This is a genomic window from Thermomonas sp., assembly GCF_035369645.1.
In the GTDB taxonomy this organism is placed as follows: domain Bacteria; phylum Pseudomonadota; class Gammaproteobacteria; order Xanthomonadales; family Xanthomonadaceae; genus Thermomonas.
In genome coordinates, this window is record NZ_DAOOUM010000005.1 from 1 (window position 1) to 57,671 (window position 57,671).

At 61.4% G+C, this 57,671-nt stretch carries 50 protein-coding genes, 3 tRNA genes, 1 other RNA gene and 1 riboswitch (1 of these 55 running past the window's edge); of the genes, 14 read left to right on the forward strand and 40 right to left on the reverse strand.

From position 1 onward, the window contains the following. Both PK789_RS01660 and PK789_RS01665 read right to left on the reverse strand, forming a co-directional pair. Positions 1-767, reverse strand: a 767-nt coding sequence (locus PK789_RS01660; RefSeq protein WP_324306593.1) for an acyl-CoA thioesterase, incomplete at its 3' end; no start/stop codon positions are given. An 8-nt stretch (positions 768-775) separates the two neighbouring features. After that, the gene (locus PK789_RS01665; RefSeq protein ID WP_324306594.1) at positions 776-1,360 is read right to left on the reverse strand and encodes an N-acetylmuramoyl-L-alanine amidase; all 585 of its coding nucleotides are present in this window, start codon (positions 1,358-1,360) and stop codon (positions 776-778) included. A 22-nt stretch (positions 1,361-1,382) separates the two neighbouring features. Between PK789_RS01665 and PK789_RS01670 the strand changes: the two genes are divergently transcribed. Continuing rightward, complete coding sequence (locus PK789_RS01670) at positions 1,383-1,907, forward strand: alpha/beta family hydrolase (protein WP_324306595.1); 525 nt, start codon at positions 1,383-1,385, stop codon at positions 1,905-1,907. A gap of 3 nt (positions 1,908-1,910) precedes the next feature. Further along, positions 1,911-4,043 (forward strand): bifunctional 23S rRNA (guanine(2069)-N(7))-methyltransferase RlmK/23S rRNA (guanine(2445)-N(2))-methyltransferase RlmL, encoded by a 2,133-nt coding sequence (gene rlmKL, locus PK789_RS01675; protein WP_324306596.1) that lies wholly within the window; start codon positions 1,911-1,913, stop codon positions 4,041-4,043. Between the two features lie 152 nt (positions 4,044-4,195). Here rlmKL and PK789_RS01680 read toward each other — a convergent pair whose 3' ends face one another. From PK789_RS01680 to pyrH, 14 genes are all read right to left on the reverse strand, one after another. After that, positions 4,196-5,155: an acetyl-CoA carboxylase carboxyltransferase subunit alpha gene (locus tag PK789_RS01680; RefSeq protein ID WP_324306597.1), complete on the reverse strand. Its 960-nt coding sequence runs from the start codon at positions 5,153-5,155 to the stop codon at positions 4,196-4,198. 53 nt (positions 5,156-5,208) lie between these two features. Further along, positions 5,209-8,784 (reverse strand): DNA polymerase III subunit alpha, encoded by a 3,576-nt coding sequence (gene dnaE / locus PK789_RS01685; RefSeq protein ID WP_324306598.1) that lies wholly within the window; start codon positions 8,782-8,784, stop codon positions 5,209-5,211. 74 nt (positions 8,785-8,858) lie between these two features. Continuing rightward, on the reverse strand, positions 8,859-9,440 hold the full coding sequence (gene rnhB / locus PK789_RS01690) for a ribonuclease HII (RefSeq protein ID WP_324306599.1): 582 nt from the start codon (positions 9,438-9,440) through the stop codon (positions 8,859-8,861). After that, positions 9,437-10,567 (reverse strand): lipid-A-disaccharide synthase, encoded by a 1,131-nt coding sequence (gene lpxB / locus PK789_RS01695; RefSeq protein WP_324306600.1) that lies wholly within the window; start codon positions 10,565-10,567, stop codon positions 9,437-9,439. Before lpxB ends, rnhB begins: the two co-directional genes overlap by 4 nt. Before the next feature lie 127 nt (positions 10,568-10,694). Continuing rightward, on the reverse strand, positions 10,695-11,486 hold the full coding sequence (gene lpxA / locus PK789_RS01700; protein ID WP_324306601.1) for an acyl-ACP--UDP-N-acetylglucosamine O-acyltransferase: 792 nt from the start codon (positions 11,484-11,486) through the stop codon (positions 10,695-10,697). Further along, a complete protein-coding gene (gene fabZ, locus PK789_RS01705) occupies positions 11,483-11,953 on the reverse strand; it encodes a 3-hydroxyacyl-ACP dehydratase FabZ (protein ID WP_324306602.1) in 471 nt (156 codons plus the stop codon). The genes lpxA and fabZ overlap by 4 nt, the downstream gene beginning before the upstream one ends. Continuing rightward, positions 11,950-12,969, reverse strand: coding sequence for a UDP-3-O-(3-hydroxymyristoyl)glucosamine N-acyltransferase (lpxD, locus tag PK789_RS01710; RefSeq protein ID WP_324306603.1), 1,020 nt, complete (start codon positions 12,967-12,969; stop codon positions 11,950-11,952). The genes fabZ and lpxD overlap by 4 nt, the downstream gene beginning before the upstream one ends. 14 nt (positions 12,970-12,983) lie before the next feature. Beyond that, positions 12,984-15,455, reverse strand: a complete 2,472-nt coding sequence (gene bamA / locus PK789_RS01715) for an outer membrane protein assembly factor BamA (RefSeq protein ID WP_324306604.1) — start codon at positions 15,453-15,455, stop codon at positions 12,984-12,986. 103 nt (positions 15,456-15,558) lie between these two features. After that, entirely contained in the window at positions 15,559-16,917 is a 1,359-nt protein-coding gene (gene rseP, locus PK789_RS01720) for an RIP metalloprotease RseP (RefSeq protein ID WP_324306605.1), read from the reverse strand. After that, positions 16,914-18,083, reverse strand: coding sequence for a 1-deoxy-D-xylulose-5-phosphate reductoisomerase (dxr, locus tag PK789_RS01725; protein ID WP_503011865.1), 1,170 nt, complete (start codon positions 18,081-18,083; stop codon positions 16,914-16,916). Before dxr ends, rseP begins: the two co-directional genes overlap by 4 nt. 2 nt (positions 18,084-18,085) lie before the next feature. Then, on the reverse strand, positions 18,086-18,937 hold the full coding sequence (locus tag PK789_RS01730; RefSeq protein ID WP_324306607.1) for a phosphatidate cytidylyltransferase: 852 nt from the start codon (positions 18,935-18,937) through the stop codon (positions 18,086-18,088). Beyond that, positions 18,934-19,686, reverse strand: a complete 753-nt coding sequence (gene uppS, locus PK789_RS01735; RefSeq protein ID WP_324306608.1) for a polyprenyl diphosphate synthase — start codon at positions 19,684-19,686, stop codon at positions 18,934-18,936. Before uppS ends, PK789_RS01730 begins: the two co-directional genes overlap by 4 nt. Positions 19,687-19,703: 17 nt before the next feature. Further along, positions 19,704-20,261 (reverse strand): ribosome recycling factor, encoded by a 558-nt coding sequence (frr, locus tag PK789_RS01740; protein WP_324306609.1) that lies wholly within the window; start codon positions 20,259-20,261, stop codon positions 19,704-19,706. 66 nt (positions 20,262-20,327) lie between these two features. Next, the gene (pyrH, locus tag PK789_RS01745) at positions 20,328-21,050 is read right to left on the reverse strand and encodes a UMP kinase (RefSeq protein ID WP_324306610.1); all 723 of its coding nucleotides are present in this window, start codon (positions 21,048-21,050) and stop codon (positions 20,328-20,330) included. 195 nt (positions 21,051-21,245) lie between these two features. On the opposite strand from pyrH, the gene PK789_RS01750 reads away from it, so the two are divergent. Beyond that, a tRNA-Asp gene (locus tag PK789_RS01750) sits at positions 21,246-21,322 on the forward strand. Between the two features lie 164 nt (positions 21,323-21,486). After that, positions 21,487-23,454, forward strand: coding sequence for a SurA N-terminal domain-containing protein (locus PK789_RS01755; RefSeq protein WP_324306611.1), 1,968 nt, complete (start codon positions 21,487-21,489; stop codon positions 23,452-23,454). 73 nt (positions 23,455-23,527) lie between these two features. Here the strand turns inward: PK789_RS01755 and PK789_RS01760 are convergent, their stop codons facing one another. Then, entirely contained in the window at positions 23,528-24,316 is a 789-nt protein-coding gene (locus PK789_RS01760; protein WP_324306612.1) for an enoyl-ACP reductase FabI, read from the reverse strand. 85 nt (positions 24,317-24,401) lie between these two features. Beyond that, a complete protein-coding gene (gene gloB, locus PK789_RS01765; protein ID WP_324306658.1) occupies positions 24,402-25,166 on the reverse strand; it encodes a hydroxyacylglutathione hydrolase in 765 nt (254 codons plus the stop codon). A gap of 46 nt (positions 25,167-25,212) precedes the next feature. On the opposite strand from gloB, the gene PK789_RS01770 reads away from it, so the two are divergent. The 3 genes from PK789_RS01770 to dnaQ are packed head-to-tail and all read left to right on the forward strand — an operon-like array spanning position 25,213 to position 27,064. Beyond that, the gene (locus tag PK789_RS01770) at positions 25,213-25,884 is read left to right on the forward strand and encodes a hypothetical protein (protein ID WP_324306613.1); all 672 of its coding nucleotides are present in this window, start codon (positions 25,213-25,215) and stop codon (positions 25,882-25,884) included. Further along, entirely contained in the window at positions 25,881-26,339 is a 459-nt protein-coding gene (gene rnhA, locus PK789_RS01775) for a ribonuclease HI (protein WP_324306614.1), read from the forward strand. The genes PK789_RS01770 and rnhA overlap by 4 nt, the downstream gene beginning before the upstream one ends. Beyond that, complete coding sequence (gene dnaQ / locus PK789_RS01780; RefSeq protein WP_324306615.1) at positions 26,339-27,064, forward strand: DNA polymerase III subunit epsilon; 726 nt, start codon at positions 26,339-26,341, stop codon at positions 27,062-27,064. The genes rnhA and dnaQ overlap by 1 nt, the downstream gene beginning before the upstream one ends. Positions 27,065-27,093: 29 nt before the next feature. On the opposite strand, the gene PK789_RS01785 is transcribed toward dnaQ, so the two are convergent. Both PK789_RS01785 and PK789_RS01790 read right to left on the reverse strand, forming a co-directional pair. Next, on the reverse strand, positions 27,094-27,798 hold the full coding sequence (locus PK789_RS01785; protein ID WP_324306616.1) for a PP2C family protein-serine/threonine phosphatase: 705 nt from the start codon (positions 27,796-27,798) through the stop codon (positions 27,094-27,096). 199 nt (positions 27,799-27,997) lie between these two features. Beyond that, positions 27,998-28,088 (reverse strand) — tRNA-Ser (locus PK789_RS01790). 84 nt (positions 28,089-28,172) lie between these two features. Here PK789_RS01790 and PK789_RS01795 point away from each other — a divergent pair. Then, the gene (locus PK789_RS01795; RefSeq protein WP_324306617.1) at positions 28,173-28,580 is read left to right on the forward strand and encodes a hypothetical protein; all 408 of its coding nucleotides are present in this window, start codon (positions 28,173-28,175) and stop codon (positions 28,578-28,580) included. Here the strand turns inward: PK789_RS01795 and PK789_RS01800 are convergent, their stop codons facing one another. Continuing rightward, positions 28,581-29,624 (reverse strand): glycosyltransferase family 9 protein, encoded by a 1,044-nt coding sequence (locus PK789_RS01800; protein ID WP_324306659.1) that lies wholly within the window; start codon positions 29,622-29,624, stop codon positions 28,581-28,583. A 29-nt stretch (positions 29,625-29,653) separates the two neighbouring features. Between PK789_RS01800 and PK789_RS01805 the strand changes: the two genes are divergently transcribed. Further along, positions 29,654-30,397: a 3-deoxy-D-manno-octulosonic acid kinase gene (locus PK789_RS01805; RefSeq protein WP_324306618.1), complete on the forward strand. Its 744-nt coding sequence runs from the start codon at positions 29,654-29,656 to the stop codon at positions 30,395-30,397. A gap of 38 nt (positions 30,398-30,435) precedes the next feature. On the opposite strand, the gene ffs is transcribed toward PK789_RS01805, so the two are convergent. The 13 genes from ffs to PK789_RS01870 form a co-directional block, all read right to left on the reverse strand. After that, positions 30,436-30,532: signal recognition particle sRNA small type (gene ffs / locus PK789_RS01810), an RNA gene on the reverse strand. A 139-nt stretch (positions 30,533-30,671) separates the two neighbouring features. After that, positions 30,672-31,700, reverse strand: a complete 1,029-nt coding sequence (locus tag PK789_RS01815) for a hypothetical protein (RefSeq protein ID WP_324306619.1) — start codon at positions 31,698-31,700, stop codon at positions 30,672-30,674. A gap of 88 nt (positions 31,701-31,788) precedes the next feature. Continuing rightward, a complete protein-coding gene (locus tag PK789_RS01820; RefSeq protein WP_503011866.1) occupies positions 31,789-32,463 on the reverse strand; it encodes an HNH endonuclease in 675 nt (224 codons plus the stop codon). 96 nt (positions 32,464-32,559) lie between these two features. Further along, the gene (locus PK789_RS01825) at positions 32,560-34,350 is read right to left on the reverse strand and encodes an acyl-CoA dehydrogenase C-terminal domain-containing protein (protein WP_324306620.1); all 1,791 of its coding nucleotides are present in this window, start codon (positions 34,348-34,350) and stop codon (positions 32,560-32,562) included. Positions 34,351-34,447: 97 nt separating this feature from the next. Further along, the gene (locus PK789_RS01830; RefSeq protein WP_324306621.1) at positions 34,448-34,918 is read right to left on the reverse strand and encodes a hypothetical protein; all 471 of its coding nucleotides are present in this window, start codon (positions 34,916-34,918) and stop codon (positions 34,448-34,450) included. Between the two features lie 52 nt (positions 34,919-34,970). After that, a complete protein-coding gene (locus tag PK789_RS01835; RefSeq protein ID WP_324306622.1) occupies positions 34,971-35,240 on the reverse strand; it encodes a hypothetical protein in 270 nt (89 codons plus the stop codon). Continuing rightward, complete coding sequence (gene pnuC / locus PK789_RS01840) at positions 35,240-35,809, reverse strand: nicotinamide riboside transporter PnuC (RefSeq protein WP_324306623.1); 570 nt, start codon at positions 35,807-35,809, stop codon at positions 35,240-35,242. The genes PK789_RS01835 and pnuC overlap by 1 nt, the downstream gene beginning before the upstream one ends. Continuing rightward, positions 35,809-37,977: a TonB-dependent siderophore receptor gene (locus PK789_RS01845; protein WP_324306624.1), complete on the reverse strand. Its 2,169-nt coding sequence runs from the start codon at positions 37,975-37,977 to the stop codon at positions 35,809-35,811. The genes pnuC and PK789_RS01845 overlap by 1 nt, the downstream gene beginning before the upstream one ends. A 106-nt stretch (positions 37,978-38,083) precedes the next feature. Further along, positions 38,084-38,179: riboswitch (TPP riboswitch) on the reverse strand. A gap of 44 nt (positions 38,180-38,223) precedes the next feature. Continuing rightward, positions 38,224-39,357, reverse strand: coding sequence for a phosphotransferase enzyme family protein (locus tag PK789_RS01850; RefSeq protein ID WP_324306625.1), 1,134 nt, complete (start codon positions 39,355-39,357; stop codon positions 38,224-38,226). 7 nt (positions 39,358-39,364) lie between these two features. Beyond that, entirely contained in the window at positions 39,365-40,807 is a 1,443-nt protein-coding gene (locus PK789_RS01855) for a pyridoxal phosphate-dependent decarboxylase family protein (protein WP_324306626.1), read from the reverse strand. Positions 40,808-40,918: 111 nt separating this feature from the next. Further along, positions 40,919-42,997: a M13 family metallopeptidase gene (locus PK789_RS01860; protein WP_324306660.1), complete on the reverse strand. Its 2,079-nt coding sequence runs from the start codon at positions 42,995-42,997 to the stop codon at positions 40,919-40,921. 140 nt (positions 42,998-43,137) lie between these two features. Next, positions 43,138-44,541, reverse strand: coding sequence for a M16 family metallopeptidase (locus tag PK789_RS01865; RefSeq protein ID WP_324306627.1), 1,404 nt, complete (start codon positions 44,539-44,541; stop codon positions 43,138-43,140). Then, on the reverse strand, positions 44,538-45,923 hold the full coding sequence (locus tag PK789_RS01870; protein ID WP_324306628.1) for a M16 family metallopeptidase: 1,386 nt from the start codon (positions 45,921-45,923) through the stop codon (positions 44,538-44,540). Before PK789_RS01870 ends, PK789_RS01865 begins: the two co-directional genes overlap by 4 nt. A gap of 111 nt (positions 45,924-46,034) precedes the next feature. On the opposite strand from PK789_RS01870, the gene PK789_RS01875 reads away from it, so the two are divergent. Further along, the gene (locus tag PK789_RS01875; protein ID WP_324306629.1) at positions 46,035-47,408 is read left to right on the forward strand and encodes an MBL fold metallo-hydrolase RNA specificity domain-containing protein; all 1,374 of its coding nucleotides are present in this window, start codon (positions 46,035-46,037) and stop codon (positions 47,406-47,408) included. A gap of 21 nt (positions 47,409-47,429) precedes the next feature. Here the strand turns inward: PK789_RS01875 and PK789_RS01880 are convergent, their stop codons facing one another. Continuing rightward, positions 47,430-47,777: a hypothetical protein gene (locus PK789_RS01880; RefSeq protein WP_324306630.1), complete on the reverse strand. Its 348-nt coding sequence runs from the start codon at positions 47,775-47,777 to the stop codon at positions 47,430-47,432. A gap of 367 nt (positions 47,778-48,144) precedes the next feature. On the opposite strand from PK789_RS01880, the gene PK789_RS01885 reads away from it, so the two are divergent. Continuing rightward, on the forward strand, positions 48,145-49,494 hold the full coding sequence (locus tag PK789_RS01885; protein ID WP_324306631.1) for a DEAD/DEAH box helicase: 1,350 nt from the start codon (positions 48,145-48,147) through the stop codon (positions 49,492-49,494). 154 nt (positions 49,495-49,648) lie between these two features. After that, a complete protein-coding gene (locus PK789_RS01890; protein ID WP_324306632.1) occupies positions 49,649-51,232 on the forward strand; it encodes a phosphoethanolamine transferase in 1,584 nt (527 codons plus the stop codon). 42 nt (positions 51,233-51,274) lie between these two features. Here the strand turns inward: PK789_RS01890 and PK789_RS01895 are convergent, their stop codons facing one another. The 5 genes from PK789_RS01895 to rnd all read right to left on the reverse strand — a co-directional run bounded on the left by PK789_RS01895 (position 51,275) and on the right by rnd (position 54,993). Further along, positions 51,275-52,150: a polyprenyl synthetase family protein gene (locus PK789_RS01895; protein WP_324306662.1), complete on the reverse strand. Its 876-nt coding sequence runs from the start codon at positions 52,148-52,150 to the stop codon at positions 51,275-51,277. Beyond that, on the reverse strand, positions 52,143-52,400 hold the full coding sequence (locus PK789_RS01900) for an exodeoxyribonuclease VII small subunit (RefSeq protein WP_324306633.1): 258 nt from the start codon (positions 52,398-52,400) through the stop codon (positions 52,143-52,145). The genes PK789_RS01895 and PK789_RS01900 overlap by 8 nt, the downstream gene beginning before the upstream one ends. Before the next feature lie 9 nt (positions 52,401-52,409). Beyond that, positions 52,410-53,693, reverse strand: coding sequence for a tRNA lysidine(34) synthetase TilS (tilS, locus tag PK789_RS01905; protein WP_324306635.1), 1,284 nt, complete (start codon positions 53,691-53,693; stop codon positions 52,410-52,412). 75 nt (positions 53,694-53,768) lie between these two features. Further along, positions 53,769-53,845, reverse strand: a tRNA-Pro gene (locus PK789_RS01910). Between the two features lie 17 nt (positions 53,846-53,862). Next, positions 53,863-54,993: a ribonuclease D gene (gene rnd, locus PK789_RS01915; protein ID WP_324306636.1), complete on the reverse strand. Its 1,131-nt coding sequence runs from the start codon at positions 54,991-54,993 to the stop codon at positions 53,863-53,865. Between the two features lie 112 nt (positions 54,994-55,105). On the opposite strand from rnd, the gene PK789_RS01920 reads away from it, so the two are divergent. Next, positions 55,106-56,941 carry a formylglycine-generating enzyme family protein gene (locus PK789_RS01920; protein ID WP_324306637.1) on the forward strand — a complete coding sequence of 612 codons (1,836 nt, stop codon included), beginning with the start codon at positions 55,106-55,108 and terminating at the stop codon, positions 56,939-56,941. Between the two features lie 71 nt (positions 56,942-57,012). Then, positions 57,013-57,671: the 5' portion of a M48 family metallopeptidase gene (locus PK789_RS01925; protein WP_324306638.1), read on the forward strand. Its footprint extends 244 nt past the window's final position; the window shows 659 of its 903 coding nt (coding positions 1-659); its start codon is at positions 57,013-57,015; the stop codon falls past the right edge of the window.

The following is a 57,671-nucleotide window of genomic DNA, read 5'->3' on the forward strand; positions in this document are numbered from 1 at the left end:
CTTTGTGCGCTGGGGCTGTCGATGGAATACAGCAGCCATTCGTCGGCGCGAAACGGGCGGTGGAACCACAGCGCATGATCCAGCGAAGCCATCAATACATTCGGCTGGTAGTAGCTGATGCCATGCGGGAAGGTGGCGGTGCCCAGCAAGTGGAAATCACTGGCATAGGCCAGCAAGGCGCGGTGTAACTCGGGGGCATCGCCCACGGGTTCGACCAGCCGAAACCACACCTGCTGATATGGCGGGCGCTTGGGCGGGTTGAGCTCATCGCGCGGATACACATGGCGAAACTCGAACGGCCCTTGCCGGTCCAGCCAGCGCTGCACTTTGGTGGGCAGTTTTGCCAAAGCGTCGGCTGAAAGGGGCGGCGCGGGGCTCAGGTCTTCGGGCATGGGCACTTCCGGCATCGACAATTGATGCTCGCCGCCGGTTTCTTCGTCTTGGAACGAGGCCGCGCAGAAAAAAATCACCTTGCCGTGCTGGATCGCCGTTACTCGACGCACCGAAAAACTCCCGCCATCGCGGGTGCGGTCCACTTCATAGACGATCGGTGCTTCGATATTGCCGGCGCGCAAAAAATAGGCGTGCAGCGAATGCGCGTGGCGCGGCTGGCCCAAGGTTGCCTGCGCAGCCGACAAGGCCTGCCCCAGCACCTGCCCGCCAAACACGTATTTGGTGCCGATATCGCGGCTTTGGCCGCGAAATAAATTATCTTCCAGCCGCTCCAGTGAGAGCAGTTCGATCAGTTCGGAGACGGGGGCATTCATGCCGCGAATTATACGGGGACACCGCCCCGAAGCCCGTCCTCGATCCGTTGCAGTGCCACCGCTGCCAGCACCGCAGGCCACGGAAACTGCGGCCCCGGGTCGCGCTTGCGGCACACATGCAAGGCCGGGTCATCGCTGGCGGGGACCTGTTCGCGGTCCAAATCTTCATGCCCGGCGATGTGTGTCAGCGCCGGCAGTTGCACCCGCAGCGCGTTCAGTAAGCTGATTAACGCGGCAATCTGCACCTCGGGATAGGGCGCTTGCATCGCCTGATGGCGCGAATCCAGCCAGTCGGGATAGCGCCCGGTATTGACCAGTTCGATGCCCACGCTGCGTGGATTCCAGCCGCGCACATGATGGGCAATGCGGGTGGGCGGCACGTATTCCTCGATGCGGCCATCGCGGTCGATGTAGTAATGCCCGCTATTGCCGGTACCGGCGGCGTACAGCGCACGCTCGCCGTACTCGCGGGCAGTGGCCAGATCGGGCAGTTCGGTGCAGTGGATCACCACGGTGTCGATAGCGGCCAATGCGCGTGCGCTGAGCGCATCGACATAGGGCAAGGGATGGGGATGGATGACGGGCTGCGGCATGCGCCGATGCTAGCATTCACCCATGAAAGGACACTGCATACTCTCGCACGGCTTCGAAAGCGGCCCCGACGCCACCAAAGTGACGGCCTTAGCCGATGTTGCCGAACGTTTGGGCTGGACGCACCAGCGCCCCGACTACACCGACCTAGACAATAGGCGCGACGTGACCCCCTTGGGTGATGTCCCCGCCCGTATCACCCGCCTGTTAGCGCTGGCGCAGGCCGCCGCTGCGCGTGGCCCGGTGGTGTTGGCCGGCTCCAGTCTGGGTGCTTACATCAGCGGCCATGTGTCACAACAGGTGCCGGTGGTGGGTTTGTTTTTGATGGCACCACCGGTACTGATGCAGGGCGCGCCGCCGATGCAAGCGGCCACGGTGCCCACTTCCATCATTCATGGCTGGCACGATGAGCTTATCGCTGCGCAGCAAGTGGTGGACTGGGCCGCGCTGCGACAGGCGCGGTTGTTATTGGTCGATGACGGCCATCGGTTGAGTGATCATGTGCACGCCAGCGCCGATGCGTTTGCGGCATTGCTGGGGGCGCTGTAACTCATGAAATTTTTTGTGTCCTGCGGTAAAGGTTTGGAATATTTGCTGGCCGATGAGTTGCTGCAACTGGGGTGCGCGCACGCCACCGCCACCATGGCGGGGGCCAATGTGGACGGCACGCCGCAAGATGCGCAGCGCGCGGTGTTGTGGTCGCGTTTGGCCAGCCGGGTGCTGTGGCCGATTGCCGAATTTGAGTGCAATGACGAGCACGCGCTGTATGCCGGTACCTGCGCGGTGGATTGGACGCAGCATATTGGCCCGATGCACAGCATTGCCATCGACGCGCATGTGTCCGGTGAAGCCGTCACCCATGCACGGTATGCCGCGCAGCGGGTCAAGGACGCCATCGTCGATACCCTGCGCAGCAAGACCGGGCAGCGCCCGGATGTGGACGTAGACGCGCCCGATGTGCGCTTGAGTTTGGTGCTGCGCAAAGGCCGCGCGATTTTGTCGGTGGACTTGTCTGGCGGGCCGATGCATCGGCGCGGCTGGCGCAAAGTGCAGGGCGAAGCGCCGCTGAAAGAAACCGTGGCCGCCGCGGTATTGCTGCGCGGCAAATGGCCGCAGGTATATGCCGAGGGTGGCGATTTGCTGGACCCCATGTGTGGCAGTGGCACGCTGTTGATCGAAGGCGCGCTGATGGCCGCCGATGTAGCCCCGGGGCTGCGTCGCCACGATGCGCTACCGCCCACGCGCTGGCCGGGGTTTGATGTGGAAGCGTGGAATGGCTTGCGCATCGACGCCATTCAGCGCGAAGCACGCGGGCTGGCCGCATTGCGCCCGTGTTTTGCCGGTAGCGATATCGACCCGCATGCGGTGCGCGCCGCGCGTGAAAACGCGCAGTACGCGGGTGTGGATGATGCCATCACGTTTGCGGTGCGCGATGTTGCGGATTTGCCCGTGCAGCAAAACCCGCTGGGCGTGGTGGTGTGCAACCCGCCGTATGACGCACGCTTGGCGGCCGACCCCGCGTTGTATCGCGCATTGGGCGACGCACTCAAACGCGCCGCCCCGCAATGGCGTGCAGCGCTGCTGTGTGGCGATGCCGAGTTGGCCCGCGCTACCGGTTTGCGTGCGAAAAAAAGTTATCAGTTGTTCAACGGCCCGATCGAATGCAGCTTGATCGCGGTCGACTTGATCGCGCCCGTGCAGCGCGCAACCAGCGAGCCGCGCACATTGCCAGAAGGTGCGCAGATGGTGGCCAATCGGCTGCGTAAGAACCTCGACAAACTCGCGCGCTGGCGGCAACAGGCACAGGTCACCTGCTACCGCGCCTACGATGCCGACATCCCCGAATACGCCTGCGCGGTGGATGTGTACACCACGATCAGTGATGAAATTTGGCTGCATGTGCAGGAATACGCCGCGCCCACCGAAATCCCCGAAGCGACCACCCGCAAGCGCTTGAACGATTTACTGCTGGCAGCACGTGAGGTATTTGGCCTACCCAAAGAACGCGTCGCGGTGAAAACCCGTAGCACCGGCAAGGGCGGCAGCAAATACGGCCGCTTCGACCAGCGTGGTGAATTTTTGATCGTTGAAGAAGGCGCGGCCAAGCTGCAAGTCAACTTGTTTGATTACCTCGATACCGGGCTATTCCTCGACCACCGCCCGTTGCGCGCGCAGATGGCGCAAGAAGTGCGCGGCAAACATTTTCTCAACCTGTTTTGCTACACCGGTGCCGCCACAGTGCAAGCGGCGGTGCAGGGCGCGCAGCAAACCACCAGCGTGGATTTGTCATCGACGTATTTGGAATGGCTGGCCGATAACCTGCGTGAAAATGGCGTGGGCGGCACCCGTCACCGCATCGCCCAGGCCGACGCACTGAAATGGCTGGAGGCCGACACCGGCCGCTACGACGTAATCTTCTGTGACCCGCCGACGTTCTCCAATTCCAAGCGCGCCGAGGATTTCGACGTGCAGCGCGACCATGTGCGCTTGCTACGTGCGGCGGTAGCGCGGCTGGCGGACGGCGGCGTGTTGTATTTCTCCAACAATTTCCGCCGTTTCAAATTGGATGAAACCGCACTGACCGAATTTGCCACGGTGGAAGACATCAGCGCCGCCACCATCCCGCAGGATTTTGCCCGCAATGCGCGGATTCATCGTGCGTGGAAATTGCGGGCGCAGGGCTGAGCCTTGGCATGAAAAAGCCGCGACAGCGCGCGGCTTTTTCAAAAAGTTGCGCTATCAAACGGGATGGAGGTCGCGGAGCACACTGGCCTTGTGTGCGTACGTCGTTGCAGACGTAGCGATTTGCGAACGCAAGCCCAAGGCGCATTGCGGGATCAATGCCCCTCGTACGCACCATAGCCGCGTAGGCGCTGGTAGCGGCGTTCCAACAGGTCGGTGCTGGGGATGGCTTGCAGCCTGTCCAACTCGTTGAGTAGCACGGCTTTCAGGCGTTTGGCCATTTGCACGGGGTTGCGGTGCGCGCCACCGGTGGGTTCGCGCACGACTTTATCGACCAGGCCCAAGCCTTTCAGGCGGTTGGCGGTCATGCCCAGTTGCTCGGCGGCGTCTTTGGCTTTGCCGGCATCGCGCCACAGAATCGAGGCGCAGCCTTCGGGGGTGATCACCGAGTAGGTGCTGTATTCCAGCATCAAGGTGCAGTCGCCCACGCCAATCGCCAGTGCGCCGCCGCTGCCGCCTTCGCCGATGATGGTGCAGAGGATCGGGACCTTGAGTTCGGCCATTTCCAACAGGTTGCGGGCGATGGCTTCGGACTGGCCGCGTTCTTCGGCGTCGATGCCCGGCCACGCGCCGGCGGTGTCGATGAAGGTGAAGATGGGCAGGCCAAAGCGTTCGGCCATTTGCATCAACCGCAGCGCCTTGCGGTAACCCTCTGGCTTGGGCATGCCGAAATTGCGGCGCACCTTGGTCTTGGTGTCGCGACCTTTTTCATGGCCAATCACCATCACCGGGCGGCCATCGATGCGGGCCAGCCCCCCCACGATCGCGTTGTCATCGGCAAACGCGCGATCGCCGGCAAGCTCTTGGAATTCATCGCAGATCACCCGCACATAGTCCAGCGTGTAGGGGCGCTGTGGGTGCCGCGAGAGTTGCGAGACCTGCCATGGGGTCAGGTCGCGGAAGATGGTGGCGGTGCGCTTGCGCAATTTTTCCTGCAGCGCATGCACTTCTTTGTCGATGTTCAGCGCCGGGCCATTGCTGGCTTGTCGCAGCTCCTGGATTTTGGTTTCCAGATCGGCGATGGGCTTTTCGAAGTCGAGGTAATTCGGATTCATAAGTTGATCAGTTTATCGTAGTGCGACGGGCATACCGATGCGCATGGTCGCGCTTAGTCGGAAACAGTCCACGGTTTGCCAAGTTGTACGTTGACCGCACTGATCCCAGGCAGCCGACGCAGGCGCACGGGCAGCTCAGAGTCCAGTTGCAAGCCGCGCCCACCGTTGATCAGCAGTCGCCCACGGCCAATGGCGGTGGTGGCTTCTAGCAGCACCGGGGTGCTGCCGATGTGGGTTTGTAGGGCTTGCTCCAGCCCCTGCAAGGCACCGGGGACGCGCAAGTCGATCTGGATCGAAATGCGCTGCGCTTGTTGCGCACAGAGGTGTGCAAAATCCCAGCAGCGATTGGCGCGCAGTGCGTAGCCGCCGTTGAATTCATCTTCGCGCAGCCCACCTTCGATGACCAAGATGCGGTCACGGGTCAGCAACGGTGCGTAGGCCTGCCATTGGTCGCCAAAAAAGCCGCACTCGATGCGCCCGCGCCCGTCCTCCAGCACGACAAAGGCCTGCGATTCGCCGCGCTTGCGGAAATCGACCACCTGCCCGGCCAACACGGTTTGCACCATTGGCCGCCAACTGCGGCCTTCTTGCGGGCGTGTGTGGTGCCGGCCGCGCTCGCACAATTTAGCCAGTGCCGAAAGATCGTGGCCAATCAGGCGCTGCACATCCTCGCGGTACGGATCCATGGGGTGGCCGCTGAGGTAATGGCCCAAGGTATCGCGTTCGCCCGCCAGTGTTTGCGCCAATGGCCAGTCGTCGGTGACCGGTAGCTCGATACGGATGTCAGCACTGCCACCACCGCCGCCGAACATGTCGAAGATCCCGGCGTCGCGGTTCTTGCTCATCTGGTCGGTGGCTTTCAGCACCTCGGGTAGCTGCAACATCAGCGATGCGCGATTGACCGCCAAGGCATCCAGCGCGCCGGCATGAATCAGGGCTTCCAGCGTGCGTTTGTTCATGCCGCCAGCCGACACGCGCTTGCAAAAATCCAACAGATCAGTGAACGCGCCGCTATCTGCGCGCGCTGTCATGATGGCCTCGCACACACCTTGGCCCACGCCTTTGACCGCCCCCAAGCCATAGCGGAGGGTGTGGGATGCTGTGGCTTCGAACATATAGCCCGAGGCATTCACATCCGGCGGCAACACGGTCAGCCCCAGGCCACGGGCTTCTTCCAGAAAGCCCACTACTTTGTCGGTTTTATCCATGTCCGAAGACAAGGTGGCGGCCATAAATTCGGCGGGGTAGTGCTTCTTCAGCCACGCGGTCTGGTAGGCCACCAACGAATACGCAGCGGCGTGCGATTTGTTGAAACCGTAGCCGGCGAACTTCTCCATCAAGTCGAAAATTTCGTCGGCCTTGGCCGCGCTGACATCGCCCTTGGCCGCACCTTCGCGGAAAATTTCGCGGTGCTTGGCCATCTCGGCCGGGACCTTCTTGCCCATCGCGCGACGCAGCAGGTCGGCGCCGCCCAGTGAGTAGCCGCCGACGATCTGCGCCATCTGCATCACCTGCTCCTGATAGACCATGATGCCGTAGGTCTCTTGCAGCATGGCGCGGGTGCGCGGATCGGGGTAGTCGAACGTCTCGGTGCCGTGTTTGCGCGCCACGAACGACGGGATCATCTCCATCGGGCCGGGGCGGTAGAGTGCGTTCAGCGCGATCAGGTCCTCGAAGCGGTCGGGTTTGGCGTCTTTCAGCGCGCGGCGCATACCGGCCGATTCAAACTGAAATACCGAGCCGGTATTGCCGTTGGCAAACACGTCGCGAAATACGCTGGCGTCGTCCAGCGGAATGCTGCTGATATCCAGTGGTGTTTGGCTTTCTTGGGCGCGGCGAATGTTGATCGCCTTCACTGCCCAGTCAATGATGGTCAGCGTGCGCAGGCCGAGGAAGTCGAACTTCACCAGCCCCACCGCTTCCACGTCGTCTTTGTCGAACTGTGTGACCGGGTTTTTGCCCAAGGTGCCGTGGTCGTGTTCGGCGTACAGCGGGCTGAAATCAGACAGTGGGCTGGGCGCAATCACCACGCCACCGGCGTGCTTGCCGGCGTTGCGGGTCAAGTCTTCCAGTTGCAGGGCAAGGTCGATAAGGTCGCGCACATCGTCTTCGTTTTGATAGCGCAAGATCAATTCTGGCGATGCCATTTCGCCATCCATCCCACCCTTGCCTTTGCCCATCGCATCTTTCAGCGAAATACCCAAAATGTTGGGAATGAGCTTGGCGATGCCATCCACCATGCCGTAGCCAAAGCCCAGCACGCGGCCGGTATCGCGCAGTACGGCTTTGGCCGCCATCGTGCCGTAGGTGATGATTTGCGAAACGCGGTCGCGGCCGTATTTGCGCGCGACGTAATCAATCACTTCATCGCGCCGATCCATACAGAAGTCGATGTCGAAGTCGGGCATCGACACGCGTTCTGGATTCAAGAAACGCTCGAACAGCAGGTTGTACGGCAGTGGGTCGAGGTCGGTGATTTGCAGCGCCCATGCCACCAGTGAACCCGCACCCGAGCCGCGCCCGGGGCCAATCGGGATGCCTTGGCTTTTGCCCCACTGGATGAAGTCGGCCACGATCAAAAAGTAACCGGGGAAGCCCATCTTGATGATGGTGTCCAGCTCAAATTCCAACCGCGCCTCGTAGTCCTCACGGGTCTTGCCGGGTGCGATCGGATTTTTTTCAAGCCGTGCCGTAAGCCCGCGTCGTGATTCACTGCGAATCCAACTATCCAGTGTTTCATCCGCAGGCACGGGATAGGCGGGCAAGAAATATTTGCCCAAGGTCAGTTGGATATTGCAACGCTGCGCCAGCGCCACGGTGTTGTCCAGCGCGTCGGGCACATCGGCAAACAGCGCTGTCATCTCTTCGGTCGAACGCAGGTATTGCTGGGCGCTGTACTCGCGTGAGCGGCGTGCATCGTCCAGTACGCGCCCAGTGGAGATGCATACGCGCGCTTCATGCGCATCAAAACCGCTTGCATCCAAAAAGCGCACATCATTGCTGGCAATGACTGGCAGGCCCAATTTGGCCGAGGCATGCAGGGCAAATTGGTTGAACGCGTCTTCGCCGTCGCGGCCGGTGCGGGTCAGCTCCAGATGCAAGTCATCGCCAAACACACGCCGCCATTCACTGAGCTGGGCCTCGGCAATATCGTGGCGATTGCTCACCGCCATACGCCCGGCCAGACTTTGCCGGCCAGCAATGGCAAACAAGCCTTGGTGGTCATCGCGCAGCCATTCCGGGTTGATCGCCACGCAATCGCCGCGCTGGCCTTCCAGCCATGCGCGGCTCAGCAAGCGCGACAAACTCAAGTAGCCGCTATGGTCGCGGCACAGCAGGGTCAGCAACGAGGGCGCGTCGCCGCCGTCGGCAATCAACACATCGGCACCGGCAATCGGCTTGATGCCCACGCTTTCGGCGGCTTTGTAGAACTTGACTAGCGCAAACAGGTTGTTGCGATCGGTGATGGCCAGCGCTGGCAGTTGCAGCTCCACTGCGCGGCTGAGCAAATTCGGGCGGTCACCGGCTTTTTCCGGGCGCGCATAGTCTGGCTTCTCGGGCACGCGGATGGTGGAATCCACAAGCGAGAATTCGGTGTGCAGGTGCAGATGGACAAATTGGGCGGGCATCGCGGTATCGCGTTATGACGTAGCAGGGTAGGGCGGTGGCGCAGATGGGGCAAGGCTTGACATCGGCAATGGCATCAACCGGGGCCGCGTGTTGGCAACAGCGCACGCACCGGCGCATAACTGCGCCGATGTTCCGGGCAGGGGCCGTGCACCAGCAGGGCGGCGCGGTGGGCGGCGCTGGGGTAGCCTTTGTGGCGGTCAAAACCGTAGTGCGGGTACTGCGCGTGCAGAGTCTGCATGCGCGCATCGCGGGCCACTTTGGCCAAAATTGATGCGGCAGAAATCGCCGGCTCGCTGGCATCGCCACCAATGATCGCGGTGGCAGGACAGGGCAAGTGGTTGGGGATGCGGTTGCCGTCGATCAATGCATGTTGCGGCGCAATCGCCAAGCCTTCCAGCGCACGCCGCATGCCGGTCAAGGTGGCTTGCAAGATGTTGAGGCGGTCGATCTCGTCGGCTTCGACAAACTCGATGCGCCATGCCAATGCGCGTTCAAGGATCAGCGGATACAGCGCATCGCGTTTGCGTTCGCTCAGTTGTTTGGAATCATTGAGGCCAGCGATGGTGCGCGCAGGATCAAGAATGACCGCCGCCACCGTCACCGGCCCTGCCAGTGGGCCACGCCCGGCTTCATCCACGCCGGCGATATGGATCATGGTTGCAATACCTCGGCCACCGCCGCCGCCGCACGCGCCGACGCATCGCAGCGCAAGGTTTCATGCAGGGTCAAAAACTGCGGCTGCAAGGCAGCCACCGCGTCAGCATCGGTAAACCAATGCCGCAAGGCGCGATGCAAATTGTCTGCGGTGCATTGATCTTGCAATAGCTCCGGCACCAGTGTTTTGCCTGCCAGTACATTGGGCAAGCTGACATGTGCGGATTTCAACAAGCCCAGCAGTTTGACGATGCGATACGTCAACGCGGAAATGCGATGCCCGATCACCATCGGCCGCTTGCACAGCATCGCTTCCAGCGCGGCGGTGCCCGAAGCCAGTAGCACCACATCACTGGCGATCATGCTTTGTTGCGCTTGACCATCCAGGATGCGAACACCCGGCGCATCGCCCAGGATTGCGTCGATTGCGGCGCGGCATTGCGCATTCGCGGCGGGCACCAAGATGCGTAGCCCGGGGACATCGACGGCAAGCCGGCGGGCGGCGTCGGCAAACGTGGGCAGCATGCGGGTGATTTCGCCCAGCCGGCTACCGGGCAGCAATGCAAGGATCCGCGTATTGTGGGGCTCGCCCAGAGCTGCGCGCGCGGCCTCGCGGTCCGGCTGTAAGGGGATCGCATCGGCCAGCGGGTGGCCGATGAAGCGCGCATCCACGCCATGCTGGGCATAGATCGGTGGCTCCATCGGGAATAAGCACAGCACGCGGTCGGCACTGCGGCCAATTTTGGCGGCGCGGCCTTGCCGCCACGCCCAAATCGAGGGGCTGACATCGTGCACGGTGCGCACGCCGCGCTGCTTCAACCAACGTTCGACGCCGAGATTGAAGTCGGGGGCATCGATGCCGATGAAGACATCCGGTTGCCAACCCAACACCCGCTGGCGAAACTGTTTGCGCAGACGCAGCAGGCGCGGCAGATGCGCCAATACTTCGGCCAAGCCCATCACCGCCAGCTCGCTGGCATCGAACCAGGTGTCCATGCCCGCCGCACGCATGGTGTCGCCACCGATACCGGCGAACTGTGCATCCGGGAAATGTTGCCGCAGTGCCTCGATCAGGCCGGCGCCGAGCTGGTCGCCGGAGGTTTCGCCGGCGCAAAGGGCGATTCTCATTCCTTCTCCTTTCGGGAGAAGGTGGCGCGAAGCGCCGGATGAGGGTTCGTGGAGAGCGAGCAATGCGACATGAGTGTTTTCCGTACCCTCACCCCAACCCCTCTCACGGAGGGAGAGGGGCTATGGCTCACCGCAACAATGGCCGCTCGCCGGCGTCGATGAAGTCCAGGAACGCGCGCACATCATGGCTGCTGGTGGCGATTTCAGCAAGTTCTACCTTGGCCTCGTCGAGCTTGGCATCGCCCATGTACAAGGCGCGGTAAGCGCGCTTGATCGCGGCGATACGCGGTGCGTCAAAGCCGCGGCGCTTCAAGCCCTCGGCATTGATCCCGCGCGGGCGCGCGTATTTTTCTTGCGCCACCATCAAATACGGCGGCACATCACCATTGACGAACGCGCCCATGCCGATGAAGGCGTAGTCACCAATCCGGCAAAATTGGTGGATGCCGGCAAAGCCGCTGATGATGACGAAATCACCCACGCTGACGTGGCCGGCGAGGGTGGCATTATTGGAGAACACGCAATCGCTGCCGATGATGCAGTCATGCGCGATATGGGTGTAGGCCAAGATCCAATTGCGATCACCCACACGGGTGATGCCGCCGCCGTCGCCGGTACCGCGGTTGAGGGTGACAAATTCACGCACCACATTGCCGTCGCCGATGACCAGTTCAACGCGTTCGCCGCGATATTTTTTATCCTGCGGCGCGCCACCAATCGCCGCTTGGCCGTGAAAGACATTGTCGCGGCCAATCGTGGTGGGGCCTTCGAGCACGCAATGCGGGCCGATGCGGGTGTTGTCACCGATGACGACCTCGGCCCCGATCACCGCATACGCACCCACCTGCACACCGGCGCCCAGCACCGCCGACGGGTCGATGACTGCGGTGGGGTGGATCAGCGGTGCGGCATCGCTCATGCGCGTGCCGCTGCCGCGCACAGGATTTCGGCACAGGCGACTTGTTCGCCATCCACCCGGGCCACACCCACGTACTGCGCCATGTTGCGAATGCGGCGCTTGAGCTCGACATCCAACTCCAAGCGATCACCAGGCACGACCATCCGGCTGAACTTGGCGTTGTCCACTTTCACCAGATAAAACACTTGCCCCTCGCCCACGCCGGGGTCACGCGAGAGCTGGGTGAGCAGACCGCCAGCCTGTGCCAGTGCTTCCACCACCAGCACACCCGGCATCACCGGGTTGCCGGGGAAATGACCGGTGAAAAATGGTTCATTGCAGGTGACATTTTTGTAGGCCAGCACGCGCTTGTTTTTTTCGAATTCCACCACGCGATCCACCAACAAAAATGGATAGCGGTGCGGCAACAGACGCTCGATTTCGGCGCTGGTGACCGGGAGGGTGACGGTGTCTTGGCTATCGCTCATTCGGAATCCTTGTCACTGCTCAGCACACGCCGGGCAATGCGGTCGAGTTGTTTGAAGCGCGCGGCGCTTTTGCGCCAACTGCGGTTGTCCATCAGCGGGGTGCCGGAAGAATACTCGCCCGGCGTTTGAATCGAGTGGGTGACCAACGACATCGCGGTGATGATGCTGCGGTCACAGACTTCAAGATGGCCAAGGATGCCCGCACCGCCACCGATCAAGCAATGGCGGCCGATGCGCGCACTCCCGGCTGCGGCTGAGCAGCCGGCCATGGCGGTATGTGCACCAATGCGGACGTTGTGGCCAATTTGAATCTGGTTATCCAGCCGCACATCGTCTTCCAGTACGGTGTCGTCCAGCGCGCCACGGTCGATGGTGGTGTTGGCGCCAATTTCGCAATCATCGCCCACCACAACGCCGCCCAGTTGCGGCACTTTGATCCAATGGCCGTGATCCATCGCGATGCCAAAACCATCTGCACCCAGCACCGCGCCGGGGTGAATCAACACCCGCTTGCCTAGGCGCACGCGCGTGACCAAGGTGACGCGCGCGACCAGTTCGCAGTGCTCGCCAATGCTGCAATCTTCGCCAATCACGCAGCCGGCACCAATGCGTGCACCGGCGGCAATGTGACTGCGTGCGCCGATGCTGACATGTGGGCCGATGCTGGCGCTGGGGTCAACCTGCGCCGATATATCCACGACGGCGCTGGGGTGGATGCCCGCCGTCATGGCCGGCCGATATTCAAACAGTGCGGCAATTTTTGCGTAGGCCACATACGGGTCGTGTGCGACCAACACGCTGCCAGCAAAGTCGCCGATGTCCGCTTCCCGCATGACCACCACCCCGGCTTGGGTGGCGGTCAATTGGGCGCGGTAGCGTGGGTTGGCCAAAAACCCCAGCTGTGCCGGACCGGCGTCAGCCAAGGTGCCGACGCCCGTCACCTCGCGATCTTCTCCGCGCAGCGTAAACCCAAAACGCTTTGCCAGCTCGGAGGCGCGGAGGGTAGTTACCGTCATACCGGGTGCAACACTTACAGCTGGCCGCCGAAATTGAACTGCAAGCGCTCGATCTGATCGCCATCCTTCTTGCGCAGCGGCAGTGCATAGCTGATCGACAGCGGCCCCATCGGCGAGCGCCACAGCAGGGCAACGCCGGCGGAAGCGCGCAATTCGGACGTGCTGAAGTTCTTGTAGCCGTTGAACACGTTGCCAAAGTCCAAGAAGGCGGAAACCCGCGCAGCCGGGCTGTCGAACAGTTTCGGGAAGATGGCTTCCACGCTACCGGCCAACAGCACCGAACCACCCAACGGCTGCTTGTAGCCGGTGATCGAGCTGTAGCTGGGGCCCAAGGTGTTATCCATGAAACCACGCACCTTGCCACTGGATGCAATGCCGCCGGCATAGAAGTTTTCGAAGAACGGCAAGCCCGTTGCGGTCACTGTCTTGATGTAATCGCTGGACGTGGTCAAGCACGGATTACTGGGTGGCGGTGGTGCCGGCGGTTGGGTCGGGTTGGGGTTGTCGGTCGTTGGTGGAATTGCCGGCAGCGGTGCGGTGAAGCAGAGATTGCGGCTGATATTTTTGCCGTAGGAGTCGCCGTAGCCCAAGTTCAAGCCGGTCTTGATCACCAATGCCTGGCTGAGCGGCCAGTATTTGGCGATGTCGTATTGCAGCTTGAAGTACTCCACAGTGGAGCCGGGCAGGGCAATTTCAGCAGAGAAATTCTGGGTGCTGCCCACCACCGGGGTGAAATAGTTGTTGCGGGTGTCGCGGCCCCAGCTGAGCTGGGTACGCCAGCTATGGAAGGTGCTTTGGCCCACCGCCTTCACGTAGTCCACCATCGGCGGAGGCGTGCTGCCTTCAAATGCCAAAATTTGGTTGGAGTCCACGCCAAACATCACTTGGATCGAGTCGCTTTCGCTCAACGGCAGGCCCATGAACATCTGCACAGCGCCGCTATTGGTGGAGTATTGGGCTACGTTGAAGTTGGAATAGTCAAACTGGCGATACCACACGTTGTAGCCCAGTGACAGGCCGTCATCGGTGAAGTACGGGTTCATGTACGAGAAGTCGTAGCGCTTCTGGTAGGCACTCTTGGTCAAGGCCACAGACACCCGGTTACCCGTCCCCAGGAAGTTATTTTCAGAGAGCTGCAAGGACAGGTTGAGGCCGGACAATTGCGAATAGCCAACGCCTGCAGAAATGCTGCCGGAGGTGGTTTCCTTGACGGTATAGGTCACATCGACCTGATCGTCGCTGCCGGCCACCGGTTGGCTGTCCACATCCACGGTTTCAAAATAACCCAGTCGATCCAAACGCACCTTGCCGCGATCGATCGCCGCTTGCGAATACCAACTGCCTTCGAATTGGCGCATTTCACGGCGCAGCACTGGGTCGGCAGTGCGGGTATTGCCCTTGAACACGATCCGCCGCACGTTGACGCGCGGGCCGGGTTGTACTTGGAAGTCAATTGCCACCGTGCGCTTGTCGCGGTCGACATTGGGTACCGGGTTGACCTTGGCAAAGGCGTAACCAATATTGGCCAAACGCATGGTGATGGCGTTGGAGGCAAACTCCAGCAAGCTACGCGAGAACGTATTGCCGGGTTTGATGAAGGCGACGATGGTTTCGATTTCGGACTTTGGCAATACGGTGTCGCCAGATACGGTGATATCGGCAAAATTGTAGATCTGGCCTTCGGTCATGCCGGCGGTCAGGTACATATCCTTGCGGTCACCGCTAATCGCCACCTGGGTGGAATCAAGGCTGTAATCCACATAGCCGCGATCCAAATACCAAGAGTTGAGTTTTTCGATATCGCCCGACAGTTTTTCACGCGAGTACTGGTCATCGCGTTTGTACCAGGACAGCCAGTTGCTGGTGTGCGATTCCCAGCCTTTGGTGATGTCCTCGTCCTTGAAGGTGTCGTTGCCGATCAGGTTGATGTGACGAATCTTGGCCGCTTTGCCCTCCTTGACGGTGATGGTCAAATTGACGCGGTTGCGATCCAGATGTTCCACGCTAGGCGAGATCGACACGTTGTACTTGCCGCGATTGTTGTACTGGCGGGTCAATTCTTGGGTGACGCGATCCAGATTGAGCGGGTTATAGGTTTCACCCTCGGCAAGGCCGATTTCTTTCAGACCCTTGGTCAGGTCTTCGGTCTTCAGGTCTTTGTTGCCGGCCAAGGTCAGTTTGTTGATGGCGGGGCGCTCGCTCACTGTGATCACCAAAATGCTGCCTTGGTGGTCAATGCGGACATCTTCAAAGAAGCCGGTTTTATACAGCGCACGCACGGCTTCGGCGGCCTTGCCTTGATCCAGTGTGTCACCACGCTCCACTGGCAGGTAGGTGAACACGGTGCCAGCGCCGATACGTTGCAGGCCATCGATGCGGATGTCGCTGACCGTGAACGGGGTAAATGCTGTCTGCGCCCAGACTGGCAGGGAAAGTGCCGAAGCCAAGGCAAGGGTCAGCAGACGGCGGGACAAGGGTCGGGTCATTCGGAACATCCTGATGTGGGTGCTGCCAGTGGTGGGGCTCATTGTGAGAGCCGCCAGGTGCTGCACATGCAGCGGGGGAAACGGTGGGGCGTGTTGCGGTGAATCATGACACCAGGTGCAGGATGTCGTTGTAGAAGGCCAGTCCCATCAACCCTGCGATCATTGCAAGTCCAAGGTACTGGCCCACAGCCATGGCCCGCTCGCCCAAGGGACGGCGGATGGTCAGTTCGATAAGGTAATACAGCAAGTGACCCCCGTCCAAGACGGGGATGGGAAGCAGGTTGATCAGTGCCAGACTGACCGATAACAGGGCCAGAAAGTTCAGAAACCACGCCGGCCCGCGCGCGGCAAAATCATTGGCGGCGCGGGCAATGGTAATGGGCCCGGACACGGTATTTTGCACCGAAACCCGGCCAGACACGGCGCGCGCCACCATATTCACGATCTGTTTGGCTTGGTAGCCGGTTTCACGCACGGCGGCAGGCACTGCCGCCAGTGGGCCCAGCCGCAGCACGGCATCGTGCGGTGGCGCGGTAGGGGCGGCATTGGTAATCCCCAAGATCCAGTGCGCTTGTCCATCGTTGCCGGGCATCGATGCTGGCGTCATTTCTAGCGCTAGGCGCTCGCCATCACGCTCGACCTCAATCATGCCGGGGCCACCGCGTTGCCCCAGTTTCGCCACCAGCGGGGCGATATCCTCAAAACTTGCCACCGGGTGGGCATCGATCGCGGTGATGCGGTCGCCTTCGGCCAAGACGCCCCAGGCCGGGCTTGCTTGGCGCACCTTGCCCACCAGGGCCGGCACCAGCAAATGGCGTGGCACCAGTCCGATGGCTGTCAGCGCGTGTAATTCATCCACCGATGTCGGCAGGTTTTGCAGGGGCAGGGTGCGCTGCACGGTGCTGCCATCGGTATGGCGGATTTGCATCACCACCGGCTGCCGATCCAGCGCATCCACGCTCAGCGCCATTACCAGCTCGCTCCAAGTGGGCGTGGCGCGGTCGCCGATGGCCAAGACCTGATCGCCGGCGTGCAGCCCTGCTTGTGCGGCAATCGCAGAGGCGCTGCCCACCACCGGGGCAAAGTCGGGGCGGCCTATCACCAACATCGCCCATAGCAGGGCAAACGCCAGCACCAGGTTGGCCACCGGCCCTGCCGCGACAATCGCAATACGTTGTAGCACCGGCTTGCGATTGAAGGCCTGCGGCAGCAAGTGCGCCGGCACCTCGTCCTCGCGCTCATCCAGCATGCGTACGTAGCCGCCCAGCGGGATCGCGGCGAGCACATATTCCGTGCCGTCTTTGCCGTGGTGCGTCCACAGCGGTTTGCCAAAGCCCACCGAAAACCGCAGTACTTTGACGCCGCAGCGTCGCGCCACCCAAAAATGGCCAAATTCGTGGAAGGTGACCAGTACCCCCAAGGCCACCACAAGCCACCAGATCGAACCGAGCACCGTACTCACGCGTAGCCACCCACGCGGGCGATGTACTGCCGGGCATAGGTGCGTGCGCGCGCGTCCGTCGCCAATAGGGTTTCGATGGTATCAGCGGGTTGCGCGGGCATGGCGTCCAAGGTTGCGGCAACGGTGTCGGGGATGCCCAGAAAACCAAGCCGGCCCTGAAGAAAGGCTGAAACTGCTTCTTCATTGGCGGCATTGAGCACGGCCGGGGCGGTGCCGCCGGCGGTCATCGCGGCATAAGCAAGCGCCAGACACGGGAATGCGTCCACATCCGGCAGTTCAAATTCCAAGCGTCCGCCTTGGGCCAACAGGTCCAATGGCGCAACGCCCGAAGCGATACGCTGCGGCCAACCCAGCCCCACCGCCAGCGCAGTACGCATATCCGGCAAGCCCAATTGGGCCAGGGTGCTGCCATCGACAAAATCCACCAACGAATGCACCAGCGACTGCGGGTGTACCAGCACGCGGATTTGATCGGCGGCGACTGCGAACAGGTGGTGCGCTTCGATGACTTCCAGGCCCTTGTTCATCAAGCTGGCCGAATCCACCGAAATCTTTGGCCCCATCGACCATTTGGGATGGGCTACGGCCTGCGCGGGGGTCACCGCAGCCAAGTGTTCGCGCGTCCAGCCCCGAAATGGCCCACCGGAGGCGGTCAGGGTGATGCGCGCAGCCGGATTGCCGTCGGCTAGGCATTGAAAGATGGCGTTGTGCTCGCTGTCGATCGGCACGATCACCGCGCCGTGCGTGCGTGCGGCTTGCATCAGCAAGTCACCGGCCAGCACCAGTGATTCTTTATTGGCCAATAGCAGGCGCTTGCCGGCGCGCGCGGCAGCCAAAGTCGAGGGCAGGCCGGCAGCACCCACGATGGCGGCCACCACGGTGTCGCACGCAGCACTGGCGACCAAGGCTTGCAATGCAGCGTCGCCCGTATGGGCCTGCGTGTGCAGGCCAGCAGATTGCAGGCCATCGCGCAGTGCCGGGTAGAAGGCGGCATCGGCGATCACCGCGTGCGCGGGCGCATGCGTGCGGCACAGCGCCAGCAAGGCGTCCACCTGACTGCCGGCGGCCAACACACTGGCGCACAGCTGCTGTGGGTGGCGCGCAATCACATCCAGTGCGGACGTGCCAATCGAACCAGTGGCACCCAGAACGGCGACCCGTTGCATCCTCAAAACCCCAGCCAAATCTTGCCCAGCGCGAAGATCGGCAAGGCCGCCAACACGCTATCCACGCGGTCCAGCACGCCGCCGTGACCGGGGATCAAGGTGCCGGAATCTTTCATGCCGGCGTGACGCTTGAGTAGGCTTTCGAACAAGTCCCCGGCCACTGAAAACAGTACGGTGACCGCCGCCACACCGATGATAGCCGGCCATTGCGGGGCCGGTGCACCCAGCAGCCACGCGCCAACAAGCGCCACCAGCATCGCTAGGCCCACACCGCCGGCAAGGCCTTCCAAGGTTTTGTTAGGACTGATGCGCGGGGCCAGTTTGCGCCCGCCAAACCAGCGCCCACCAAAGCTGCGCCCAGTGAAATAGGCACCACTATCGGCGGCCCACACCAGCAGTAAGACCAGCAATAGCCAGCCTGGCCCGTGTGGTGATGCGGCATGCACTACCGCCAGTGCGCACCACGCCGGGATGATGGCGGCGGTACCTGCCACCAATTTGAGGATGCGGGCGTTGCCCTCGATGCGGCTGGAAAAATCAAAATGTTTCAGCCACAGCAATGCCAGCCACCACCACAGCACGCCGAGCACGATGATCAATTGGAATAACGGCAGATTGTGGGTGTGGTGGGATTTCGAGCCCCATACCAACGCCACCATCAACGCCAAATTGCAGGCCAGCAACATGCTGCGAGCGAGCGTGTCTTCCAGCCCGGAAAGCCGCAGCCATTCCCACAGCGCCAATAAAAACACCACAGCACTGACTAGCATTAGCCAGCCGGTAGGCAATAGCAGCACTGCGGCGATGACCGCAGGTGCCATGACCAAGGCAGCCAGAACGCGGGTTTTGGTCATGGCGTGCTCCCGCAAGGCGATTGTTGAAGTTGCGCACTGGTCAGACCAAACCGGCGTTCACGGCGGGCGTAGTCGTCAATCGCGCGTTGCAGTAGGTTGGCATCAACATCGGGCCACAGTGCGTCGGTAAACCACAACTCGGTATAGGCCATCTGCCACAGCAGAAAATTGCTGATGCGCAGTTCGCCACCGGTGCGGATGAATAAATCAGGTGCCGGTAGATCTGCCAGCGCCATGCGTGCAGACAGTGCCGATTCGTCGATCTGTTGCGGCAGCAAGCGGCCAGCGGCCACATCTTGCGCCAAGCTGCGGGCGGCGCGGGCAATGTCTAGACGGCCGCCGTAGCTGGCAGCGATATTCAGATGTAGTTTTTCATTGCCGGCGGTCAGGGTTTCGGCCGCCTGCATACGTGCTTGAATGGCCGGATCAAAACGTTCGCGTTCGCCAATGAAGCGCAGCCGAACACCGAGCCGGTGCAGCTCGTCCACCTCACGCTCCAGCGCGCCCAGGAACAGCCGCATCAAGCCGCCCACTTCTTCGGTTGGGCGGTTCCAGTTTTCGCTGGAAAATGCGAATAAGGTCAGCGCCTCAATCCCGTGTTGCAGGCAAAACTCCACGCAGCGCTTGACCGCTTGCGCACCGGCGCGATGGCCAATGATGCGCGGGCGATGGCGTTGCTGCGCCCAGCGGCCATTGCCATCCATGATGATGGCAAGGTGGCGCGGAAGCGCTGGAGTGGTCGGTGGCATGGGCAGACTCACGTGCCTCAAACCGACATTAACTCCTGTTCTTTGCCTTTGATCACGTCATCCACGTCTTTGATCGCAGCATCGGTGATCTTTTGGATTTCCGCTTCGGTGCGTGCGCTTTCATCTTCGGTGATCTGCTTGTCTTTCAGCAGTTCTTTAACCTGATGATTGGCGTCGCGGCGAATATTGCGCACCGCCACTTTGGCGTCTTCACCTTCGCCATGCACGACTTTGGTCAGGTCACGGCGGCGTTCTTCGGTCAATGCCGGGATATTCAAACGAATGGTGGTGCCGGCGGTGTTGGGGGTCAGCCCCAAGTCCGAGGCAAGGATGGCTTTTTCCACCGCGCCGACCATTTGCTTTTCCCATGGGGTAATGATGATCGAGCGCGCATCGCCCACCGACACGCTGGCCACTTGTGACAGCGGCATGTCTGAGCCGTAGTAATTGACCTTGATGCTATCCACCAGTCCAGTGTTGGCGCGCCCGGTACGCACTTTGACCAGATTGTGCTTGAGCGATTCGATGCTCTTGGCCATACGGGCTTGAGCATCTTTCTTGATTTCGTTCAGCATGGCATCGCTCCGGTCATGATCTGCAAACCGGCGATTATAAGCGGCAAGCGGGGTGGCTGGCGCGCCTCAGCCGCGGCCATGCACCAAGGTGCCTACCCGTTCGCCGTGCAGAATGCGCAACAGAACGCCGGGTTCGGCCATGTCAAAGATGCGCAACGGCAAGCTGGCATCACGGCACAGGGCAAACGCGGCGGTATCCATCACCTGCAAATTGCGCGCGATGACCTCGTCATACGACAAATTGTCGAACTTCACTGCATCTGCAAATTTCTTGGGGTCTTTGTCGTACACGCCGTCCACCTTGGTCGCCTTCAACAGCAAGTCAGCACCGATCTCGATCGCACGCAGTGCCGCACCGGAGTCGGTGGTGAAGAAGGGGTTGCCGGTACCGGCGGCAAAGATGACCAAGCGGCCTTTTTCAAGATGCCGGATGGCGCGCCGACGAATATAGTCCTCGCACACATCATTGATCTTCAGTGCGCTCATCACCCGCGCCTTGCCGCCTTGCTTTTCCAGCGCGTCCTGCATCGCCAGCGCATTGATCACCGTGGCCAGCATGCCCATGTGGTCGCCGGTGACCCGGTCCATGCCGCCTGCTGCCAGCCCGGCACCGCGAAAAATGTTGCCGCCACCAATGACCAGCGCGATCTGCACGCCCGCCGCACTGGCCTCGATGACTTCTTCGGCCAAGCGGCTCAGCACCTTGGGGTCAATGCCGTAATCCTCGTCGCCCATCAATGCCTCGCCGGAGAGTTTCAATAGAACACGGCGATAGGCGAGTTGAGACATGGGGATTCCAGTAGATGAGTGAACACTGCAATTCTAACGGAAAGCCCGCCCCACGACGCTTGCGTAGCACGCGGTTGGGGCCGCGATGGCGCAGTGCAATGCGCATGCGTGCGGGGTCCATTGGCGGGCCGGAAAAAATTTCACGAAAAAAGTTGCACGATCGAAAAACCCTGCGTATGATTGCGGGCTCACAGCGGAGTGGTAGTTCAGTCGGTTAGAATGCTGGCCTGTCACGCCGGAGGTCGCGGGTTCGAGTCCCGTCCACTCCGCCAGTTTGAAGCAAAAGCCTCGCAGCAATGCGGGGCTTTTTGCTGTCTGCAATTCAAGGCATGTGACGGCATGACAAAGATACGGAAACGGATGATGCCGGCGATTGCGCCCGGCCGACGTTATCCCGCGTTAGACTAGGCGGCTACGCCTCAATGCCAGTTTGCCCATGCTGCAGAAACTTCGCGAAAAGACCTCCGGCTGGATTGCAACCGCGATCCTTGGCCTCCTGATTGTTCCCTTCGCCTTTTTCGGCATGGAGTCTTACATGTCGCAACGGGTGGATACCTATGTCGCGCGCATTGCGCAGCCGCCCTCGTGGTGGGCATCGGCACCGCAAGTGTGGCCGATCACCTATCTGTGGAAGATCGATGACATCGATGCCGAAGCCTACAAAGATCGGCTGGAAACCGCGCGCATGCGCATGCGTGCGCAGCAAGGTGAAAACTACGACGCAAAAGCCTTCGAGTCGGTGGACAATAAGCGCAAAATTCTCGACACCTTGATCGACGACCGCTTGATGCAGCTGGCAGTCAAGCGCGACAACATCGTCATCAGTGATGCGCAGGTGGCAGACGCGATCGGCAAGATTCCGGACTTCCAGGTGGACGGTGCGTTCAATAAAGACCGCTACCAGATGTTGCTGTCCACGCAGAACCCACCCATGACCCCGCGTAGCTTTGAAGCAAAGGTGCGCGAAGGTTTGATGGATGAGCTGATTCCTGCGCGAATTGCAAAGTCGGCGTTTGTGACCGATAGCGAGCTGGATCGCCTGATGCGTTTGCTGGGTGAGCGCCGTGATGTCAGTTATGTCACCTTGCCGGCCCCTGCCGCAGATACCGCTGAGGTCACCGCCGCGCAGATAGATGCTTGGTACAAAGGGCATCAAGCGCAGTTCCGCGCACCAGAAACCGTGCGCCTGGAGTACGTGGAAGTGGACGGTAGCAAGCTGCCCGCTCCGGTAGTGGATGAGGCCGCGTTACGCAAGAAGTATCAGGAGCAACTTGCCAAGGCCGCCACCGGCGACAAGCGCGAGGTTTCGCATATCTTGGTTGCGGTCGCAGCGGATGCCAGCGATGCGGTGAAGAAAGCTGCAGAAGCCAAGGCCAAGCAATTGGCCGAGATGGCGCGTGCGCCGGGTGCGGATTTTGCGACGCTGGCCAAAACCAATTCGGATGACACCGGCTCCAAGGATAAGGGCGGCGATCTGGGCTGGTTGTCCAAGGGCGGCATGCCAGGCACGTTTGACGATGCCGCGTTTGCGATGCAGGCCGGTGAGGTGCGTGGCCCGATCAAGAGCGATTTTGGTTGGCATGTGATTAAGGTCAACCAGATTCAGCAGGGCACGCAGCGTTCGTTCGAGGACATGCGTGCGGAGTTGGAAAAAGAGGTGCAGCAAGGTGGCCGTGAGCAAGCCTTCAATGACTTGACCGGCAAGCTGGTGGATGCGGTGTACAAAAACCCGACGTCGCTGGAACCGGCAGCCAAGGCGATGGGGCTTGTAGTGCAAACCACGCCTGCGTTCACCCATGCCGGTGGCCCGGGCATTGCGGCAGACCCCAAAGTGCTGCGTGCTGCGTTCTCGGACACGTTGATGCAAGACGGCACTGCCAGCGATCCCATCGAAATTGGCCCCGAACACACCGTGCTGATTCGCGTGATTGCACATGAGCCCGAGCGGGTGATGCCGCTGGCGCAAGTGCGCGATGCCGTGGTGGCAGCGATCCATGCAGATCGCCAGCGCAAAGCGGCCGACACTGCCGCCGACGCACTGCTGAAGGCTGCTCAAGCCAAGGGCTTGGCGGTGGCCGCACAGGCAGCGGGTCTGAGCGTGTCCGATGCCAACGATTTGTTGCGCCGTAGTCCGCTACCGTCGGCCGAGGCGGTACAGGCCTTCTTCGATTTGCCGCGCCCGCGTGGTGGCAGCGTGTCGGCAGGCAAGGCCATGATTGGCGGAACCTACATGGTGTTTGCCCTGCGTGCCGTGCGCGACGGTGATCTTGCGCAAGTGACGCCGCAAGAGCGCACCCAGCTCCGCCAACAGGTATCGCAAGGCACTGGCATGCAGGCGCAAGAAGCGTTTGTGCGCGCCGCGCGTGCGCATTACGACATCAAGGTGGCCGAAGATCGGCTGTAATCGGTAGTGCTGTCTTGAAACAAATACGCCCGGGCATCCCGGGCGTTTTGTTGTGAGGCCTGCGGCGGAATCGTCAGTCGATCCCGCTCATGCCCATGATGTTGTAGCCGGCATCGACATAGGTCACTTCACCGGTAATACCGTTGGCCAGATCCGAGCACAAAAAGGCAGCGGCATTGCCTACGTCTTCAATCGTCACCACCCGACGCAGTGGCGCGGCGGCTTCAAATTGGCTGAGCATTTTGCGGAAATTGGCCACGCCGCTGGCGGCCAAGGTGCGGATTGGCCCGGCCGAAATCGCATTCACGCGGGTGCCTTCCGGGCCCAGCGCCATCGCCATGTAGCGCACCGTGGCTTCCAGCGAGGCCTTGGCCACCCCCATCGTGTTGTAGTTGGCCAGTGCGCGTTCGGCACCAAGGTAAGAAAGCGTGAGGATGCTGCCATTACGGCCTTTCATCAGCGGGCGCGCAGCTTTGCCCAATGCGGCCAGCGAATAGGCGCTGATGTCGTGGGCGATATGGTAGCGCTCGCGGTTGATGCCATCCAGAAAATCGCCTTCGATCGCTTCGCGCGGGGCAAACGCGATGCAATGCACGAGGATGTCGAAACCGTCACCCCAGTGCGTGCCCAACTCGGCAAAACAATGGTCGATCTGGGCGTCGTCAGCCACATCCAGCGGCAACACAATCTTGCTGCCGTACTCGGCGGCGGCGTCTTCCACCCGCGACTTCAGCTTTTCATTCTGGTAAGTCAGCGCCAATTCCGCGCCTTCGCGATGAAAGGCGTCAGCAATGCCGGTGGCGATGGAGCGCTGACTGGCGATGCCGGTGATCAGCGCGCGCTTGCCTTGCAAAAATCCCATGGTGTCTCCTTGAATATGCGCGTGGGGCGCTTCGAGCGAATGCTCTAGTGTGCCTTGTGTGAACACTGGCGGCCAGTGCATTGGCTTAATTTCGAACGTCGTCTTTCCAGGCGCGTAAGGCGGCAAACACGGCGATGTCATCGCGCAATGACCGGCCAGCATGGGCTTGCGCGGCGGCGTGCACGGCAGCGGTAGCGCAGCGCAAAAAGGGGTTGCAGGCAAGCTCGCTTGCCAAGTGCACGGGCAAACTGGGCTGTCCGGCGGCGCGCAAATCATCCACTTGGCTGGCGCGCGCTTGCAGCGCAGGGTTGTGCGGATCCACCGTTCGTGCGAAAGCGGCGTTGGCTTGCGTGTATTCGTGCGCGCAGCACACGCGGGTGTCCGCCGGCAGCGCGGCCAATCGCATCAACGTGGTGTGCATTTGTGCGGGCGTGCCTTCAAACAGTCGCCCGCAGCCCAGACTGAACAAGGTGTCGCCGCAAAACAGCAGGCCTTCGCCGACATACGCCACATGGCTGCGGGTATGTCCGGGCACCGCCATGACTGCAAACCGCCAAGAGCCAATGGCGAGCGTGTCGCCATCCTCAACGCGATGACTGGCGCGGTCGATGCGTGCTTCGTGCGGAGCAAACACGGGTGTGTCTGGCCACCGCGCCAGTAACGCCGGCAGCCCCCCGATATGGTCGCCATGATGGTGGGTGATGCAGATGGCCAGTGGCGGCGGGTCACCCTCTAGCGCAGCAAATACCGGGGCGGCATCGCCGGGATCAACAATCAGCGCACGGCCGGCGGCATCGCGCAGCAGCCAGATGTAGTTGTCGTCGAAAGCAGCAAGCGCACGCAGCTCCATTTGTCCAGCCGTGACGGCGCGCGAGCTTTCGCGCAGAATCACCACCATGCCGCCACCCCGTTTCCCGCGTCAATCCCAACCTGCATCGGCCGACGCCTGGTTTGCCAGCATGGCCGGGCAGGTGCTGCTGGTCAGTGAGGCCGATTGCGTGCGCATTGCTCAACAGCAATGGCCGGGCCAGCCGCAGCTATGGTTGGGCGCGTGCGCCAACCTGATGCCAGCCGAAACCAGTACATCGGCACTCTTGCTGCGACTGCATGGCGCGAATGAAGCTGCTTTGGCAGGGGATTTGCGTTGCCGCTTGCCCTTGCCCATCGTCAGTGAGTCCTGCGCCTGCGTGGTGCTACAGCATGTGCTGGATGCGAGCCCGCAGGCAACCGAATTACTGCACGAATGCACGCGCATTTTGCTGCCGGGTGGCAGCGTGTGGTTACTGGCGCTCAACCCACTGTCGCCGTTTCGTTTGCGCTGGCAAGGGCAAGGCCTGACTGCCGCCGAGCCAATCACATGGCGGCGACGCCTGCGTGCTGCGGGTTTGAGCCCAGAACCCATTTCGCAAGGTCTGGGCCCCGCGTGGGGTTTGGCCCCGGTGGTGGACGTACAAGAAGGCGCGGGACTGCGCGCGGCGTTTCTGTTGCGTGCGCACAAGCGCCGAGTGCCGGCCACCCCCCGGCGCGCGCCAAGTGTGCTCGGCTGGCAGCCGGGGGCTACCGCATGACTGTGGCACGCAAGCAGGTGGATATTCATACCGATGGTGCATGTCTGGGCAACCCTGGCCCGGGGGGGTGGGGGGTGTTGCTGCACTGGCGTGGGGTTGAGCGCGAGCTCTCCGGTGGCGAAGCCGATACCACCAATAACCGCATGGAGTTGATGGCGGCCATCGCCGCGTTGGAATCTTTGCGCGAGCCGTGCACGGTGGTGCTGCACACCGATTCGCAATATGTGCGGCAAGGTATCTTGGAGTGGATGGCAGCGTGGATACGCCGCGGTTGGAAAACCGCAGGCGGTGCCCCGGTCAAAAATCGTGACTTGTGGGAGCGCCTGCACGCCGCCGCCGCCAGGCATCACGTGGATTGGCGTTGGGTCAAAGGCCATAGTGGCGACCCGGGCAATGAGCGTGTGGATCAGTTGGCGCGCGCGCAGGCATTGAAATTCAAGGAGTACGCGGGCTGATGCGGCAAATTATTTTGGATACCGAAACCACTGGTCTGGAGTGGCGCAAAGGCAATCGCGTGGTCGAAATTGGCTGCGTGGAGCTTTGGGAGCGGCGGCCGACCGGGCGCACCTTCCACTACTACCTCAACCCCGATCGTGAGTTTGAAGCCGGGGCGCAGGAAGTCACTGGCTTGAGTCTGGATTTCTTGGCCGACAAACCACGCTTTGCCGAAATTGCCGAGGAATTTTTGGCGTTTATTGACGGTGCCGAGTTAGTCATTCACAACGCGGCGTTTGACCTTGGGTTTTTGGATGCCGAACTTGCGCGTCTGGATGGGCTGGGTAAAGTGCTGGATCGCTGCACGGTGGAGGACACCTTGTTGCTGGCCCGCAAGCGTTATCCCGGGCAGCGCAACTCGCTGGATGCACTGTGCAAGCGGTTGGGGGTGGATAACTCACAGCGGCAATTGCACGGCGCATTGCTGGATGCGCAAATTCTGCTGGATGTGTATCTGGCGTTGACTTCGGGCCAAGGCGAAATTGGCTTTGCAAGCCAGCCTATTGCCGCGCCGGCGGAACGCATCGACGTCAGCTTGTCGGTGACCGCGAGTGCAGTGCGACCAAGCGTGCGGATATTGCCGGATGAAGCGCAGTTGCATGCTGAACGATTGGCCGGGTTGCAGAAAAAATCCGGGCGTTGCCTTTGGCTGGCCCTTGAGGCAGCAGTCGAAAGTGGCGATTGAGCCCACGCGTCAAACCGCGCAGACCGGCCTCAGTGGCGGCGCACCAGCACCACGGTGACATTGTCGGAGCCGCCGCCGTCCAACGCCGCCGCCACCAAGCCATCCACGCATTCTTGCGCACTGCACTCGCTATGCGCCAGTACGCGCGCAATATGACGGTCGTCCACTTCTTCGGTCAGGCCATCGCTGCACAGCAATAGCTGCATGCCGGCGCGCAACTCGCCGCTGAGGGTTTCCACATTCAATTGCTCGGGAGCGGTCACCCCCAAGGCTTGGGTGACCACATTGCGGTGTGGGTGACTGCGTGCTTGCGCGGCGCTGATCGCGCCTTGGGCGATAAGTTCTTGCACATAGCTGTGGTCGTGTGAAATCTGGGTCAGCGCCCCATCGCGCCACAGGTACACCCGGCTATCACCAACCCAAGCCACTTCAAACCGATTGCCATACACACGTGCCGCCACCACCGTGGTGCCCATCGGCAGGCTGTCGCCACGGCGTTTGGAGCAGCGGATGATTTCTTCATCGGCCACCTTGATGGCGTGACTTAAATCACTGCCGGCGCGGACTTGATTGACGATGATCTCGCGCGCCATGGCGGCCGCAACTTCGCCGTATTCGTGGCCACCCATGCCATCGGCCACCAGCCACAGGCCCAGCTCGCTATCGCCGTAGTAGGTGTCCTCGTTCAGCTCACGACGCAGGCCGACATGGGTCAAGTGTCCGAATTCGATCATGCAGGCGGCATTCGTCCGGGGTTTATGGGAGTAACGCAAGGGTGCGATGAAACCGGACGAGGAAGCGCGGTAGCGACGCATCATGCGTGGCAGCTTACCGTGCGACCCCTGCCGGAAGTGGGGGCAACGCGGATGCAGTTCACGAAATAGATAGACGAATAAGCATGAAAAAACCCCCTTGCGGGGGTATTTTCATAACTGGCGGAGAGGGAGGGATTCGAACCCTCGGTAGGCTATAAACCTACGCCTGATTTCGAGTCAGGTACATTCAACCGCTCTGCCACCTCTCCGGAAGTGGGCCGTAGATGATACCGGGCCTGCTGGCGGGCGGCAAGCCGGCTACACTGGCAGCCCCATTTTGGCTTGGTGTTCCGATGTCTGAAATTCTTGTTCCCGTGTCGTTTGGCGAATTGCTGGACAAGCTTGCCATCCTGCAAATCAAGTCCGAACGCATGTCTGACCCGGCCAAATTGGCCAATGTGCGCAATGAATTACAGGCATTGGAGAGCACGTGGCTGGCGCATCCGGCCTCGGCGCAGGACATCACCGCCTTGCGCGCGGCGCTGAAAGCCGTCAACGAGCGCTTGTGGGTGATCGAGGACGATATCCGCTTAAAAGAAAAAGCGCAGGCGTTTGATGCCGAATTCGTCAAATTGGCACGCAGTGTCTATTTCGAGAATGACGTGCGCGCACGGGTGAAAAAGGACATCAACCTTGCGTTGGGGTCGGCCTATGTCGAAGAAAAATCGTATCAAGACTATGGGAACGGGCAGGGTGCCTGATCAGGCGGCATCGCTGCGGTAGCGCTCAAACGCAGCGATGGCCGCATCCACGGTGACCAGATCCATCACGCCGTCGGCTTCGATCTTGGTGCCCCACCGGAGTGCCGACGCGGGCTTGCCGTGATATTTCTGCGCGGCCTCGTCATAGCGGTTCACGCAATAGCGGCGGTCGGAATACGGGCCGCTGCGGTCGGGGTTGGTGGCGGCGTGCAGGCCCAGCACTTTGGTGCCCATCGCATTGGCGATGTGCATCGGGCCGGAGTCTGGCGTCACCAACAAGTCGGCGCGGGCCAGCAGCGCTGGCAGTTGTTTCAACGTGTCTTTGCCAATCAAGTCCAGAACGCCATGGCGGGCCTGCGTCGCGGCCAGAATTGCGTCGCCGGTGCTGCGCTCCAATGCGCTGCGGCCACCGCACAGCACCACCCGCCAGCCTTGGGTGATAGCGTGGTCGGCCAGTGCCGCGTAGCGTTCCGCGCGCCAGTTGCGTAGCACATGACTTGAGCAGGGCGAGATCATCAGTGTGTTGCGGCCGTCGTCGTCCCATTGCGCATGTGCCCAAGCATGCGCCTCACTGGGTACCGGCAGTTGCCACACCACGCGCTGGCGCTGCAGGCCCAGGGGTTCGCAAAAGCTGCCGATGGCATCCAATACATGCTGGCCGGGACGGCTGGCGATGCGCTCGCCAATCACAAGGCCGTGACCCTCCTTGCTGCGGGCAGTGTCATAGCCGATGCGGCGGCGCGCCGGGATAAATGCGGACAGCAGGTTGGCGCGTGCGGATACCTGGAGTTGCAGCAGGGCATCGAAGTGTTGACCCAATTCCCGGCGCAGGGCGAGCATGCCACGGACACCGCTACGCTTGTCATATTCAACAAAGCGCACGCCTTGCAGGCCGTAGAGCAGGCGCTGCTCGGCCTTGCCGATCACCCAGCTGATGGTCGCGTCAGGCCAGGCTTCGCGCAGGGTGTGCAGCAGCGGCAGCACATGGGTGACATCGCCCAATGCCGATAGGCGCAGCAGGCATAGGGAACGTGGGGCTTCGATTGTTTGCACGTATTGCTACACTCATAGGGATGACAGGATTTGACGCCAACGAACATTTACTACCGTTCCGCGATGGGCCCGGCTACGGTGCGATTTTGTTCGACCGCACCCAGGTACGGCAACCCGACCCGCAATGGTTTGACCCTGCGTATTGGGGAGATGCGGCGCAAGTGGTGGGCGAGGGCGGGCGTGGCGGCGCGTGGTTTATTGATTTTGGCGAAGGTGATGCGTTCTTGCGGCACTATTTACGCGGTGGTCTGGTTGCCAAGCTTAGCCACGATGCGCATTTGTGGCGCGGTATCCAGCATGTGCGCAGTTTTGCCGAATTTCGCCTATTACGCGTCTTGCGCAACAAAAAATTACCGGTGCCGATGCCGTTTGCGGCGTGGTATCGGCGTGAAGGCTTGCATTATCGGGCTGCCATTTTGATGCAGCGCTTACCCGATGTGCACTCGTTGGGTGCGCTGGCCGCTGACGAGCAGGCGCCGTGGGCGGCAGCCGGCGAGTTGGTGGCGCGTTTTCACCGCACGGGGCTGGATCATGCCGACCTCAATGCGCACAACATTTTGTTTGATGTGGCGGGACAGGGCTGGATGATCGACTTCGATCGCTCGCGCTTGCGGATTCCCGCAACGGCTTGGCGTGAGGCGAATCTACTGCGCTTGCAGCGCTCGTTGCGCAAGCTGGCAGGGCGGCACAGCATTGCCCGTGTGGATGCGGAGTTTGGGTTGTTGCGCGCGGCGTATCAGCAGGCGTGGGATCGCGGGTATTGAATTGCGGATATTGAAAAGGCGGCCCGCATAAGGCGATGGCCCCGCCGGCTGACCTCGGCGCCCGCATCAGTCGATACCGTTGCTGCCTTCCGGCCCTGGCGGGATTTTCAACCTAGCGTCGCGAGGGGCCGACGGGGCCACCATAGAAATGTTGACTGGGTGTGCTGCCCAGCCAAACGTCGCTGAAAAACGAGGCGCAAGTTTACATGCTTTGCGCAACAAAATCCCCGTGCTCTGGAAGTTTTGTGCTGCGACTGCGCCCAATGCCGTGTGATCAATGCCCGCGCATGCGTCCAAACAAGCCGGTGGGTTTGGACGGGGTGGCAGGTGGCGGGGAGGCGTCATGTGCCAGTTCGGCATAGCCTGTTGCCAAATTGGCATTGATGAAGGCGATGACTTCCTCGACCGAAACACCACTGGCCGTGGCCACATCTTCGACGCTGGCAGGCCCTTTCATCATCACCGTGGCGATGCGGAAATGTTTGGGATATTCGCGCTCGGTCTGCGGCCATTTTTTCAAGATGTATTTGCCATCAATAGCCGCACCCGACAACAGGCCACCTAGCCACTGCAAACGCAGCAACGGCTGCGCTGCCCCCAGTTTGGCGGCTTCGGCATCCCAAGCAGCATTATCGGGCAGGCTGAAGTCAGCCTCGGATAATTCCCCTTCAAAGCAGGCAATCAGTGGTTTGAGCGTGGCAGAACCGTGCCAAATTGCTTTGCCAACATCGATCAGCAGCGGTGGATGGCCATCCCGTTGCAGGCGGACGCGCTTGGGCAAGCTATGGATATTCAGCCAATGATGCAGAGTGCGCACCAATGGCGGTGCTGGTGGGGCCGGTTCTGGCTCTGGAGCGAAAATGGGTGCCGGCTCCGGAACCGGATCTGCAGCCGGCGTGGCTACCGGCGCGGCTATCGTCGGCCCGGGTGAAGCGCTGACCGGTGCTGCCGCTGGTGCTGTGCTTGCAGGTTCTGCCAGCGGCACTGGTTGCAGTGGGATGTCGCCAGCGATTTCACTCAGTAGGACGACGAGGTCATTGGCATTGATGGGGTGTGGCAGGCGATAGTCGGTTTGCTGGCGATCCGCCGAGGACAAGCCGATTACCTTGCGGCCTAGCGAGTGCAGGCGCAGCCAGCTCATCGGCCCATATAGGCTGTCCATGTCGATCAGGACGTAGTCGGCGCTGTCGCCATCGACCAAGGTCCAGTGATGCCCGGTTTCGGCATTGGCTACTTTGAAGGCCGCCTGTACTTCGGCCTCCGTCTTGCGATCCATTCCGGTCGTACCCAACGTCAGCGCCATCGTCTTTTCCTGTGACTCCCCTGGGGGAGTGTTGACAAACCGAGGCTCTACGTCAATGGCAAGTTGTCACGTTTTGTTGCGCGTGTGCCTAGAAGGCACCCATCGGAGTGCGGCGAGGGTGCTTGGGCAGCTGTGCTGTTAGAAAGGCCATTTGATCTGCCAAGATGTTGCGATTGGATAGGATCAGGTGTTCGACCCAACTGGGCCGATAGGGAATCGCCAGCAGCGGCATCCCGGCTTGCTGCGGTGTGCGGCTGCCCTTGCGCGAGTTGCAGTGTACGCAGGCGGTGACGACGTTTTCCCACACATCGCGGCCACCTTTGGATACCGGTTGCACATGGTCGCGGGTCAATGCATGACGAGAATAGCTGCGGCCGCAATACAAGCAGAGCTGCTGATCGCGGGCAAACAAGGCCGGGTTGGTCAGCGCCGGGGTAGGGGTGATGGCACTTGGGCGAACATGGCCACGCGCGGCGATGATGGGATGTAACAGGACTTGGCTGCGCTGGCCGCTGTCACGATTGATCCCGCCATGCACGGCAAGGCAAGGGCTGCCCAATGTCCATGCCACCGCATTGCGCGCATACAAACAGGTTGCGTCTTGCCAGCTGAGCCAATCCAGCGCGCGGCCATGCGCATCCAAGCCAAGCAAGCGCACGCCACCGGGAAAGAGAAGATTAGGGAGTAGTTGACCGTCCGCAACAGGTGCTGCGGATTCACGGCCTAGATGCACCGGGCGGGTATGCGCTCTATCGGTCTCCATCGGGAAACCAGCTTATACGCCTTTCTTGGCAGCCGTGTGAAACGTCCGATTGTCAGTGTTGCCCCGGATCAGCACGGCGCATCCGGGGCAAAGGCCTTAATCGCCGAAACCTGCATCCGGCAAGGCCATCAATGACGCAGCACCGGCTTCAATCGCGGCTTTGTGCGCCAGTGTGCGCGGCAGCATACGGGTGAAGTAGAAACGCGCGGTGTCGCGTTTGGCATCCTTGAACGCCTGAGATTTTCCGGAAGCATTGGCGGCGGCCACGCTGCGCGCCCACCAGTAGGCCAGCACCACGTAGCCGGAATAGAACAGGTAGTCGGTGCTGGCGGCACCCAATTCGTCCGGGTTGCTGGCGGCGCGGGTGACGGTGGCGATGGTCAACTTGCCCCATTCCATGCATTTGTCGCGCAGTGGTGCAATGAATTCGGCCAGCGCAGCATCGCCTTCATGTTGTTTGGCGAAGGCTTCTACATCGGCCAAAAATAGCTTCAAACCAGCGCCTTGGGTGGCGGCGGTTTTGCGGCCGATCAAATCCAGGGCTTGGATGCCGGTGGTGCCTTCGTACAGCGTGGTGATGCGGGCATCGCGGGCGTATTGCTCCATGCCGTGTTCTTTGATGTAGCCGTGGCCGCCAAAGCACTGCAAGGCGTTGTAGGTGTTTTCAATGCTCCATTCGGTCAAGCAGGCTTTGGAGATTGGGGTGAGGAAGCTGACCAGAGTATGCGCACGTTCGCGTTCACCCGGGTCGGTGGCGTGTTCGGCCACATCCAGCAGTGAATAGGCGTGTAGCGACAACAGCCGGCCACCTTCCACCAGCGATTTTTGCGACAGCAACATGCGGCGCACGTCGGGCTGCACGATCAGCGGGTCGGCCGGCTTGTCGGGGCACTTCGGGCCGGTGAGTGAACGCGATTGCAGGCGTTCACGGGCATAGCGCAGTGCATTTTGATAGGCGCGTTCGGACAGGCCCAAGCCTTGCACACCCACACCCAGGCGGGCCGAGTTCATCATCACAAACATCGCTTGCAAGCCCTTGTGCGGCTCGCCCAGCAGATAGCCTTCGGCACCATCGAAATTCATCACGCAGGTGGCGGAACCATGAATGCCCATCTTGTGTTCGATCGCGCCACAACGCACCGCATTGCGCGTGCCCACGCTGCCGTCGCGGGCCACCTTGAACTTGGGCACCACAAACAGCGAAATGCCTTTTGCTCCGGCCGGCGCATCCGGCAGTTTGGCCAGCACCAGATGGACGATATTGGGCACCAAGTCGTGCTCGCCGGCGGTAATGAAGATCTTGGTGCCGGTGACGGCATAGGTGCCATCGGCCTGCGGCTCGGCGCGGGTTTTGAGCAGGCCGAGGTCGGTGCCGCAATGCGACTCGGTCAGGCACATAGTGCCGGTCCATTGGCCGGCCACCAGCGGCTTCAGAAATACGTCTTGCTGCCACGCTTCGCCATAGGTTTCCAGCGCTTTGACTGCGCCGTGGCTGAGCATCGGGAAGTTACCCCAGGCCAAGTTGGCGGCATCCACCAGTTCGGTCAGCACTCCGCCCAGTAGCGCGGGCATGCCTTGGCCACCGTGTTCGGGGGCATTGGTCAGGCCGGTCCAGCCGCCCTCCACAAAGGTGTCGAAGGCGTGCTTGAAGCCGGGCGGCGGGGTGACATCGCCGCTGGCTTTGTCGAAGCTGCAACCGATTTCGTCGCCAATTTTGTTGAGCGGGGCCAGCACGGTTTCGGCAAAGCGCGCGGCTTCGTCCAGCACCGCATCGGCCAGCTCGCGGTTGACCTCGGCAAAGCCAAGCTTGGCGCAATGCGCTTCTGCATCCAGCACGTCGTAGAGGGCAAAGCGCAGGTCGTCGAGGGGGGCTTTGTAGATGCTCATGACGTGTGTCCGTGCAGATGCAGGCCGGCGATCGGCCCGCTGAAATTCCAGCGTACTACTGCGTATGTTGAGCGAAAGCTCTAGACGCGATGAACAATCAGCGTAGCGCGCCGGGTAGCCCGGGCACCGGTGACAACGCGCTGTCGCGCTTGATGTCGTAGGTCTTTGGTTTGCCGTCCAGCGGCGCGGCATCGACGGTGCCGCTCAAGGTGTAGCTAAGGCCGCGGCCATCAGCCAATGCGCTGGCGATACGCGCGCGCCCGGCTGGCAGCGGGTTGATGGTGGCGTTGACGACATCGGCCGATTCGGGGCCAACTTCCAGCCTTGGCTGCAAATCCAGCCGCGCGGCGTTGCCGTTATCAAACACGATGCCCAAGGCGGTTTTGTCAAAACGCATCGCCACGCTGCTGTAATTTTGCAGGCGCAATTGCACATCCCAACCGCCATCGGCGCGCACGGTGACTTGTTGCAGGCTGGCGGTAGGCTCAGAGATACGCCGCACCGGCCCACTGCTGCAAGCGGTGAACAACAGCGCGAGAACTGCAATGCTGGCAAACCGAAAACTCATGCGCGAACTCCGAGGGGAATCTGGCAAGCATACCCGTCGAGCAGCTCCGCCATCAGAAGCCTTGGTCATTAGCAACTGGCAATTCGCGGATATACAGATCCTTTGCGGCGATGTAGGCCTCGGCGAAGCGGTAGGCCTCGCGGCCCATGGCGATGCGCGCGTCTTGGCTGAGCGGCTGGCTGCCATTGGCGTGCACCAGTTGCGCGAATAAATTGAGGGCGATGTCGTGGATGTCCATGGCGGGCTTGATCGAAAGTTGAGAGAGTGATGCGGGCGAACATACACCCGGGCGCGTGCGCAGGCGAGTGGCGCGGGTTGGCATCAGGCCAGTGCGTGCTGGTGTGCCGCGCGTTGCCAGTCGCGCCAGCCTTTCACGGCCAGCAGTACGAAACCGCTATAGAGCAACGCGGTGACGTGCAGATCTTTGTGCAGATACATGCCGATATAGACCACATCCACCGCGATCCACATCCACCATGCGGCGATATGGCGGCGGTTTTGCCACCACTGACCGACCAGACTGAACGCGGTCAGGAAGGCATCCAGCCACGGCAATGCCGCGTTGGTAAAGCTGTGCATGGTGATACCCAATGCAAATCCACCGGCAAGGCCAAGCAGCAAATGCAGCCCCGCCGTGCGCGGGGCGAGTGCGGCGATGCGGACGTGGCCGGTGCTGTCCAGGTGGCGCAGCCAGCGTAGCCAGCCGCTGATCAGCATCGCCACATACGCGCATTGCAGCAGCACGTCCGAGTACAACCGGGCTTCGATAAACACCCAGATGTACACCGAGATCGACGCCAGCCCCACCGGGTAGCACCACGGGCTGCGCCGCGTGGTCAGCCACACCGCGCTGGCGCTGAGGCAGGCGGCGACGATCTCGTGCACTGGCATTACAGTGCAACCTGCACGGTCAGCCACACGGTACGCGGCGCGCCGGGGAACAGATAGCTATCGCCGTCGGAGCTGCCGGTGTCGCGCCAGTAGGCATGGTTGAACAGATTGTCCACGCCCAATTGTGTGGTCAATGTGTGCTGCTGCCATTCACTGCGCCAACGTAGGCCGGCATCGAACACGTCATACGCGGCGGCACGCACCTGCCCGCTGGGGGTGGCGGGGTTGGACGATGCGTGCCGCCAGCCGCCGAGTACCGACAGGTGTGGCAACAGGCGATAGTCCAGATGCACGCTGCTGCGCAGAGCTGGCACGTTGGCGACTTGGTGGCCTTCATACGCCGGCGTGCCGGTGCCCTGCGCGCGGGCGCGAATCAGCGCCACGCTGGCATTGGCTTGTAGCGTGTCGGTGATGCGGCCATTGGCCGACAGTTCCAGTCCACTGTGCACTTCATCGCCGTGTTGGACGAAGGTGTAGCCGGCGCTGCTGGCGTCGGGTTGGGCAAATTGGTAAGGCTGGCGGATGCGGAACAATGACGCGCCCAGATCCAGTGCATCGTGCCAGCGATATTTCACCCCGGCTTCCAGCTGACGCGACAGGCGTGGGGTTAAAAATTCGCCGTCGTTGCTGGTCCAAAAGGGGGCTTCCTTGCCCAGTGACATGCCTTCGCTGGCACTGAAATAGGTCGTGAGTGCGGCACTGGGCTGCCAGAGCAGGGCCAGTTGCGGCAGGGTTTTATTGATGCGGGTGGTGCGCACCAATTTCCCGGAGCTTTTCCATGCGCGTTCGTGCAGACGCACCGCACTGGCACCGGCGAGCAGTTGCCAGTGTTCGCCCAGTTGCACGCGATCGAGTGCAAACAGCGAACGCTGCCAGCCGTCGTAGCGCAGCACCGGATTACCGGGTTGGTTGGGCGACGGCGCGAATACGGGCGGTGTGGGCATAGCAATATTGCCGGTGCCCACGTAGTCGTACACATACGGGCGGCGCGTAATGCTGCGGTGGAAGCTACTGACGCCCACACTCAGCGCGTGACGCACACTGCCATCACCCAGTTGACCCTCCAATACCGCACGGGCTTGATCGGACACGCGGGTATCGTCGGGGCTGCGGTAATCGTAAATGTCGTAATCGCCATTGGGCGCAAAGAAGTTGCCGGGCACATTGCCACTGGCGCATTGCGCGGCGTAGTAGCAGCCGTAGGCGAAGGTCACGTTGTCGTCGATCACGCTGCGGCTGCGGCCGGCGCTCAGGTGCAAACGCCAGTCATCGTTGAAGGCATGCTGCAAGCGCGCGCTGACATTGCTGGCGTGAATGCGCACCGGCTGTTGCCACGGTTGGTAGCCGAGTAATTTTTTTGGGTCGGGCGTGCTGGGCAGCACGCTGCCACCCAAGAGCATGTAACCCGATGCCGAACGCTGCGCGCTGCTTTGGTAATTGCTATCCCATTCCAGCGTGGTGGCATCGGACATTTTCCAGTCGGCGGCCAACGCGATGAAGCCGCGTCGCCCATCGGCATGTTGCACGTAAGAATGCGCGTTATCCCATGCTAGGTTGGCGCGCAGGCCAACATTGGGACGCAACCACGTGCCGACATCCAACGCGGCATAGCGCGAGCCACGCGCATCGGTGCCCAAGGTCAGCGTGCGCACTTCGGCCGGGCGTTTGCTGATGAAATTCACCACGCCACCGGGCTCGATCACGCCGGCATTCAATCCCGCCAAGCCCTTGAGGACTTCCACCTGTTGCTTGTCTTCCAGCGCGATGATTTGCTCGCCGGTGGTGGCCAAGCCATTGCTGCGGTAACCGCTACCCAAATCCAGCGGATAACCACGGATGGCGATGTTTTGGTAGTAGCCCACCGGCGCGTAATTGTCGCCCAGTGCGGCATCTTCGCGCGCCAGCTCGGACAAAGTACGGATGCGGTGATCCTCGATTTGCGCGCGGTCAATGATGCTGACGGTGGCGGGGGTATCGTGCAGTGCGGCCTTGCCCCATGCATTGCTGCCGGTATCGCGCGGGGCGTCTTTGGCATCGGCGATGACCTGCACCGTGGCCAGTTTGGTGATCTTGGTGCTGGCATCGGTGGTGGTGTGCGTATCGGCCGGCGCAGCGGTGGCCAACAGGGGCAGCAGGGCAAGCAGCAGCGGGGTGGGAGAAAGCGTCATCGTCGGGCATCGTCTGGGGAAAGGGACGAAGCGACGGCGAGCGGGTGATGCCATTGGCACCCACATGCCCGTAGGCATGTGCACGGCCATGCACAAAGCATCGCCAGACGGCTCGAATCAAGCTCCCTACGCCGGTGCAAACCGGATCAGGTTCCAAGGGACTCTCTCAGCCCAGCAACGCCAGGCACCCCCGCTTCATGGCGCGCATTGAACCACAGTGTGCGGCGATGGGCCAGTGCAATGCGCTCAGTGGGCAGCGCGAATCGCCGCCAGCATGGCCTGCCCCGGCGCAGTGTCAAACCATGCGGCATGGCCTAGAAAAAAACCGCGCCAAGCCAGTTCTGCATCGGCGGCATGGCCGGTGATGGCGTGGAAGTACTCCACTTCAGACAGCGCAAAATCCAGATGCACCAGCGGCAATACCTCGGCCAACAGGTGACGTTGTGCGAGCGATAACGGCAACACGTCGGCATAGCCTGCGATCAGTGCGCGGGCGGTATCGGGGAAGATTGCGTGCATGCCATCTTCCAGCCGAAGCCATGCAATCGCGTTGCGCTCGATCGCGGTGGCCAAGTCGAATAGCGCAAATGTGGGCGCGCACAGGCCGAAGTCGAGAATGGTGCTGATCTCGGAGTTGCTGGCACGGGTTTGCCAACACAGATTGGATGCATGCCAGTCGCCATGTGTCCACAGGCGTGGCTGGGTGAGCAATTGAGGGTACAAGGCGCGATGGCGCGGCACTAGTGTGGTGACCTCGTGCTGCCAATTGCGCTGGCGTAAAAAGTCCGCCAATGCGGGGCGCTGTTGGCATTGGGCATGGATGCCGGCCAGCATATCTGCGCTGCGCAGGAGGGTGTCGTTGGCAATAAGAATATGGATGCTGCGCGCCGGTGCGTTGTAGTCGGCGGCGGCTTGATGCAAGCGCGCCAACATGCGGCCGGCACTGTGCGCATGCGCCAGATCACGCAAGGGTGTCCACGATGGGCAATCGCGGTACATATCCACACCGGCGGCCAACGCATGCACCTCGTACGTCCAATCGCCGCGCACGATTGCGGTGTGACCTGCAGCATCGGCAAACACCTGCGGCACCGGCAGTGCATGTTGGCGCAAATGGGCGATGAAAGCGTGTTCTTCGCACAGAGCGGCGGCTGTGCGCAGGCGGTGGTGATGCCGCTTCACAAATACCTCGCCGATGTGCGTTTGCACGCGCGCTGCGGCTGAAAACGGGCGCGGGCTGTGCCAGCGCAAGGCAACCGGGCCTTGCAGTTGCGGGAATCTGTCCAGCACGGCCTGTACTTCGGCCACATCCAACGCGGGCCAATCTGGCACCACGGCGTCGCCGTGCCACCCGTGACTGCGATGGGTGCGGGTGCTCACGCGCGCATCAGGTGGTGGCGGACAGCAGCAGGGCGGCTTCTTCGCGCAGTTGCTGCACGCAGGTCTCCACATGTGCACGGCGGGTGCGGAAGCTGAGGACGCAGATGCGGCCCAAGAACCGCTCGCCCACTTGCGCGCCGGTCAGCATCACTTGCCCACGCGCGGTGACCCGCGCCATCAGTGCGCGGGTAGCCGCGTTTTGTGCGTCCAGCGTGGCCAGTGCCGGGCTTTGCAAATGGAAGGCCAGCAGCGACAGTTGCGGTGCGGCATCCAGCACAAAGCCAGGTGTCTGCGCCAGTTGTTCGGCGGCCCAAACGGCCAAGTCGCGCTTTTCGGTGAGGGCGGCGCGGTAACGGGCTTCGCCAAAAAACTTCAACGCGAGCCACACGCGCAGGCCGGGATAACCGCGTGAGAGTTCGGGGCCGTATTGCGCCGGGTCGTAAAACTCGCCCTGATTGTCGGGCAGGTAGCCGGCGCTGGACGCATGCAGGGCGCGCAGTGCTTCACCATTGCGCACCAACAGTGCGCCGGTGCCATACGGCAAGAACAAGCCCTTGTGCGGGTCTAACGTCAGCGAGTCTGCACGCGGCAAACCTTCCAGCAGCGGGCGCAGCGCGGGCACCATGTGGAAGCAACCGCCATACGCGCCATCGACGTGGTGCCACAGGCCTTCACGTGCGGCCACATCGGCAATGGCATCCAGCGGATCCACGGCACCGGTATTGGTGGTGCCGGCGGTGGAAAACACCATGAACGGGGTTAGGCCGGCGGCGCGATCGTCCGCAATCGCGGCGTCTAACATGTCCACCCGCATGCGGTAGTGGGCATCCACCGCGATCGTGCGCACGCGATCATGCGCAATGCCGGCAAGTTTTGCGGCTTTGACGATGCAATGGTGCGATTGCGAGGACACGTACAAGGTGCCGTTGCGGATATGGGTACCCAATAATGTTTCCCGCGCGCAGGCGATTGCGTTGAACATCGCCATCGAGCCACCGGTGGTGAACAACCCACGCGCGCTGTCAGGAAATTGCATCCATTGCCGCAGCCAGTGCAACGCATTGGCTTCCAACTGCACCAAGGCCGGTGCCGCTTGCCAGATACCGGTGTAGCGGTTGGCGGCATCGGCGATAAAACTGGCCAGCGCCGCCGGAAACACGCCGCCACCGGGAATGTAGGCCATGTAGCCGGGGCCGGGGGTGCCAAACGAGCGCGGGATCCAATCGTTGAACAGCGGGTCGAGCAAGTTGGGCAATGCGCTGCCGTGCTCGGGTGCATCTTCACGCAAGCTGCGGCAGAGGTCTTCGATGCCAGCGTAATCCCCGCAACTGGGCGCATCGCCTAGCTCGGCCAAATGCTGCACCAGCCGTGCCAGCACGTCTTCACCCATCGCCTGCATGTGTGCGGGGGATAGCTCAAGGTTGGCGAGGTCGGCATCGTTCGAATGCATGATGGTGTGGACCCGTGGTTTTGCTTGATGTGCTAAGGATAGACCCGAAAAACACAAGGCCCGGGCGTGCCGGGCCTTGCTTGCAAATACAGTCCTGCTAGGCCGCTGCGATTACCAGATCACCACTTGCTTGGCACTATCACGCACCATCGCATCGCCTGCTTTGCAGCTGAACGCGGTGGCGAAAGCGGGCATGTTGGACGGTGCGCCAATCGCGCGGAAGTTGGCCGGGGCGTGTGGGTCGGTGGTCAGGCGCACTTTCAGTTCTTCCGGGGTGAAGTTACGACGCCACACCGTGCCCCAGTTGAGGAAGAAGCGTTGGTCGCGGGTCAGGCCGTCGGTTTTGGGATCAGGCTTGCCAGCGGTCGCCTTCAGCATGGCGTCATACGCCGTTGCAATACCGCCAAGATCGGCGATGTTTTCACCCAAGGTCAGCTTGCCGTTGACGTGCAAATCCGGGCCGGCCAGATAGCTGTTGAACTGTGCGATCAGCTTGTCGGTACGGCTGCCAAAATCCTTGGCATCTGCGGGGGTCCACCAGTTTTCAAAATTACCGGTGGGCCCGAAACGGCTGCCTTGGTCGTCGTAGCCGTGGGTCATCTCGTGGCCAATCACCGCGCCGATACCCCCGTAGTTGGTGGCGTCGTCGGCCTTGGGGTCAAAGAACGGCGGCTGCAAGATCGCGGCCGGGAACACAATCTCGTTTTGCATCGGGTTGTAGTAGGCATTGACGGTTTGCGGGCTCATGCCCCACTCGGTCTTGTCCACCGGCTTGCCGATTTTGCCCAGCGCCCATTTGTAGTTGAAGGCATTGGCCGCCAGCACATTGCCGATGTAGCTATCGCGGCTGGTGGTCAAGCCTTCCCAGCTACGCCACTTGTCCGGGTAACCAATCTTGGGGGTGAAGCTGGCCCATTTTTCCAGTGCCTTTTTCTTGGTCGCATCGCTCATCCACGCCAAGTGTTCGATGCGTGATTTCAGCGACTCGCTCAGATTCTTGACCAGTTGCTGCATCCGCACTTTGGACTCTGCAGGGAAGGCCACGTTGACATAGAGTTGGCCCATCGCTTCACCGGCTTCACCTTCGATGGTGCCCAGCACGCGCTTGCCGCGTTCTTTGATCTCTTTCTGCCCACGCATGGTTTTGCCGTAAAAATTGAATTGCTCGTTGGCAAACGCATCCGACAAATAAGGTGCGGCACTGTCGATGGTGTGAAAGCGCAGATAGCTTTGCCACTGCGCGGCGGGGACATCGGCCAGCATCTTGCTGACCTCTTCATGGAACGCAGGAATGGCCAGCGAGAACATCTTCGGGGTGGCCACGCCTTGCGATTCGAAGAACTTGGTCCACGGGAAATTGGGGGTCAGTTTGTCGGCATCGGCGGGGCTGATGGGGTTGTAGGACAGCGCAACATCGCGCGACATATCTTCGTTGGATTTGGAGACTTTGGCCAAGCGTGTTTCAAACGCAATCACGTCCTTGGCTTGATTAGTCGCATCGGCCGCGGGTACGCCGGATAGCGCAAGCATCTTCGCGACATATGCTTGATAGGCAGCCAGTTTGTCGGCTTTGTCCTTATCGAAGTAGTAGCCGCGATCGGGCAGCCCCAAACCGCCCTGCATGGCATAGGCGATATTCATGGTCGAATCTTTGAAGTCGGCTTCGGGGCCAAACCCGAACAGGATGTTTTCACCCTTGGCCGCGCTGCTGCGCAGGTAGTCGGCGATCTTGGCCTGGCTATCCAAGCCGGCAATGGCATCCAGTTGCGGTTTCAGCGGGGTCAGGCCCTGTGCATTGATCTTGGCCGCATCCATGCCGCTGGCCCAGAAATCGCCAATCAATTTGTCCACGCCGCTGGCGTTGGTTTTGGCCGCAGCTTGTTCGGCCAGTTGCCGTTGCACGCCTTGCGAGCGCTCATCCAGCATTTCGAATGCGCCCCAACTGCTGCGATCGCCGGGGATGGTATTGGCGCTCAGCCACTTGCCGTTGACGTAGCCGGAAAAATCCGTACAGGCGTTTTTGCTGGTATCCAAGTCGCTCAACTGAAAGCGGTTGACCGGCGGCAGCTTGGCTTCATCCAGCGTGTATGCAGGCGCGGCGTTGGGCTTGGCGCTGGTGTCGGCAGCGGGTTTTTCAGCGGGCTTCTGGCAAGCAGATAGGGCGGCGGCAATGGACAACGACAGCAACAAACTCTTGGGCGCGTTCACCGGTGATGGCTCCAAATGGGAATGAAAAATGCGGCGCACGGCCGCAGCCTTGCGACTGTAATGCTTGCGCAAGATGGCGGCGGGTGCCGGAGGTCATACGCCGCCATCGTCGGTAACGGAGGTTAAGGCGAGTAGCGTGGGTCGCTCAGTTTCATTTCTGTCACCGGGCCGTAGGCCTGCATCAGTTTGCGAATGTTGGCGGCATCGCCAATGGCGACAATCGCCAAATTCGCAGAGGTGGGAAACACCGCGCGTGCGGCATTGACCTGTTCCGGAGTGGCGGCGACGACGCGGCCCAAATAGCCGTCGACTTGTTCGCGCGTGTCGCCGTAGAGGGTCATGCGCGCCAATTCAGCCGCCAGTTGCGGTGCGGTTTCCAGACTGGGTGCGAACTGCCCGGCGATGTACTGTTTGGCCGAGCCGATGGCATCCGCCGGTAGCGGCTCTTTGTGCAGTTGATCCAAAGTGGTGATGGCCAGGTCAATGGCGGCCTGGGTTGAATCGGTTTTGGTATAGCTGAGGATGGCCGCCGCGCCCGCAGTACGCGGGCGTTCGAGCATGGAGGACGCCCCGTAACTCAAGCCCGATTTGATCCGCAGTGCGGTATTGATCATCGAAGTAAAGCGCCCCCCAAACACTGTTTGCACCACGTTTTGCGCGGCTTCGGCGGGGTCGCCATGACGGGTACCGATATTGGCCAGCGCAAAATAGGTCTGCGTGGCACCGGGCTTGTCCACCAGCAAGACGCGGCGACCCGTTTGCATCGGGGCGGTGCTGACTTGCGGCAAGCTGCCGCTGGCTTTGGCCCAACCGCCAAACGTGGCTTCGACTTGCTTGCCTACGACGGCGGGGTCGAAATCGCCGACAATTGCAATGATCAGGCGATCGCCACCCATCTGTTGGCTGCGAAAGTGCTTGAGATCGTCCAAGCGGATCGTGGCAAGACTGGTTTGGTCGCCTTCGGCGGGACGCGCATACGGGTGTTGCTGGAATAACCAAGTATTCATGTAGTTGCGGATCAACATGCGCGCATCGCCATCTTTGGCGCTGGCGATGCCGTCGATAGCGCGCTGTTTGAGTTTGTCGAACTCGGCGGGATCCAGTCGCGGGCGCAGCAGTGCATCCCCCAAGAGCGTCAGCATCAAGCCACTGTCTTTGGCCAGAAATTGCGCATTGGCAACGATGGCATCGCGCGAGCTGGCCACACCCAGACTGCCGCCGGCACCGTCCACGGTTTGTGCAAACTGCAAGGCATTGCGATCACCTGCGCCTTTTTCCAGCAGATCGGCCAGTAAGGACGCGGTGCCTTCCTTGCCAGCAGTGTCGGCCAAGGCGCCCCCGCGCACCATGATTGACGCCGCGATCATTGGGACATCATGACGCGGCATCAATAGCACCGTGGCGCCATTGGCCAAGGTCGTGCTGGTGTAGTCGGGCAGGCGCACGCTGGCCGGTGGGGCCGCTTGTGCGCTCACGGCCATGCTGGTTAGTACGATGACAGCAAACAATCGAAACAGGCGGCTCATGGGGTGGCCTCCTTGCTGGCCTGGGTCGGTGTGGCGGTGGCCGCAACAGGCTGCACCCAGCCCACGGTGCGGTTGGATTTGCGCAGGATTTTTTTCGCCAGTGCTTGTATATCGGCGGCACTGACGGCGGCATAGGCGGCGGGGGCATCAAACACTTTGCGATAGTCGCCGTAGAAGGTTTGATAGTCACCCAAGGCTTGCGCCTTGCCGTTGATGGTGGCCATGCCGCGCCAGAACGCCGAGAGTTTGAGATTGCGTGCTTTCTCCATTTCAGCAGGGGTCACGCCATCGCGTACCAATTTGGCCAGCTCGTCGTCCAGCAACGCTTCCACCTTGGCCGGATCACCGCCGGGTGGCAGGGCGGCATACACCCACAGCAGGCCCGGGTTGTAGCCGTTATCAACAAACGTACCGGCATCTACCGCTGCTTGTTCTTGTTCCACCAATCGCTGATGCAGGCGCGAGGACACACCCTGCGCAAGAATGGTACTCATCAACGCCAGCGCGGGAGTGTCTTTGCCGCCTTCATTGGTGCCGCTGTGATAAGCGAATGCGACGGTGGCAGTTTGTGCGTCCGGACGCTCCAGCACCAAACGACGTTCGCCGTGCTGCTCAGGTTCGATGGTGGTGATTTCACGCGGCGTCGGCTGACGCGGGATGGGGGACAGGTATTTATCGGCCAGCGCAAACACTTGCTCAGGTTGCACATCACCGGCAATCACCAGCACCGCGTTATTGGGTGCGTAATAGGTTTTGAAGAACTGCTGCAAGTCGGCTTTGGTCCAGCGTTCGATATCGGACGGATAGCCAATGGTGGGAAATTGGTACGGGTGCGCGGTGAATGCGGTGGCCTGCATCTGCTCCATCAGCGAACCAAACGGCTGATTGTCCACGCTGGAGCGGCGCTCGCTATACACCACGCCGCGTTCGCTTTCGATCACCTTGTCGTCAAAGGACAAATGCGCGATACGGTCGGCTTCCAGATCAAAAATGGTATCCAGTGCCGAGGACGGAAACCAGTCGGTGTAGACCGTACGGTCATTGCTGGTGCTGGCGTTGTTGCTGCCGCCGGCGGCTTCCATGATGCGGTCAAACTCGCCGGGTTTGCGGCGGCTGGTGCCGTTGAACATCATGTGTTCGAAGAAGTGTGCCAGCCCGGTGATGCCCGGGTATTCGTTGCGGCTGCCCACTTTGTAGAACGTATAGAAGTTGGCATTGGGGATGTCGTGGTCGGGCCAGACGATGATTTGCAGGCCATTGGGCAAGGTCTTGCTGACGATGGCTTGGCTGCCCGGCACAGCTGCGGGCGTGGCTGCGTATGCCGGCAGGGACACCGTGCCCAGTGTCAACGCACAAGCAAGGACATAAGGGAGAATGCGCATGGGAATATCCAGTGACGAAACTCGCGCAGCTTGCCGGAATGTGGGGTGTGCCGCCAACTGCCGGAAGTCGTGGGGTGAGTTACTCTGACCCAAACAGACGGGAGTTGACGCATGCAAGTGCATTTTCACGGTGCTGCTGGCGAGGTCACCGGCTCGATGCATCTGATCGAAGCGGCAGGCAAGCGCATCTTGCTCGACTGCGGCATGGTGCAAGGCAGTCCCGAAGCCGATGCGCGCAATTTTGCGGCGTTTCCGTTTGATGTTGCAGGCATCGATGCGCTGATTTTGAGCCATGCGCATATCGACCATGTGGGGCGGGTGCCACGGCTGACGCTGTCCGGTTACAACGGGCCGATATATGCCCAACGCGCCACCGCCGACTTGTTGCCGATCATGCTGATGGATTCGGCCTCGCTGCAAGAACACGACGCCGAGCGCAGCAACCGCAAACGCAAGCCGGGGCAACCCAAGGTATTGCCGCTGTACACCCGCGAAGACGCGCGCGATGCACTATCGCGGCTGCGTCCGCTGGACTACGCCGCGCGCACCCAGATTTTGCCGGGCGTTGAAATCGCCTTCCGCGATGCTGGGCACATCCTTGGGTCATCCATCGTCGAGCTCTGGGCCGATGGTAAGAAATTGGTGTTTTCGGGTGACTTGGGCATGCACGGCACCCCGATTCTGCGTGACCCCGAAACCGTTGCCGCCGCCGATCTATTGCTGATGGAATCCACCTACGGCAACCGCAACCACAAGCAGCGCAGCGAAACCATTGCCGAGTTGGGTGAAATTTTGAATGCCGCATGGCGCGATGGTGGCAATGTGCTGATTCCGGCATTTGCGGTGGGTCGCACACAGGAGTTGTTGTACTGGTTTGCGCGCCATTGGGATGCTTGGGACATGGCGCGCTGGAAGATTTTTCTGGATAGCCCGATGGCTTCCAAAGTGGTGCAGGTGTACGACCATCACCATGAATTATTTGATGCCGAAGCGCGTGAAGTCTGGCGCGGGACGCCCAACCCGTTCCGGCTACCCAATCTGCGGGTGACCGAAACCGCCGAAGAGTCGATGGCGATCAACCGCATCCACGGCGGCGCGATCATCATCGCCGGCAATGGCATGGCCAGTGGCGGCCGCATCCTGCACCACATGCGGCAATGCCTGCCCAAGCGACAGACCCGCATGGTGTTTGTCGGCTATCAAGCCGAAGGCACGCTGGGGCGCAGATTGGTGGAGGGCGCGCAGTGGGTACGCATCCACGGCCATGACGTGCGCGTCAATGCGCATCGGCATACGGTGGGCGGGCTGTCCGCGCATGCCGACCAGCAAGGGTTATTGGACTGGTATGCCGGCTTCACCCCATCGCCACCGTTGGCACTGGTGCACGGCGAAGATCTGGCCCGTGAGGCGCTGGCCGGCGAGATTCACGAACGCTTTGGAGTACGGGCGACGTTGGCGCGACCAGGGATGACGCTAGATGTGTAGGCGCGTCAACGCCGCTTCGCGTCAGCGGCGTTTGGCACCGCCAGCAGTGGACAGCAATACCAGACCACCGACCAGGCCCATATTCTTCATGAATTGCAGCAGTTGCGGGCCCATCGCCGCACCGCTGTAGTGCCAAAACGGATGCGACAGCGCGGCATCCACCAATAGCAAGATCGCGGCGATCAAGGTCATCGCCCGCAATTGCCAGCCTGCTGCAATCAGCACGCCCAACAAGACTTCACCACTACTCAATAGCAGGGTTTGGTTGCCCATCGGCACGCCGTGCAGGGCTTGCCACAGGCGGAATCCGCCCATCACCAAAAACACACTAGCCAGCAACCATTGCGCGATGCGAACTTCAATTTTCATGGTGGGGTCGGTGCCGATGCACGCTGATGGAATCGTCGCAGATTGCCATGCCTGCGCGAGGATGTGAACGGGTTGGCCGCAGGCCTTGGTCAAGGCGGCGCGTGGGCCATCGTGAATGGCAGGTTCATCCGGATAACGCAGGGCGGCCGGCTTTGGCGTAGAATCCGCCGCATTCTGCGCACGCCTGATCGTTATTCCCGGTCACGCCCGCCGCCTTTGCGGCTCGTTTTCCCCACACGCCTTTCGTCGCGCAGACACGGCCCGGAGTTCCGGCGTCGTGCCATCTGCCGACTTGTGCGTGGTTTCTTGGGAATCGCACAGGTTCGCCCACGCCTTGCGCGTGGCGTTGACTGTTCTGGAGTTCCTAATGTCATTTGAAACCCTTGGCCTTGCGCCTACCTTGCTGCGCGCGCTCGCCGAAAATAATTACACCACTCCCACCCCCATCCAAGCCCAAGCCATCCCGCTGGTACTGGCCGGCCACGACGTGCTGGGCGGCGCGCAAACCGGCACTGGCAAGACCGCCGCGTTTGGCTTGCCGTTATTGCAAAAATTGGCCGAGCTACCCAAGCCGCAAGGCGTGCATCGCCCGCGCGCGTTGATTTTGACCCCTACCCGCGAACTGGCGGTGCAGGTCAGCGACAACCTGCGCAGCTACGCCAAGCACCTGCGTTTGAACGTCACCGCGTTGTTTGGCGGGGTGGGTATGCAGCCGCAGATCGACGCCTTCCGTCGCGGCGTGGACGTGCTGGTCGCCTGCCCGGGCCGCTTGATCGACCATCTGGAGCGCGGCACCTGCAAACTGGGTGATGTGCAGATGTTGGTGCTGGATGAAGCCGACCGCATGTTGGACATGGGCTTTTTGCCGTCGATCCAACGGGTGATCAAGCATGTGCCGCATCAGCGCCAGACCCTGCTGTTTTCGGCCACGTTTGAACCGCGCATCAAGGCGCTGGCGCTGGACTTCCTGAAAAACCCGCAACAGGTGCAGGTGGCAGCGCAGAACACCGTGGTCGAGACCATCAGCCACCGCGCGCATCCGGTGGATGGCAACAAAAAGCGCGACTTGCTGGTGCAAATTTTGGCCGAGCGGCATACCGAGCAGGTCTTGGTATTTGGCAAGACCAAGCACGGTTGCAATCGTTTGGCCGAGCAGCTGGAAGAAGCCGGTTTGCCGGCCTTGGCGATTCACGGCAACAAAAGCCAAGCGGCACGCCAGAAGGCATTGGGCCAGTTCAAGTCGGGCAAGACCCGCATCTTGGTGGCCACCGATGTAGCCGCGCGCGGCTTGGATATTCCGCAATTGCCGCTGGTCATCAATCACGACTTGCCGATGGTGGCCGAAGACTATGTGCATCGCATCGGTCGCACCGGGCGTAACGGCGCCAGCGGCGAAGCCATCTCGCTGGTGTCGCCGGACGAAGCACATTTGCTGCGGCAAATCCAAAAACTGTTGGGGCGCGACATCGTGATGGAGACCGTGGCCGGGTTTGCCCCGTCACGCATGATTCGCAGTGATGCACGGCCGTTCGACAACACCCCGCGCGGGCCGCGTCCTGCATCGCGCGGTCGGCGTCCGCACGCCAAGCCGCACAAGCCGGAAGCGCATGCACACGCGCACACCGGGCCAAAGCCAGCACAGCGGGATGGTCAGCGGGATGGTCAGCGTGATGGTCAACGTGGTCCTCGGCAGGGCGAGCGTCGCAGCGCACGCTAAGTGGGTGCAAGGTTGAAGGATGGGCGGCAGTCGGCTTAGCTGCTACTGTCGCCCACCAGCAACGGTGGTTATTTTTAGGTAGGCAAACGTGGCAGGACACGGGCGTAGTGCGGGGATAGGCGTGCAAAACAGCGACCGCTGGTGGCGGCCGCGGGTGTCCGTGGAGCTGTTGATCGCGCTGGTGAGCGGGTACTTCGTCTTGGTCTGCAATGGCCCGTTGTGGGCGGCAGTGCGTGCGGGTACCGGCTCGGTGCCCGTGTTGTTGTCATTGGGCGTGGCGGTGTTCGCACTGCATGCGGTGTTGCTGGGGCTGCTGTGTTGGGGCCGGCTGGCGCGTCCATTGTTGGCCGTGTTGCTGGTGGTGACCGCGCTGGCGCATTGGTACATGACCCGGTATGCGGTGGTGTTTGATGCGGAAATGATCCGCAATGTGCTGCACACCGATAGCGCCGAAAGCCGCGAGTTGATAACCGTTGGCATGGTGTTGCATGCATTGCTGCTGGGTGTGATTCCGGCGGTACTGGTGTTGTTGACGCGGCCTAAACCGCGGACTTGGAAGCGAGGGTTGCTGCTGCGTGGCGGCTTCTTGCTGGCGATGGTGCTGCTGGCCGGCGCGGCCATCGGGGCATCCTCGCAAGGTGTGTTTGCACTGATGCGTAGCGACAAGGTGCTGCGCTACAAGATCACCCCCGGCAATTACATCGTGTCGCTGGTGGATGTGCTCAAGCCATCCAAAAAATCGGCCCGCGGCCCGCGCCAAGTGGTCGGGGCAGATGCTCGGCGCGCACCCGCAGCGACTACGCGCAAGCCGCGCCTGCTGGTGCTGGTAGTCGGTGAAACCGTGCGCGGCGACCATTGGGGGTTGAATGGCTATGCCCGCCAAACCACCCCCGCGCTGGCGGCGCGCAATGTTTTGAACTTCCCAGATGTGACCGCCTGCGGTACCAGCACCGAGGTGTCGCTGCCATGCATGTTCTCGTCGCAGGGCCGCGCGCAGTACAACCGCGATGCTATCCGCAGCCATGAATCGGTGCTGGATGTCGCGGCACGGGCCGGGGTGCAGGTGTTGTGGCGCGACAATCAGTCGGGTTGCAAAGGTACGTGCATCGGCGTGCAGTCGCAGACCATGGGCCCAAGTGACGGCGTGGGACTCTGCACCGCAGGGCGTTGCTTCGACGAAATTTTATTGTCCGGCTTGCAGGCAAAGTTGGATGCGATGCCGGGCGATGTGCTCATCGTGCTGCATATGCTGGGCAATCATGGGCCAAATTATTTTGAACGCTATCCGCCAGCGTTTGAACGCTGGACGCCCGTGTGCAATACCCCCGAACTCAGCCGTTGCACGCAGGCCCAGATCGCCAATGCGTATGACAACGCCATTCTGTATTCCGATAGCGTGCTGGCGCAGCTGATCGATATGTTGAAAACACAAGCCCTGCGCGACACAGCGATGTTGTATGTGTCCGACCACGGCGAATCATTGGGCGAATATGGCCTGTACCTGCACGGTGCGCCGTATGCCATCGCCCCCAAGCAGCAGTTGCACGTGCCGATGGTGCTGTGGTTATCAGCAAGTTTTGCCGCAGATGCCGGTATCGATATGCGCTGCATGCAGCAAATTGCACGTCAGCCGACCGATCACGACGCCCTGTTTTCCACTTTGCTGGGGGCATTCGACGTGCAGACGACGGTGTATCGCAAGGACAAAGATTTGCTGGCATCTTGTCGCGCGCATTGAGGGTTTTTGCGCGCGCGCAGTGTGAGTGTTCAGTGCGCGCGTTCAGTGCGCGCGATGAATGACCTTGTGGGCCAGGGCTTGCAGGGCCTCGGTGTTGCTGTCCACGCCGCATAGTGATGCGTGCATGGTGGCGGCAAGATCGGCCAGCCGAGTACGGCTGGTTGCGACACCCAACAAGGCCGGGAACGTGGCCTTGGCCTGCGCCTGATCCTTGCCGGCGGTCTTGCCCAAGGTGGCGGCATCGCCTTCGATATCCAGCAAATCATCACGGATCTGGAAGGCCAACCCCAGCGCATCGGCAAAATTATCCAGCGCCTGTCGTTGCTTGGCATCGGCATGTGCAGCCAGCGCACCCAAGCGGACAGCACAGCGCAGCAGCGCACCGGTTTTCAAGGCATGCAGGCGCTCCAGTTCCAGCAGCGAGATGGTGTTGCCGGTTGCGGCGATATCCAGCGCTTGGCCGCCGCACATGCCAGCAGCACCCGATGCGCGCGCCAGTTCAGCCAGCATCGCTAACCGCGTTTCTGCGGTCAGCGGTGCGTTGGTCAATATTTCGAACGCCAGTGTTTGCAGTGCATCACCGGCAAGAATGGCGGTGGCGTCATCAAAGGCGACATGCACGGTGGGCTTCCCACGACGCAGGGCATCATCGTCCATCGCAGGTAAATCGTCGTGCACCAGTGAGTAGCAGTGCATCAGTTCGACCGCGAGTGCCGCCACATCCAGCGCCATCAATTCAGCACCAAGCGCAGTGCCGGTGGCATACACCAGTAACGGGCGCATGCGTTTGCCGCCATTGAGCACGGCGTGGCGCATCGCGGCATGCAGGCGCTGTGGCGGGGCATCGGTGGCGGGAAGTGCGTGCGCCAGTGCCGCCTCGATACGTGCACGCCAGGCAGAAAGCTGCGCCTCAGGCATCTTGGCCAACATCAAATGCTAGGGCTTGCTCGGGCTTGGCAGGGTCACTGAGTAGGCGCACGCGCAATTCGGCTTGTTCCAATGCGCTTTGGCAATGTCGGTACAGGCCCACGCCGCGCTCGTAGGCCGCTAGCGATTCTTCCAATGTCATCTCACCGGCTTCCATTTGAGCAACAAGGGCTTCCAATGCCTGCATCGATTGCTCGAAATTGGCCACGGGGGAGGATTCGGGGGTGGTTTTCTTCGCCATGGGCAAAGTTTACGCCAGCTGCACCCATTGCAGCTGCGCAGACTGCGCGGCCAGCCAAGCCTGCATGCGGGCAGACAAAATGACATCCCCGGCGGCGAGTAATTCGCCGCTATCGGAGGCAAGCAACGGCAAACGCGCGCGCTGCCATGGCGGCATGCCGGCATCTTGCAGCACCTGTTTGAGTGCATGCGAATGGGCGCGATGGGGCAGCTGGATGCGCTCGCCACCTTGGCGTGCATGCACGCGCAAGGGCGCATCGAAGTGCGCCACGCCTTGTAAGTGCAAGCTGTCGCCGGTAGGCAATTGCAACGGTTGTGCACCATTCCACAGCTGCGAAAAATCATCGGCCAAGGGCGCGCGTACAGGTCCGGCATGCAGCAGTCCGCGCCAGCGTTGTACGCGCGCACCCGCCCACTCGAAACACGCCTGCGCATCGCCGCGCGCGGGCAGCAGCTTGGACTCGATATAGGCAATGCCAGCACCTGGCAGTGGTGGCAGTTCCAGCTCGGCAATCCATTGCCGCAGCACGCGGGCACGCCGCGCAGCCGGTTGTTGCAGCAATGCGTCAACGCGCAGGCGGTGTGCATCCAGTCGCGCAGCCGCAAGCCCAGCGGTATCTTCGGCCTGCAATAAATCCGCCGCCTGTGCACTCAGGGTGGCGCTGCGGGCAAGCCCTGCCGCCGCCTGCGGCCAGCGCTCGCGCAGTATCGGCAATACACGGTTGCGTAGAAAATTGCGATCAAACGCGGCATCGGCATTGCTGGGGTCGTCGATCCATTGCAGGCCATCGCGTTGTGCAATGGCAAGCAGCTGCATCCGAGGTACATCCAGCAATGGCCGCCACAACCAGCCGCGCGCATACGCCCGCCACGACTGCATCGCACCCAAGCCATCCACCCCGGAGCCACGCAGGGCACGCAGCAAAAAAGTTTCCGCTTGATCATCCTGATGGTGGGCAAGCACCAGAATTTCATCGGGATGCAAGGCATCGGCAAATGCCGCATGCCGCGCCGCCCGTGCCGCACCTTCCACACCCAGCCCGCTGTCTGCGGCAACGTGTACGCGCACCACGGTCAGCGGCACAGCAAGTGCGTCACACGCGGCTTGGCAGTGGGCCGCCCAAGCATCTGCATCGGCATGCAGGCCATGATGGATGTGGATGGCGCGGAGCCCCAATTCACGCGTGGCCGGATGCTGCGTCAACAGATGCAGCAACACGCTGGAATCCAGTCCGCCACTCAAGCCGACAAGCAAGGGGTTAGTGACAGGCGGGGTGAGCATCAAGACGGCCATGCGATTGGGCAGGCATCAAATTAGACAACGAAAAAACCGCCTTGCGGCGGTTTGGTCGTAAAGCCTTGAATCTATTGGTCGGGGAGACAGGATTCGAACCTGCGACCTCTACGTCCCGAACGTAGCGCTCTACCAGACTGAGCTACACCCCGATGGTGAGCCGCATATTTTATGGGGAAGTTGGGGTTGCTGCAAGGGGTATGGGCGTGCTGCCCGTGCGGGCAAGTAGTGGCGCTAATCTGGGTTCCAGGATTTGGCGGCGCCAGCCGGACAATGCGCCATTCCAATCGCTGCTGTCTTGCAGGCTTTCCAATAGGCGGCGCGAGGCGAGGATGCCTTCGGGCAGGTCGAGTTCGGCGGCCACGTCGGCGACTGCGGCTTGCAGGGCGCGCAGTTGGGTTTTGTCGCGATCGTCGCCACGCGCGCGGGGGGCGTCGGCTTCATCGGGGAGAGGGGTGATGAGGGCCTGCCACAGTGCCTCGCGCAGGCTGCGTGGGGATTTGGGGGCGGCATCCAGCAAACGGTCGCAGGCGCGTTTGTCGGCAGGGTTTTGCCGGGCCAAAGTTAGCGCCAATTCATTGTCCAAAATCCAGCTGCGTGGGCGGTCACTGCTGCGTGCTTGCGCATCGCGCCAGCGCAGCAGCCGTAGCAAACGGTGTTGCCCGGCTTGATCCAGAATTTGTGCGCCGCGCAGGGCGAGGTGCGGCCAGCGTTCGCCGGCATCGTCAGCAGCATTGGCCAATTGCCGGGTGCTGTCTTCGTCCAGCCATGCGGCGCGGCCATTGGCCGCCAGTGTGGCTTGCAGTTGACGATGCAGGGCGTGCAGATGACGCACATCGTCCGCGGCGTATTCCAGTTGCGATGCCGACAGTGGGCGGCGTAGCCAGTCCGATCGGGTTTCACCCTTGGCAAGCGCAACCTCGGTGATCGCCTGCACGAGTTTTTGATAGCTCAGCCCCGCGCCCAGACCACACAGCGCTGCTGCGGCCTGGGTATCAAACATGGGAGTCGGTAGCGCGCCGCAACTGTGCTGAAAGGCCACCAGATCCTCGCTGGGGCTGTGCATCAATTTGAGTACGGCGGGGTTTTCAAGCAGTGCAACCAAGGCCGCACACATGCCGGGGGCTTGCGGGTCCACCAGCAGGATGTCGTCATCGGTTTCGCCCAGTGCAATCTGCACCAGTGCCAATTGCGGCCAATAGGTGCGCTCGCGAATGAATTCGGTATCCAACCCGATGCTGGCCGGGAGGGGGTGCAGGCGCGCATGTAGCGCGGCGGGGGTGTCGATCCAATGTGTCATGCGTGCATTATGCGGTTGCAGGCGGGTGGACGATAACCTAACGTCGTGGCGGCTGTGTCCGACACGGCGGTGGCGTTTATGGAGTACGCGATTGCGCACAGGTGGTGCCCTGATGCTGGTGTTGTTGCTGTTGGCCGGTTGTAAGCCGCATGCCGACCAACCCGCCGTGCCCGCGCAAGCGGTGAAAGCGCGCGCCAAGCCGACACCGACAGCGCGCCCCGCACTCGCGCAGGGGCAGGTGCGTGTGCGGGGCGATGATGCGTTGGCGGGGGTGCTAAGTTGGTCGCTGCCCGAGGTGGCCATCACCCATCCCGGCAAAGCCCGTGCGGCCGCACGTCATGCATTGGCCAGCGGCGATCTGTTTGAAACCGCAAACTCCGCACTTCCGCTGCTACTGGCGTTGCAGCGTATGCAGCCTGGCAATGCTGGCGATGCTGCACTGCTGGAAAAAGCGCGCGATGCATTGTTGGCGCAAGCGTGGGCGGCGCTGGCAGCAGGGAATGACTTGGCCTCGTTGCGATATGCCCAGCGGCAGGGCACGGTATTGCATCGGTTGTGGCCAGAACTCCCGCAAGTGCAGGACTTTCTGGCTGCGGTCGATCGTGTGGGGCAGGCATTTGATTTGAGTTTGGCCGGTGAAGCCGCTTTGCGTGCTGGGCGAGTGGTGGGCGCGGATGGTGCATTGACGTCCTTTCGCAAAGCATTGGCATTGTGGCCAACACTGCTGCGTGCCCAGCATGGGCTAGGCACGCTAGAAGATGTCTTGGTGGCGCAAGCGCAAATGCATGCAGCCAGTGGTGATTTTGATGGCGCGTATGCGGTATTGGCGCAAGCCCGGCAAGTGCGCGCCAGCCCGTGGTTGGCCGCCACGGTAGGCGCGCGAATTGAAGCGGCACGCACCGAGCGTTTGCGGCGCATGCGCGATGCCGGGCTGATTGCCTTGGGAACCGGTAACGGCCTGCAATTTGCACGCGAGCAATTTGTGGACATGCTGCGCATTGCAAAACCGGGCGATGCCGCCAGCTCGGAATTGCGGCAACGGATTGATTTGGTCAGCCATTACGGTGCGTTTCGGCCGGGTCAAGTATTTACCGATGCCATGCCCGATGCCAGCCGTGGGCCGTCGTTGGTGGTGGTGCCCTTTGGTGGATTCATGATGGGGGCGTCGGCGAATGAAGTGGGTGCCAATATCGATGAGCAGCCACAGCATCGGGTGGATTTTGCGCGTGGGTTTGCCATGAGTCGCTACGAAATCACGGTGGGCCAGTTCCGCCGCTTCGTTCAAGCTACCGGCTATGTGCCGCGAGCCACCCAGCGTGGGCATTCGATGGCGTATGACGTGCGCAGCGGCAATTTTGTACGCGGCAGTGGCATTGATTGGCAGTCTGGTTACGACGGCCTGCCGGCAACGGACAACATGCCCGTGATCCATGTGACGGCGCGCGATGCCGAGGCCTATGCCGCGTGGCTGAGCGAACAAGCGGGTGCGCACTACCGCTTGCCCAGCGAGGCCGAATTTGAATATGCCCTGCGCGCAGGCGGGCAGGGGCGCTATCCCTGGGGTAATGGTGCGCCCCCTGCGGGGGTGGAAAATCTGGCCGGCGGCAAGGATATTTCGCCGCGTGGGCGACACTGGAGCAATGCCTTCCCAGGCTATGGGGATGGTTGGTGGGGGCCGGCACCGGTAGGCAGTTTTACAGCCAATCGATTTGGGTTGTACGACATCGGTGGCAATGTCAGCGAATGGGTAGCCGATTGCTGGCACAAGGGCTATCGGCGTGCCCCTGCCAATGGCGCAGCATGGGTCAACCCGGGCTGCCGCAACCGTATGTATCGCGGCGGAGCGTGGTCCAGCGCGCCGGCGCAATCGCGTTCAGCATGGCGGGTCTCGGGGGGGGTGGATGTCACCAATGCGCGGGTAGGGTTTCGCTTGGTGCGGCAGTTATGAGTTTTGGTGGTGGCTGTGGTTTGTTGCATGATGCATCGTCAAACAAACAAGACACGGCATAGGAATCAACCATGAATCAGGATCCCACCGGACAACGCATGGGCCAACGGCGTGGCGGTTTGCGGTTATGGGTGCTGCTGCTATTTGCAGGGTATGCCGCGTGGTACTGGTTTTCCAACCGCAGCATCGACCCGTTGACCGGGCAGGCGGTGGTGATCGATAAAAGCATTTCGCCCGATCAAGAAAAATCGTTGGGCCTACAGGCCTATCAGCAAGTGCTGCAACAAGAAAAACCACTGCCGGAAGACGCGCAAGTCTCCAAGCAAGTGCGCACCATTGCCGATCGCCTGATTGCCAAAATCCCGCAGGTGACCGATGCGCTGGCCAGCGAGCATGGTTTGCAGGCCAGCCATATCGAAAAATCCTTCGACTGGGCCGTGACCGTGTTGCAATCTGATCAAGTCAATGCGTTTTGCCTGCCGGGCGGAAAAATGGCGGTTTATACCGGGCTGCTACCGGTGGCCCAGAATGCCGATGCCATGGCCGTGGTGATGGGGCATGAAATTGCGCACGCCTTGCTGCGCCACGGTGCGCAACGTATGACCCGTGGCAAATTGGAGCAGCTCGGGCAAATGGCGGGCGCGGCCAGCGGGATGGATTCGGGCACCATGCAAACGGTAATGTCGGCGTATGGCTATGGCAGCGCGTTGCCGTATGCACGCAGTCAGGA

Coding starts and splice junctions, on each gene's coding strand:
- PK789_RS01670 (WP_324306595.1), top strand. CDS start 1,383: ATGAAAGGACACTGCATACTCTCGCACGGCTTCGAAAGCGGCCCCGAC.
- uppS (WP_324306608.1), bottom strand. CDS start 19,686: ATGCCACCGACCACTCCAGCGCTTCCGCGCCACCTTGCCATCATCATG.
- PK789_RS01865 (WP_324306627.1), bottom strand. CDS start 44,541: ATGAGCCGCCTGTTTCGATTGTTTGCTGTCATCGTACTAACCAGCATG.
- PK789_RS01785 (WP_324306616.1), bottom strand. CDS start 27,798: ATGATCGAATTCGGACACTTGACCCATGTCGGCCTGCGTCGTGAGCTG.
- PK789_RS01870 (WP_324306628.1), bottom strand. CDS start 45,923: ATGCGCATTCTCCCTTATGTCCTTGCTTGTGCGTTGACACTGGGCACG.
- PK789_RS01885 (WP_324306631.1), top strand. CDS start 48,145: ATGTCATTTGAAACCCTTGGCCTTGCGCCTACCTTGCTGCGCGCGCTC.
- gloB (WP_324306658.1), bottom strand. CDS start 25,166: ATGGAGCTGCGTGCGCTTGCTGCTTTCGACGACAACTACATCTGGCTG.
- lpxB (WP_324306600.1), bottom strand. CDS start 10,567: ATGAGAATCGCCCTTTGCGCCGGCGAAACCTCCGGCGACCAGCTCGGC.
- rlmKL (WP_324306596.1), top strand. CDS start 1,911: ATGAAATTTTTTGTGTCCTGCGGTAAAGGTTTGGAATATTTGCTGGCC.
- rnhB (WP_324306599.1), bottom strand. CDS start 9,440: ATGATCCATATCGCCGGCGTGGATGAAGCCGGGCGTGGCCCACTGGCA.
- pnuC (WP_324306623.1), bottom strand. CDS start 35,809: ATGCCAGTGCACGAGATCGTCGCCGCCTGCCTCAGCGCCAGCGCGGTG.
- lpxD (WP_324306603.1), bottom strand. CDS start 12,969: ATGACGGTAACTACCCTCCGCGCCTCCGAGCTGGCAAAGCGTTTTGGG.
- PK789_RS01820 (WP_503011866.1), bottom strand. CDS start 32,463: ATGGAGACCGATAGAGCGCATACCCGCCCGGTGCATCTAGGCCGTGAA.
- lpxA (WP_324306601.1), bottom strand. CDS start 11,486: ATGAGCGATGCCGCACCGCTGATCCACCCCACCGCAGTCATCGACCCG.
- PK789_RS01680 (WP_324306597.1), bottom strand. CDS start 5,155: ATGAATCCGAATTACCTCGACTTCGAAAAGCCCATCGCCGATCTGGAA.
- PK789_RS01755 (WP_324306611.1), top strand. CDS start 21,487: ATGCTGCAGAAACTTCGCGAAAAGACCTCCGGCTGGATTGCAACCGCG.
- PK789_RS01795 (WP_324306617.1), top strand. CDS start 28,173: ATGTCTGAAATTCTTGTTCCCGTGTCGTTTGGCGAATTGCTGGACAAG.
- PK789_RS01880 (WP_324306630.1), bottom strand. CDS start 47,777: ATGAAAATTGAAGTTCGCATCGCGCAATGGTTGCTGGCTAGTGTGTTT.
- fabZ (WP_324306602.1), bottom strand. CDS start 11,953: ATGAGCGATAGCCAAGACACCGTCACCCTCCCGGTCACCAGCGCCGAA.
- PK789_RS01920 (WP_324306637.1), top strand. CDS start 55,106: ATGCTGGTGTTGTTGCTGTTGGCCGGTTGTAAGCCGCATGCCGACCAA.
- PK789_RS01875 (WP_324306629.1), top strand. CDS start 46,035: ATGCAAGTGCATTTTCACGGTGCTGCTGGCGAGGTCACCGGCTCGATG.
- rnhA (WP_324306614.1), top strand. CDS start 25,881: ATGACTGTGGCACGCAAGCAGGTGGATATTCATACCGATGGTGCATGT.
- PK789_RS01760 (WP_324306612.1), bottom strand. CDS start 24,316: ATGGGATTTTTGCAAGGCAAGCGCGCGCTGATCACCGGCATCGCCAGT.
- PK789_RS01900 (WP_324306633.1), bottom strand. CDS start 52,400: ATGGCGAAGAAAACCACCCCCGAATCCTCCCCCGTGGCCAATTTCGAG.
- PK789_RS01825 (WP_324306620.1), bottom strand. CDS start 34,350: ATGAGCATCTACAAAGCCCCCCTCGACGACCTGCGCTTTGCCCTCTAC.
- PK789_RS01805 (WP_324306618.1), top strand. CDS start 29,654: ATGACAGGATTTGACGCCAACGAACATTTACTACCGTTCCGCGATGGG.
- PK789_RS01665 (WP_324306594.1), bottom strand. CDS start 1,360: ATGCCGCAGCCCGTCATCCATCCCCATCCCTTGCCCTATGTCGATGCG.
- rnd (WP_324306636.1), bottom strand. CDS start 54,993: ATGACACATTGGATCGACACCCCCGCCGCGCTACATGCGCGCCTGCAC.
- PK789_RS01815 (WP_324306619.1), bottom strand. CDS start 31,700: ATGGCGCTGACGTTGGGTACGACCGGAATGGATCGCAAGACGGAGGCC.
- bamA (WP_324306604.1), bottom strand. CDS start 15,455: ATGACCCGACCCTTGTCCCGCCGTCTGCTGACCCTTGCCTTGGCTTCG.
- PK789_RS01855 (WP_324306626.1), bottom strand. CDS start 40,807: ATGCATTCGAACGATGCCGACCTCGCCAACCTTGAGCTATCCCCCGCA.
- PK789_RS01770 (WP_324306613.1), top strand. CDS start 25,213: ATGCCGCCACCCCGTTTCCCGCGTCAATCCCAACCTGCATCGGCCGAC.
- tilS (WP_324306635.1), bottom strand. CDS start 53,693: ATGGCCGTCTTGATGCTCACCCCGCCTGTCACTAACCCCTTGCTTGTC.
- dxr (WP_503011865.1), bottom strand. CDS start 18,083: ATGCAACGGGTCGCCGTTCTGGGTGCCACTGGTTCGATTGGCACGTCC.
- PK789_RS01835 (WP_324306622.1), bottom strand. CDS start 35,240: ATGCCAACCCGCGCCACTCGCCTGCGCACGCGCCCGGGTGTATGTTCG.
- dnaE (WP_324306598.1), bottom strand. CDS start 8,784: ATGCCCGCCCAATTTGTCCATCTGCACCTGCACACCGAATTCTCGCTT.
- frr (WP_324306609.1), bottom strand. CDS start 20,261: ATGCTGAACGAAATCAAGAAAGATGCTCAAGCCCGTATGGCCAAGAGC.
- PK789_RS01730 (WP_324306607.1), bottom strand. CDS start 18,937: ATGACCAAAACCCGCGTTCTGGCTGCCTTGGTCATGGCACCTGCGGTC.
- PK789_RS01830 (WP_324306621.1), bottom strand. CDS start 34,918: ATGAGTTTTCGGTTTGCCAGCATTGCAGTTCTCGCGCTGTTGTTCACC.
- PK789_RS01845 (WP_324306624.1), bottom strand. CDS start 37,977: ATGACGCTTTCTCCCACCCCGCTGCTGCTTGCCCTGCTGCCCCTGTTG.
- pyrH (WP_324306610.1), bottom strand. CDS start 21,050: ATGTCTCAACTCGCCTATCGCCGTGTTCTATTGAAACTCTCCGGCGAG.
- PK789_RS01895 (WP_324306662.1), bottom strand. CDS start 52,150: ATGCCTGAGGCGCAGCTTTCTGCCTGGCGTGCACGTATCGAGGCGGCA.
- dnaQ (WP_324306615.1), top strand. CDS start 26,339: ATGCGGCAAATTATTTTGGATACCGAAACCACTGGTCTGGAGTGGCGC.